Below are 54,512 nucleotides of genomic sequence, written 5' to 3'. Positions count from 1 at the left end.
CGGTGCCCGACGTAGTATCCGGTGCCGATGTTGCCTTTTGGTGAAGCCACCAGGGGCCTACCTATAAAAAAGTCGTCGAGGTGTACCGTGGAGCAGCAGCGTAGTCAGGTGTTGATCGTCGAGGATGACCAGCGATTGGCCGAACTGACCCGTGAATACCTGCAGGCCAACGGCTTCGATGTCGCGGTCGAAGGCGACGGTGCCCGGGCGGCGGCGCGGATCATTGCCGAACAGCCGGACCTGGTGGTGCTCGACCTGATGCTGCCAGGCGAAGACGGCCTGAGCATCTGCCGCAAGGTGCGCCAGCAGTTTGCCGGGCCGATCCTCATGCTCACCGCGCGCAGCGACGACCTGGACCAGGTCCAGGGCCTGGACCTGGGCGCCGACGACTATGTCTGCAAACCGGTGCGCCCGCGTGTACTGCTGGCGCGGATCAATGCCTTGCTGCGGCGCAGCGAGTCTCCTGCCGAGAGCGAGCCGCCACAATGCCTGCAGTTCGGGCCCTTGCGGGTCGACAACACCCTGCGCGAAGCCTGGTTGCACGACAACGGCATCGAACTGACCAGCGCCGAGTTCGACCTGCTCTGGCTGCTGGTCAGCAACGCCGGGCGCACCCTGTCGCGCGAAGAGATCTTCACCTCGCTGCGCGGGGTTGGCTACGACGGCCAGGACCGCTCCATCGATGTGCGCATCTCCAGGATCCGCCCGAAGATCGGCGATGACCCCGAACACCCACGGATGATCAAGACCATCCGCAGCAAGGGCTACCTGTTCGTGCGCGAGGCGGCCGAGGCCATGGGCCAGGTGCGATGAATTCAATTTTCCTGCGCATCTATGGCGGCATGCTTGCCGCCCTGGTGCTGGTGGCCGTGCTCGGCGTGCTCAGCCTGCACCTGCTCAACGAGGTGCGCGCCGCCCAGCATCGCGAGCGCCTGGCCCACGGCACCTTTACCTTGATGGCCGACAACCTGGTGCCGCTGGGGGAGGTCGAGCGCAAGCGCAACCTGATGATCTGGGAACGATTGCTGGGTATTCCGCTGCAGCTGCAGTCCATGGCGGCGGCGCGGCTCGATAGTGGGCAGCGCAGCCAGTTGCAGCGTGGCCAGGTGCTGGTTGAGAAGACCGGCCCCCATGCGGCCAAGGTCATGCGCCAGGTCGGTACCCAGGACCTGTTGCTGATCGGTGAGGTGCAGCAGATCAGCGAGCAGCTGGCCCGCGCCACCATTTACCTGTTGATCGACGAACTGGTGCGCTACCCGATCGGCGAGCAGCCCCGGCGCCTGGCCGAACTCAAGCGCGACAAGGGCTTCGGTTTCGAGCTGAACCTGCGTCGGGTGGAACAGACCGACATGGACGAAGACCAGCGCCGCCGCGTCGATGAAGGCGACACGGTGCTGGCGCTGGGCAAGGACGGCGATTCGATCCGGGTCTATGCCGGCATGGTCGGCACCCCCTGGGCCCTGGAAATCGGCCCGCTGTACCAGTTGAACCCTTACCCACCACAGATGCTGGTGCTGATTGCGGCCCTGGGCCTGTGCCTGATCGGTCTGATCGTCTATTTGCTGGTGCGTCAGCTCGAACGGCGCCTGTCCGCCCTTGAAACCGCCGCCACGCGCATTGCCCAGGGCAGCCTGGATACCCGGGTGGCCGCCGACGATGCCGACTCGGTGGGGCGCCTGGCCGCCGCCTTCAACGGCATGGCCGAGCACCTGCAGCGCTCGTTGACCATCCAGCGCGAGCTGGTACGGGCCGTCTCCCATGAACTGCGCACACCGGTGGCGCGGTTGCGCTTTGGCCTGGAAATGATTGCCAGTGCCCGTGACGAGCAGGCCCGCGAGAAGTACCTCAGCGGCATGGATGGCGATATCCAGGACCTGGACAAGCTGGTCGACGAAATGCTCACCTACGCACGCCTCGAACAGGGCGCGCCGGCCCTGCATTTCCAGCGGGTCGACCTGGATGCCTTGCTCGACCAGGTGATTGCCGAGCTGGCACCGCTGCGTGGCGATGTCAGGGTGTTTCGCGGCCCGTGCCAGGTCGGCGAGGAGGGGCCGGACGGGCAGGGTGCCTGGGTCGAGGCCGAGCCACGCTACCTGCACCGGGCCCTGCAGAACCTGGTGAGCAACGCCATGCGTCATGCCGAATCCCGGGTCAGCCTCAGCTATCAGTTGGGCACACAGCGTTGCCGGATCGATGTCGAAGACGACGGCCCGGGTGTGCCGGAAAGCGTCTGGGATCGCATCTTTACCCCGTTCACCCGGCTCGACGACAGCCGCACCCGCGCCTCCGGCGGTCATGGCCTGGGCTTGTCGATCGTGCGGCGGATCATCTACTGGCATAACGGCCGCGCCTCGGTCGGGCACAGCGAACAACTGGGCGGGGCCCGATTCAGCCTGAGCTGGCCGCGTACCCAGGATGCACCGTGAGCGCGTCGCAGAGGCTTGAGCAGGTGCTCAGTCCGGCTCGCTTCGATGCCTTGCTGCTTGAACTGTATGGTCCCGAACTGATGCCAGCTCAGCGCCCGGTGTTGGTGTCGCAATGGTCCAAGTACTACTTCGCCCTGGTCTGGCAGATGGCTGCGAGCGGCGTGCAGCTGCCGGTGTTCGCTGATACCCGCATTACCCTGGATGCTCGCGGCCTACCGGTCGAGCTGGCGGGGAATGCTCGGACTTGTGGCGACCTTGAGCAACTGCTGGAACATCACCTCAACTCGCTGGTACAGCGCCTGGCGACGCTGGGCGAGGTGGCTGCCACTGTGCTGTGGGGCAATGCCGGGGATTGCCTGGATCAGGCTTTGCAGCAGCGCGGCGTGGCGGACCACCGGGGCTTGCAGCGTTTGTTGCAAGCACCAGACAGCCCGCTGTATGCCGCCGTCAGCCGGAATGCCGCCGGCCGGCGTCGGCGGCGCACCTGCTGCCTGAGCTACAAGGTGGACTGGGTCGGACACTGCGAACACTGCCCGCTGCTGGCCTGAGGCTCAGACGCTGACCAGGCTCAGCAACTGGTCATCCTGCAGGCAGAACTGCCCTTCAAGCTCCCGTCCCTTATGCCATTGCGCCGACAGGTCGGTGAGCAGGCGCAGGCGTGCCCGGCCGTCGGCGCTCCATTCCAGCACTTCGGCGTGCTCGAAATAAAAGCGCTGCTGGACGATGGGGTAGAGGGCCTTGAACAGGCTTTCCTTGAGAGAAAAGGTCAGGGTGACGGTCAGGCCGGTTTGCCCGGCGTCCATTCGTTGCAACTCCGCCTCGGTGAGGATTTCCCGGGACAGGCGTGCGGCGCGCTCGTCACTGAGCAGGCTTTCCTGATCCAGCCCCAGCCCCTGGCAATCACTGCTGTGCGCCACCACGGCAGCGGCCCAGCCCTTGCCGTGGGTGATCGAGCCGCTGATGCCCGTTGGCCAGATCGGCGAGCGGTCCTCGTGGGTGCCGGGGACGTACTCGCGGCCATCCAGGCGCTGCAGGGCGGCCCGGGCGCACACCCGGCCGGCCAGGTACTCGGCCTGGCGCTTGGCCACCGAGCGTTGCAGGCTGGGCGTCTGCTCGATGCCGGCGCAGGCAAAGTCATCGCTGGCCAGCAGGGCAGGGTCGAAGGGGCAACTGACCAGTACCGCACCCGGGACCGGGCGGGGCAGGGGCCAATCGTGCAGCAGCGGGGCGCAGCAGGAAGGAAGTCGGTTCATGCCCGGTATTGTGCCGTGGACCTGTTGTTCAGCCAAGGTTCAGGCAGGGTTCAGCGGCTGTTCAGGGGCGCTTGCGTAGTCTGGCTTCCACACCCACTCAGGGCATCACCAGGAGTCAGCATCATGAAAACCCTCAATACCCTGTTCATCGCCATGGCCTTCCTCGGCGCCAGCGCTGCCGCCCAGGCCACCGACAGCACCTTCGCCGGCGTCACCTACGGCCAGACCAGCGACAAGATCAAGAAGTCCGGCCTGCTCAGCAGCAACACCGACCACCTGAACACCGACGGCATCATCCATAACGACGGCACCTACGGCATCCGTATCGGCCAGATGAATGACCAGGGCCGCTACTACCTCACCTACGACAACGTCTCCAACGACCACAGCGGTGTGAAACTGCGCCAGGAGAACCTGCTCGGCAGCTACGATGTGTTCTACCCGCTGGGCAACACCACCAAGCTGTTCGGCGGTGCCAGCGCCGGTCTGACCAAGCTCAGCCAGGAGTCCTCCGGCTACAGCCGCGACACCGATACCGGCTACGCCGTCGGCCTGCAGGCCGGTGTGCTGCAACAGGTCAGCGACAAGGCCTCGGTGGAACTGGGCTACCGTTACCTGCGCAGCAACGCCAGCACCGAGCTGGCCGAGCATGGCGGTCCGAAAGTCGGCACCCTGCGCCTGGACAGCAGCGCCCAGACCTACCTGTCGGCCAATTACCACTTCTGACCGGCGCATTGCCTGCCCGAACCGGCCTGCGGGTGCATGGCCGGTTCGCTGTTATTCTTCTGCACAGGATTCTTTGTATGCCGAGCTGTCGGCACGCGTAGGGAGGAGCGTATGAAACTGCTGGTGGTCGAGGATGAGGCACTGTTGCGTCATCACTTGTACAGCCGCTTGACGGAAAGCGGGCATGTGGTCGAAGCGGTGGCCAATGCCGAAGAAGCCTTGTACCAGGCCGAACAGTACAACCATGACCTGGCGGTGATCGACCTTGGCCTGCCGGGCATGAGCGGGCTGGACCTGATTCGCCAGTTGCGCTCGCTTGGCAAGAGTTTTCCGGTGTTGATCCTGACGGCGCGCGGCAATTGGCAGGACAAGGTCGAAGGGCTGGCGGCCGGTGCCGACGATTACGTGGTCAAGCCCTTCCAGTTCGAGGAACTGGAGGCCCGGCTCAATGCCCTGCTGCGCCGTTCCAGTGGTTTCACCCAGTCGACCATTGCCGCCGGCCCCTTGCTGCTGGACCTCAATCGCAAGCAGGCGACCCTGGACGAGCAGCCCCTGGCCCTGACCGCTTACGAGTACCGCATCCTCGAGTACCTGATGCGCCATCACCAGCAGGTGGTGGCCAAGGAGCGCCTGATGGAGCAGCTCTATCCGGATGACGACGAGCGCGATCCGAACGTGATCGAGGTGCTGGTCGGTCGCCTGCGTCGCAAGCTTGAGGGCGATAACGGCTTCAAGCCCATCGATACGGTGCGCGGCATGGGTTATCTGTTTACCGAGCGTTGCCGGTGATCCGCTCGCTGCGCCTGCGGCTGATGGTGGCCGCCGCGCTGCTGGCGCTGTTGTTCATGCTCGGTTTGCTGCCGGCCTTGCAAAAGGCCTTCAGCCTGGCCTTGCAGGAGGCGATCGAAAAGCGCCTGGCCTCGGACGTTACTACCCTGATCTCCGCAGCACGCATCGAGAACAACCAGTTGCACATGCCAGAGCTGCTGCCCGACGAAAAATTCGACCTGCCCGACAGCCGCCTGCTCGGCTATATCTTCGACCGCCAGGGCAACCTGGTGTGGCGCTCGCGGGCCACCGCCGATGAAAACATCAACTACACCCCGCGCTATGACGGGCGCGGCAACGAGTTCGCGCGGATCCGCCAGGTCGATGGCGAGGAGTATTTCGTCTATGACGTGGAGGTCAAGCTGCTCGGAGGCAAGAGCGCAGCCTTCAGTATTGTCGCCCTGCAACCGCTGCGCGAGTACCAGCAGACCCTCAATGGCCTGCGTGAACGCCTGTACCTGGGCTTCGGCGCGGCGCTGTTGACCTTGCTGGCGCTGCTCTGGGCCGGCATGACCTGGGGACTGCGGTCGCTGCGCCAGTTGAGCCACGAGCTCGATGATGTCGAGTCCGGCGCCCGCGACGGGCTCAGCAGCGAGCATCCCCGGGAACTGCTGCGCCTGACCGGCTCGTTGAACCGCCTGTTGCGCAGCGAGCGTGAGCAACGCCAGCGCTACCGCGATTCGCTGGGCGACCTGGCCCACAGCCTGAAAACCCCGCTGAGCGTGTTGCAGGGGGTCAGTGAAAGCATGGCGCAGCGCCGCGAAGACCGTGAGCAGGCGCGCATCCTGCAAAGCCAGATCGAGCGCATGAGCCAGCAGATCGACTACCAGTTGCAGCGCGCCAGCCTGCGCAAAAGTGGCCTGGTGCGCCACCAGGTGGCCCTGCGACCCTTGCTCGACAGCCTGTGCAGCACCTTGGCCAAGGTCTACCGCGACAAACAGGTCAAGGTCAGCCTCGAGGTGCCCGACCAGGCCATGGTGCCCATGGAGCAGGGCGCCTTGCTCGAACTCTTGGGCAACCTGCTGGAAAACGCCTACCGCCTGTGCCTGGGCCAGGTTCGCATCAGTTGGCAGGGTGGCCACACACAGGTTGAGCTGTGTATCGAGGATGACGGGCCCGGCGTGCCGGCCGACCAGCGCGAGCGCATCCTCAAGCGTGGCGAACGCCTCGACCGGCAGCACCCTGGGCAGGGTATCGGCCTGGCGGTGGTCAAGGACATCATCGACAGCTACGACGCCAGCCTCACCCTCGGTGACTCGCCCCTGGGTGGAGCGGCGTTTCGCATCAACTTTTCCATGGAGTGAATCGCCATCCGCCGTGGGCGGATTACCGCCATCACCTTTCATTTGCCCAGGGTGGCGGGCGGAAATCCGCCAACCCTGACCCTGTCATCGCCTCCTCACCGTGCACGCAAACCCTTGGAATACGGGCTTTGCACCGATCGAGCGCATTTTGGCATCAGGCTTGCTACTGACCCTGCAGAGTCCTGCCAGGCAGCTCGACACAACAAATCCCTCCAGTGCAGGAGGGTTCGCGCTTTAGGTACCCCCGCGTCCTGGGAAGGATCGGGCCGGTACACTTGAGGAAATAGCCATGACGACGCGTCAGCCACTGTACAAATCGCTGTATATCCAGGTGTTAGTAGCGATCACCATCGGTATCCTGCTGGGCCACTACTACCCCGAAACCGGCGTTGCCCTCAAACCTTTGGGTGACGGCTTCGTCAAACTGATCAAGATGGTCATTGCCCCCATCATCTTCTGCACCGTGGTCAGCGGCATCGCTGGCATGCAGAGCATGAAATCGGTCGGCAAGACCGGTGGCTACGCGCTGCTCTATTTCGAAATCGTCTCCACCATCGCCCTGATCATCGGTCTGGTGGTGGTCAACGTGGTCAAGCCTGGCGCCGGCATGCACATCGATGTCAGCACCCTGAACGCCAGCAGCGTGGCCGCCTATGCCGCCGCCGGCGCGCAGCAGACCACTGTCGGCTTCCTGCTCAACATCATCCCCAACACCGTGGTCGGTGCCTTCGCCAATGGCGACATCCTCCAGGTGCTGATGTTCTCGGTGATCTTCGGTTTCGCCCTGCATCGCCTGGGTGCCTACGGCAAGCCGCTGCTGGACCTGATCGACCGCTTCGCCCACGTCATGTTCAACATCATCAACATGATCATGAAGCTGGCGCCGGTCGGTGCCTTCGGTGCCATGGCCTTCACCATCGGCCAGTACGGCGTCGGTTCGCTGGTGCAGCTGGGCTACCTGATGGCCTGCTTCTACGTCACCTGCGTACTGTTCATCGTCGTGGTCCTGGGCGGTATCGCTCGCGCCCACGGCTTCAGCGTCCTCAAGCTGATCCGCTACATCCGTGAAGAGCTGATGATCGTCCTGGGTACCTCGTCGTCCGAGTCGGCCCTGCCACGCATGCTGACCAAGATGGAGCGCCTGGGTGCGAAGAAGTCCGTGGTTGGCCTGGTGATCCCGACCGGCTACTCGTTCAACCTGGACGGTACCTCGATCTACCTGACCATGGCTGCGGTGTTTATCGCCCAGGCTACCGACACCACCATGGACATCACCCACCAGATCACCTTGCTGCTGGTGCTGCTGGTGGCTTCCAAAGGTGCTGCAGGCGTGACCGGCAGTGGCTTCATCGTTCTGGCTGCAACCCTGTCGGCGGTGGGTCACCTGCCGGTTGCCGGCCTGGCGCTGATCCTCGGTATCGACCGCTTCATGTCCGAAGCCCGTGCCCTGACCAACCTGATCGGCAACGCCGTGGCTACCGTGGTCGTGGCCAAGTGGGTCAACGAGCTGGACGAAGACAAGCTGCAGGCCGAACTGGCGTCCGGCGGCTCGCCGCTGGTCGACACCCGTCCGGTCGATGACCTGGGCGTGGCAGAAGGTGCTGCTCGCTAAGACAGCGGCGGTTAAATGAAAAAGCCCATCTTCGGATGGGCTTTTTTGTGCCTGTTGCCTACAAAGACTGACCGCTAACCCTGTGGGAGCAACTGTCTTTGTGGGAGCTGGCGAAGCCTGCGATCGACTGCGCAGCAGTCGCAATCCGGCCAGCTCATTGGGTCAGATGTACTGAGGCGGCCTGGTTTTACGGCCGCTTCGCGCCCGATCGCAGCCTATCGGCAGCTCCCACAGGGGCACAGCTCCACACGGCGGTTATTCAACTCGTGTCTCCCCGCTGTACACCAGGGTATGCCGACACCGCCTGCACAGGTACCGCCGCCCCTGGCGCACCAGGCTGTGGCGTTGGGCCGAGAAGGGGAAGTCGCTGCCGGCGCAGGGGCAGCGGTAGATGTAGCGGGTCACCGTACGACGCTTGACCTCATAGTTGTGGCAACGATGGGGCGGCAGTTCATAGACGCCGCGCATGATCAGCTGCCATTCCTCGCCATGGGGCTGGATGCGGTCGCCGAACAGTTGATGCGCCACCAGGTGGGCCACTTCATGGGCCACGGTCTGTTTGAGGAAGTCTTCGCTATTTTCGCGGTACAGCTGCAGGTTGAAGCGCAGCAGATTCTCATGCAAGTGGGCGACGCCGGCCTTTTGCCCACGTAGCTTGAAGCTGACCTCGGGGCGCGGGAAGGGGCGTTTGAAAAAGGCTTCGGCTTGCAGGTAACAGGTTTCGACGCGGGATTTGAGCAGCTCGGGCATATCGGGGAACACTCCTGGGCGGCAATTATGCCGCAAGCACCGCTACGCTGCCGAGCCACCGGTCAGCACACAGCATCAGGCCGCCTTGCGGCGGCCTGATGGTTACAGCACCTATGTTGTTATGTTGTTTTGTTTTCTTATAGTTTTCTAGTCGTTTTCTAGTTGGTATAGACCGGTCCCACGCCCAGTCCCCAGATGATCACGGTGAAGGCCATGATGGCTACCAGCACCACCAGGCCGACCGCCAGTACCGAACTCGAGAACAGGAAGCCTTCGTCCGAAGGTATGTTCATGAAGGTCGGCAGGCCGACATAGAGCAGATACACCGTGTAGCACACGGCTGCCGTGCCGACGATCATTCCCAGCCACAGGTGTGGGTACAGCGCCGCCAGGCCGCCGATGAACAGCGGCGTTGCGGTGTAGGTGGCAAACGCGATGCAGCGGGCCAGGCTCGGATTGGCGTCGTAGGTACGCGCCATCCAGTGAATGAACGCGCCCATGACCGCTACGCCAGCGAGCATGGCCAGGTAGGACATGATGGTCATCCATAGCGCGCTTTCCTGGGTCAGCATGACCGGAGCGCGATCGCCGATGACCCAGCCGACCTGGGTTGTACCGATGAACGCCGATACCGCCGGGATAGCCGCCAGTATCAGGGTGTGGGTCAGGTACATGTGGCTGATGCTTTCTTCCTCGCCACGTATTTCTTTCCATTCCTGATCAGGATGCGTAAATAGCCCAACAACGTGATGGATCATGCCAGTCACTCCTATCGTTGTTGCCATCGCCCCCCAGCGGAGCGCTTGCGACCCCAAGTGGTACGGGCCGGAGGATCGGGGTCACTTTCTTTACAGTGGCCTTATGTCGCAGTATAGGAAGGAGTTAGCCGCTCAAAGACGGCTTTTTAGAGCAAATCGCGCTGTCAGCGTGGCGGCTAATCACCTTGCAGTCTTTATCGGATTGGTCTACGCCTGCCGACGGTTTGTGCGTAAAATGTGCGGCTTTTGTCACACCTCGCGGATTCCAAGCGCTATGGGCACCCTTTCGGTCAACCAGAACAAACTGCAAAAACGCCTGCGTCGCCTCGCCGGCGAAGCCATCACCGACTTCAACATGATCGAAGACGGTGACAAGGTCATGGTCTGCCTGTCCGGCGGCAAAGACAGCTACACCATGCTCGATGTTCTGCTGCACCTGCAGAAAGTGGCGCCGATCAAGTTCGAGATCGTCGCGGTGAACATGGACCAGAAACAGCCGGGCTTCCCCGAGCACGTGCTGCCGGCCTATCTCGAGACCCTGGGCGTCGAGTACCACATCGTCGAGAAAGACACCTACTCGGTGGTCAAGGAGCTGATCCCGGAGGGCAAGACCACCTGCTCGCTGTGCTCGCGCCTGCGCCGTGGCACCCTGTACACCTTCGCCGACGAGATCGGCGCGACCAAGATGGCCCTGGGTCACCACCGCGACGACATCGTCGAGACCTTCTTCCTCAACATGTTCTTCAACGGCACCCTCAAGGCCATGCCGCCCAAGCTGCGCGCCGACGACGGTCGTAACGTGGTGATCCGCCCGCTGGCCTACTGCAGCGAGAAGGATATCCAGGCCTATTCGGACATGAAGGAATTCCCGATCATCCCGTGCAACCTCTGTGGCTCCCAGGAAAACCTGCAGCGCCAGGTGGTCAAGGAGATGCTGGTGGAGTGGGAGCGCAAGACCCCGGGCCGCACCGAGAACATCTTCCGCGGCCTGCAGAACGTCGTGCCGTCGCAGCTGGCTGACCGCAACCTGTTCGACTTCGCCAACCTGAAGATCGACGAGAACGCCACGCCACGCTTCCTCGACGTGCTGAACATCTGACCGGCATGCGCGACTACCAATGGCTGCATGAGTACTGCCTGAACCGCTTCGGTTCCGCTGCCGCGCTGGAAGCGCACCTGCCCCAGGCCAAAAGCCCGGAGCAGTTGCGTGCCATCAGTGCCGACCGCTACCTCTCGACCCTGGCCCTGCGGGTGTTTCGCGCCGGCCTCAAGCACAGCCTGGTGGATGCCAAGTGGCCGGCCTTCGAGCAGGTGTTCTTCGGCTTCGATCCGCACAAGGTGGTGCTGATGGGCGCCGAGCACCTGGAGCGGCTGATGCAGGATCCGCGCATCATCCGTCACCTGGGCAAGCTCAAGAGCGTGCCGCGCAATGCGCAGATGATCCTCGACGTCGAGAAAGAGAAGGGCAGTTTCGGCGCCCTGATCGCCGACTGGCCGGTGACCGACATCATCGGGCTATGGAAGTACCTGGCCAAGCATGGCAACCAGCTGGGTGGGCTGTCGGCGCCGCGTTTCCTGCGCATGGTCGGCAAGGATACCTTCATCCCCACCGACGACATGACTGCGGCCTTGATCGCCCAGGACATCATCGACAAGCCGCCCACCAGTCAGCGAGATCTTGCGTTGGTGCAGGCAGCGTTCAACCAGTGGCACGCCGAGAGCGGCCGGCCGCTGTGCCAGCTGTCGGTGATGCTGGCGCACACCGTCAATCATTGAGACCGCTGGCACCGCTATCGCAGGCTGCGCCAGCTCCCACATGCGGTACCTGTGGGAGCTGGCGCAGCCTGCGATGACGGCACCGCTCAGTTCGAGCCTTCCCCCGCCAACCGCCGCTCATACTGGAACTTCCAGCGCACATACAGCAGGGCACTGACGAACAGCGCCAGGCTGATCGCCACCTCCAGCCAGCCGAACAGCGCCCGTGACGGGTCGAACGCGGCCAGTACGCCCTTGATGAAGTACAGGTTGACCACGAAGCAGGTCCAGGCGTGGGCGCGGGCGTTGCCCAGCAGCATGCCGGGCAGCAGCAGGGCCAGCGGCACCAGCTCGACCGCCAGGATCACCCCGGTGCGTGCGCCATGCAGGTCGGCGAACAGCAGGTTGTTGAGGGTCAACAGGGCGATCAGGCCGAAGAAGCTGGCCAGGCTCAAGGCTCGAGCCAGGCGCAGGCGCGGCACCAGCCACTCGATCGCAGGCAGCACCTTGGGCTTTTTAGCCACGGCCGTTCTCCAGCAGTTTGGCGGTGCTGGCCAGGCGTTGGCCAAGGGCGCGGCACAGGGTGATTTCATCGGCGTCCAGGTCACGCTTGCCGTCGGCCCCGGCGTGATGACTGGCGCCATAGGGCGTACCGCCGCCACGGGTCTCCAGCAGCGCATTTTCGCTGTAGGGCAAGCCCATGATCAGCATGCCGTGGTGCATCAACGGCAGCAGCATCGACAGCAGGGTCGACTCCTGGCCGCCGTGCAGGCTGGCGGTGGAGGTGAAGGCCGCCGCCGGCTTGCCGACCAGGCCACCGCTGAGCCACAGGCTGCTGGTGCCGTCGATGAAGTACTTGAGCGGCGCGGCCATGTTGCCGAAGCGGGTCGGGCTGCCCAGGGCCAGGCCCGAGCAGTGGCGCAGGTCGTCCAGGGTGGCGTAGAGGGCGCCGGTTTCCGGAATGTCCGGGGCCACGGCTTCACATTCGGTGGAAATCGCCGGCACCGTGCGGATCCGTGCCTCAAGGCCGGCCATCTCGACGCCGCGGGCAATCTGCCGGGCCATCTCGCTGGTCGAACCGTGGCGGCTGTAGTACAGGACCAGGATGTACGGCGTGCTCACGGCAGGATCTCCAGCACCTTCTCCGGTGGCCGGCCGACCACGGCCTTGTCGCCGGCGATCAGGATCGGCCGTTCGATCAGTTTCGGGTGCTTGACCATGGCGTCGATCAGCTGGGCTTCGCTCAGGGATGGATCGGCCAGGTTCAGGTCCTTGTACTCATCCTCGCCGCTGCGCAGCAACTGGCGGGCACTGATGCCCAGCTTGCCGAGCAGGGCCGCAAGTTCCGCGGCGCTGGGCGGGGTTTCCAGGTAACGGACCACGGTCGGGGCCAGGCCACGGGCTTCGAGCAACTCCAGGGCACCACGGGATTTGGAGCAGCGTGGATTGTGATAAAGCGTAAGGTCGGTCATGTTCGGGTCGCATCCAGCAGGGGGTGGCGGCTATTCTAACCGCAGCGACATCGCATTTTGCTTGAAACTTCGAGAAGGATTGACCCATGACAAGGCGTTTGGCAGCAGCACTGGCCATCACCGCGAGCCTGTTGCTCGGCGGTTGCGGTGCGGATTATGGTCTGGACCAGAATGGCCAGACGGTAAAGGCCGAGCAGATCGACGGGCACTGGCTGGTGCTCAATTACTGGGCCGAGTGGTGTGGCCCGTGCCGTACCGAAATCCCGGAGCTCAATGCCGCGGCCAAGCAATGGCAGGCCCAGGGCGTTAAGGTGGTCGGGGTGAACTTCGACGGCCTGCAGGGTGAGGAGCTGAAAAAGGCCAGCGAGGCCCTGGGTATCGGCTTCACCGTACTGGCCAGCGACCCGGCCGAGCGCTTCGAGCTGCCGCGCAGCGAGGCCCTGCCGGTGACCTACATCATCGACGACAAGGGCAAGGTGCGTGAGCAGTTGATGGGGGAGCAGACCCTTGAAGGGTTGAACGAGAGGATCAAGGCGCATAAAGGCGCTTGATCGGCGGCGCTTTCATCGCGGGGCAAGCCCGCTCCCACAGGGTATCGCTGTGGGAGCGGGCTTGCCCCGCGATGGCTTCAGCCTTCTTCCGGCCAGAAGCGCAGCGGCTTGCCTTCGGCCGGCCAGAAGCGCACTTGCTCGATCGGCGAGATATCCCAGCGCTGGACGGTTTCCAGGGCCTGGAGGAAGCGTTTTTCCTGCTCCATCAGCGCTGGCGCGCACAGTTTGCGGGTGCTGCCGACCTTGCCGAAGGTGAGTTTGTCGCCCTCGAGCTGATAAGGCGCGAACCAGTGGTTGCAACCCGCATTGCCATAGGCACGGCCGTCGCTCGCCAGGGTCAGGGTCAGATGGCTGTAGTCCATCAGTGGACGCTCGCCGATCCACTCCAGCAGGTAGCTGCGTTCCTGCTCCAGCTTCATCGGCTCGGCAGCACAGCCGAGCAGGGTGGTGCCGACCAGGGTGCAGAGCAACGGCGTTCTCACTGGGCCGTCTCCTTGCATTTCGGGCACACGTGCTTGTCGCCACGGCTCACCCAGCCAAGTTCCGCGATGCGCGCGCTGGCGGCAGGTTGCTGGGCCTTCTTGCCCAGCTTGGCATCCACTGCGAATTCAAAGTCCAGGCTGGCCTGGCAGCTGTCGCAGTTGACTTGCCACTGATGGATCGCCAGTTCACCGAACACCGGCCCACTGGCCACCGCGACCCATTGGCCGGTCGGGTTGATCAGGTGGCGCACGGTTTCCACGGTCAGGCGCATGGACAAATCCTTGCTGCCCTTGAGGGTCACCAGCAGGACGTCGTTCTTCTTGATCGAACCGCCATTGCCGGTCACTTGGTAGCGACCCGGCACCAGGGCGCGGCATTCGATCAGGGTGTGTTGTGGGTTAAACAGGTTGTAGCGGAAATCGTGTTCGACCATGGGTCCTCCAAATCTGCCGCGTATCCTAGCATCAACCCTCGACCAAGTTTTGCGGATTGCCTGCCGCCCAGCGGGTAATGTTGTCCAGGGTCGTCGCGGCGATGGCCGCCAGCGCTTCTTTGGTCAGAAAGGCCTGGTGGGCGGTGACGATCACATTGGGGAAGGTCAGCAGCCGGGCTAGCACGTCGTCCTGCAAGGGCAGGTCGGAGCGGTCCTCGAAGAACAGCTGGGCTTCTTCTTCATAGACATCCAGGCCCAGGTAGCCGAGCTGGCCATTCTTCAAGGCCTCGATCAAGGCCGGGGTGTCGACCAGGGCGCCGCGTCCGGTGTTGATCAGCATCGCGCCGGGTTGCAGGTCGGCCAGGCTTTGCGCATTGATCAGGTGGCGGGTCTGTTCAGTGAGCGGGCAGTGCAGGCTGATGATCTGGGCCTGGCGCAACAGCTGCGGCAGTTCCAGGTAGCGGGCGCCCAGGGCCAGCAGCTCGGGATTGGGGTAGGGGTCGTAGGCCAGCAACTGGCAGCCGAAGCCGGCCATGATACGGGCAAAGGTCGCGCCGATCTGGCCGGTGCCGACCACGCCGACGGTCTTGCCGTGCAGGTCGAAGCCGGTCAGGCCATGCAGGGTGAAGTCGCCCTCGCGGGTGCGGTTGTAGGCGCGGTGCAGGCGGCGGTTGAGGGCCAGGATCAGCGCCACGGCATGTTCGGCCACGGCGTGCGGCGAATAGGCCGGCACCCGCACCACCGCCAGGCCCAGGCGCTTTGCCGTGGCCAGGTCGACATGGTTATAGCCGGCCGAGCGCAGGGCGATCAGGCGCGTGCCGCCGGCGGCCAGGCGTTCGAGCACCGGGGCGCCGAGGTCGTCATTGATGAAGGCGCACACCACCTCGTGGCCGACGGCCAGGGCCGCGGTATCTTCGCTCAGCCGCGCGGCCTGGAAGTGCAGCTCCAGCCCCGGCGCCGGCGGTACGCGGGTAAAGCTGTCCTGATCGTAGGTCTGGCTGCTGAAAAACAGTATGCGCATGGGATCTTCCTGGGTCGTTGGCCGCACAGCATAGGCCTGGGGCAAGGGCATCGCCTTGCCCCAGGTCAGGCACTCAGGCGCGCCTGGGCCGCGAGCCGGGTGATGGCCCGGTCCAGCTCGTCGAGGGCGCGCGGGGCGTCGGGGTCGTTCTGCTTGAGCAAGGTTTCGCTACGCTGGCAGGCCGCGCGCAACTGCGGCACGCCGCAGTAACGGGAGGCGCCGTTGAGGCGATGGACCCGCTCGATCATGCCGTTGCGATCCGCCGCTTCGCGGGCCAGGCGAATGGCCTCGCGATCGGCCTCCAGTGAAGCCAGCAGCATGGCCAGCATGTCGGCCGCCAGGTCCGGCTTGCCGGCGGCCAGGCGCAGGCCTTCTTCCGGGTCGAGAACCTTGAGCTCGCCGCTGTCTGCGGGACGTTCCTGCACCCGTTCGCTACGTGGTGCGCCCAGGTTCAGGCCGGTCCACTTGAGCACGACCTGGGCCAGTTGGCGTTCGCTGATCGGCTTGGTCAGGTAATCGTCCATGCCGCTGTGCAGCAGGGCACGCTTTTCGTTGGCCATGGCGTGGGCGGTGAGGGCGACGATGGGCAGCGGCGCGCCGCTCTGGCTGCTTTCCCAGCGGCGGATCTGCTCGGTGCATTCGCGCCCGTCCATGCCCGGCATCTGCACGTCCATCAGCACCAGGTCGAAGCGCTCGTCCTGTACCGCCTGGACCGCGGCGTAGCCACTGTCGACCGCCAGCACTTCGGCGCCCAGGTCTTCCAGCAGGGTCTGCACCAGCAGCAGGTTGGCCGGGTTGTCGTCGACGCACAGCACCTTGGGCAGCGGCTGGTTGCAGCTGACCTTGGCCTCGCTGGCACTGCGGCGCGGCTGCACCAGCTCCAGCAGGGCCCGGCGCAACTTGCGTGTACAGGCGGGTTTGGCCTGCAGCTGGCTGTGGGCGTTGGGCAGGTAGGGGTGGTACAGCGCCTGCTCGGTGGTCGGGCACAGCACCAGGGCCTGGCAGTCCAGGCGCTCCAGTTGGGAAATGTACTGGCCCAGGCGCTCCGGCGACACACTATTGAGGTTGACCCCCAGTACGGCCAGGGTGAACGGCTCGCCAGCCATCCGCGCCGCCGCCACGGCGTTGAGCAGGGAATCGATCGAGTGGAAGGCGTTGACCTGCAGGCCACAGTCTTCCAGTTGGTGCTCCAGGGCCTGGCGGGCCAGTTCGTGGCCGTCGACGATGGCGACCCGGCGCTCCACCAACGATTGCAGCGGCAGGTCTTCGGCGTCGTCACGGGCCTTGGGCAGGCGCAGGCTGACCCAGAACTGCGAACCTTCGCCCGGCGTGCTGTCGACACCGATTTCGCCGCCCATCTGCTCGATCAGGCGCTTGGAAATCACCAGCCCGAGGCCCGTGCCACCCGGCTGGCGCGACAGCGAGTTGTCGGCCTGGCTGAAGGCCTGGAACAGGGCCCGCACATCCTGGCTGGACAGGCCGATACCGGTGTCCTGGATGCTGATGCGTAGTTGCACGCTGTCGTCGTGTTCTTCTTCGAGCATGGCCCGGGCGACGATGGTGCCTTCGCGGGTGAACTTGATGGCATTGCTCACCAGGTTAGTGAGGATCTGCTTCAGGCGCAGCGGGTCACCCACCAGTGACAGCGGCGTGTCGCGGTACACCAGGCTGACCAGCTCCAGCTGCTTGGCATGGGCGGCGGGGGCGAGGATGGTCAGGGTGTCCTGGATCAGGTCGCGCAGGTTGAACGGAATGCTGTCGAGCACCAGCTTGCCGGCCTCGATCTTGGAGAAGTCGAGAATCTCGTTGATGATCCCCAGCAGGCTGCCGGCGGATTTTTCGATGGTGCCCAGGTAGTCGAGCTGGCGCGGGGTCAGTTCGCTTTTTTGCAACAAATGGGTGAAACCGAGGATGCCATTGAGCGGCGTGCGGATCTCGTGGCTCATGTTGGCGAGGAATTCGGACTTGATCCGGCTGGCCTCCAGGGCTTCCTTGCGCGCCATGTCCAGCTCGATGTTCTGGATCTCGATGGTTTCCAGGTTCTGGCGCACGTCTTCGGTGGCCTGGTCGATGCTGTGCTGCAACTCTTCGTGGGCGTTGTGCAGGGTCTCGGCCATGCGGTTGATGCCGCCGGCCAGTTCGTCGAGCTCGTAGCTGCCCATCATCGGCAGGCGCTGCTCCAGGTTGCCGTCCTTGAGCTGAGTCACGGCGTGCTTGATCTGGCTGATCGGGTCATTGATCGTGCGGCTCATGCGCAGGGCCAACATCGCCGTGGCCAGCAGGCCGAAGAAAATCAGCAGCAGGCTGGTGAACAGGCTGCGGTATCCGCGCAACAGGGTGCCATTGTGGGACAGCTCGATCTCGACCCAGCCGAGCAGGCGATCGGCTTCACTCGGGATCTGCTCGCCGGCCAGGTCGCGGTGATGACCGAACACCGGCAGCAGGTAGCGGGTGGCGTCGTTGCCGGTGCGTTGCAGCAACTCGGTGCCGCCGCCCGCCGGTGCCTGGTTGAGCATGCTCGGGCCGGCATGGGCCAGGCTGTTGCGGCTTGGGCCGAGGAAGGCCACGGCGCGGACATCCGGCTGATCCAGGGTCTGGGCGGCGATGCGCTCCAGTTGCGCCGGGTCATGACGCGCCAGGCCCGGTGCCACCAGCGGTGCCAACTGTTCGGCAATCATCTTGCCGCGCTGCAGCAATTGGGCTTGCAGCTCGCTTTGCTGCAGCCAGGTGAAATAACAGCCCAGTACCACAGCCATCAACCCGGCAGGTAGCAAGGCAAGCAGCAATACGCGGCTGCGGATTCCCAAACGATTCAGCACACAACGCTCCTGTGCCCGGCAAGTGCTGTAAGCCTCCGTCAGCGCGTGCTGACAGACCAAGTCGGAAAAGTACCGCGCCTTCCTGCGCAATGCACTCATTTGTCGCTACTTTTGCCGTCAGTGGAATCCTCGGCGACGTGATGAGAGAGCCGTTGCGGGTTGCCTGGACGGGGTAATTCCTCAATAATCGAGTAATTGAGAATTACTAGCACATGCCAATGAATCCTGTAGCTATCAGTGAATCCAACATTCTCGCCATCGAGGACGACCCGGTCCTGGGGGCTTACCTGCATGAGGAGCTGCAACGTGACGGCTTCAAGGTCACCTGGTGCAAGAACGGGCGCGACGGCCTGGACATTGCGCGCCAGGCACACTTCGATGTGGTGTTGATGGATATCCTGCTGCCGGGCCTCAATGGCCTTGAGGTGCTGGCAAGGCTGCGCGAGAGCAGTTCGACGCCGGTGATCATGATGTCGGCCCTGGGCGCCGAAGCCGATCGTATCAGCGGCTTCCAGCGTGGCGCCGACGATTACCTGCCCAAGCCCTTCAGTCTGGCCGAGCTCAAGGTGCGTATCGAAGCGATCCTGCGACGGGTGGCGCTGGAGCGTCGTCATCAACAGGTCTCTGGCGTTCAAGCCGGCGAGCTGCAGTTTGACGAGCAAGCCTGTGATGTCTGCTGGGGGGAGCAGTGGGCCGGTCTGACCCTGAGCGAATACCGCCTGCTCGACATCCTCCACCGTAGCGATGAGGAAGTGCTGAGCAAGCCCTTCCTTTATCCGCAGGTTCTGCAGCGCGGCTATGCCCGCCATGACCGCAGCCTGGACATGCATGTCAGCCAGATCCGCCGCAAGCTCAAGGCCATCGGCTACCAGGAGCGAGAAGTGCGCACGGTCTGGGGCAAAGGCTATGTGCTCAGTGCCGCCGAGGTAAGCTGAGGTGCCCAACCGCCATTCCCTGTTCTGGAAGCTGGCGATCCTGCTGGTGGGTTTCTGCCTGTTGATGATCGGCCTGAGCTGGACCTGGGGCCGGCACATGGAGACGCAGAACGCCTACCTGTCCGATGAGGCCAGGATCCTGCTCAGCGGCTATGCGGCCGAGGCCGAGCAGGCCTGGCTGCAGGGCGGGAAGAGCGGGGTCGATGCCTGGCTGGCCGACATGGCCGACCGGGAAAGCACCTGGATCAGTGTGGTCGGGCCTGATCTGCAATCATTGAGCAGCACGCCGCTGACCCCGGAGCAGAGCCGCAAGATGACCTTCTTGCGGGGCGTCGACTGGCCTGTCAGCCGCCGGGTGACAGGCCTGCCCTGGATGCGCGTGCCCTTCGTCGAGCAGCCGGACCTCGGCCTGCTGGTGATCGAGTTGCCGCAACGCCTGTTGCCCGGGCAGTACCGGCTGTTCTGGCAGGTGCTGACCAACGGCGTCATTCCGGGGCTGTTCACCTTGCTGTTGTGCGTGGGGTTGTACCGCATGCTGATCGTGCCGTTGATCCAGCTGCGCGAGCAGGCCAATGCCTGGCGTGCCGACCGGCTGTCGGCACGGGTGCCCAGTAGCACCACCAGCCGCCAGGACGAGCTGGGCGAACTGGGCCGGGCCTTCGACGACATGGCCGAGCGGCTGCAGGGCACCGTGCGCTTGCAACAACAATTGCTGCGCGACCTGTCCCATGAATTGCGCACGCCCTTGAGCCGTCTGCGCGTGGCCTGCGAGGGCGAGGCGGATGCCGGGCAATTGCGCGAGCGCCTGGGGCGCGAAATCGACTGCATGCAGCGGCTGGTGGAAGATGCCCTGCAACTGGCCTGGCTCGATACCGAGCGGGCGCCACCGAGCCAGGAGCCGATCCAGGTCCAGGCGCTGTGGGACATGCTCGCCGAGGATGCCTGTTTCGAAAGCACCTGGCCGCCTGCGCAGCTGCACTGCGCCCTGGATGCTTCGTGCTGGGTGAAGGGCAACCTCAACAGCGTGGCCCAGGCCCTGGAGAACATCCTGCGCAATGCCATCCGCCATTCCCCGGCCACCGGGGTTATTCGCCTGGACGGACATCGGCATGGCAAAAACTGGCTGCTCTGGCTCGAAGACCAGGGCGGTGGGGTGGCTGAAACGGAGCTTGAGCGGATCTTCGCCCCGTTCACCCGGCTCGACGGCTCGCGCCCCGGCGACGGCGGCTTTGGCCTGGGGCTGAGCATCGCGCGCAACGCCATTGCCCGTCAGGGCGGCAAACTGTGGGCGCAGAACACCGGGCAGGGCTTGCGACTGTATATTCAGTTGCCGGTGGCAACTGAGCCGCAAGCTGCAAGCCATAAGCTGCAAGAACGCAGCTAGCCGCTTGTGGCTTATAGCTTGCAGCTATATAGCCAACACATTGCGTGATATGGGCAAATCCCGTTTGCCGGTATGATAGTCGCCCCCGCAGTCTGGATTGCGAACTACGCCATGACCTTGCAGTACCCAACCATCGCCGATTGCGTCGGCAACACGCCTCTGGTCCGCTTGCAGCGCATTGCCGGCCAGACCAGCAACACCCTCCTGCTCAAGCTCGAAGGCAACAACCCGGCAGGTTCGGTCAAGGACCGGCCGGCGCTGTCGATGATCACCCGTGCCGAGCTGCGCGGGCAGATCAAGCCGGGCGACACGCTGATCGAGGCGACCTCGGGCAACACCGGGATCGCCCTGGCGATGGCGGCGGCGATCAAGGGTTACAAGATGATCCTGATCATGCCCGACAACTCCAGTGCCGAACGCAAGGCGGCGATGACTGCCTATGGCGCCGAGCTGATCCTGGTCAGCAAGGAAGAAGGCATGGAAGGCGCCCGTGACCTGGCCGACCGCCTGCAAGCCGAAGGCCGTGGCCTGGTGCTCGACCAGTTCGGCAATGTCGACAACCCAGTGGCGCACTACGAGGGCACCGGTCCTGAGATCTGGCGCCAGACCCAGGGCACCATCACCCATTTCGTCAGCTCCATGGGCACCACCGGCACCATCATGGGCTGCTCGCGCTACCTCAAGGAGCAGAACCCGGCGATTCAGATCATCGGCTTGCAGCCGATGGAAGGTTCGGCGATCCCGGGTATCCGTCGCTGGCCCGAAGAGTACCTGCCGCGGATCTACCAGGCCGAGCGTGTCGATCGCGTGGTCGACATGACCCAGAGCGAAGCCGAGGAAACCACCCGCCGGCTGGCCCGGGAAGAGGGCATTTTCTGTGGCGTGTCCTCCGGTGGTGCAGTGGCGGCGATGTTGCGCCTGTCCCGCGAGGTGGAAAACGCCGTGATAGTGGCGATCATTTGTGACCGTGGCGACCGTTACCTGTCGACCGGTATTTTCGACGCGGCGAACTGATGTCCAAAAGTAAACGTAACACCGGCCTGCGCTTCCAGCCGACTGGCGGCAGCCGCACGCCTCAGATTCCTACCGGCAAGAAGCAGCGCCTGCGCATCGAGCGTCTGGCCGGTGATGGCCGCGGCATTGCCTTTTTCGAGGGGCGCACCTGGTTCGTCAGCGGTGCGCTGGCCGAGGAAGAGGTCGAAGCCCGGGTGCTCAACGCCCACGGCAAGGTGGTCGAGGCGCGCCTGGAGCGGGTCTTCAGCGCAAGCGCGGATCGCCGCCAGGCGCCGTGCAAGCATTTCGACCGTTGTGGTGGCTGCAACCTGCAGCACTTGCCCCATGCCGATCAGTTGGCGCTCAAGCAGCGCCTGCTGGCCGAGCAACTGCAGCGGGTCGCAGGCGTGGTGCCCGAGCAGTGGGCCGAACCCCTGAGCGGTCCGGAGTTCGGCTACCGGCGCCGTGCGCGGGTGGCCGTGCGCTGGGATGCCAAGGCAAAGAAACTCGAAGTGGGTTTTCGCGCCGAAGCCAGCCAGGACATCGTCGCCATCGACGAGTGCCCGGTGCTGGTACAACCCTTGCAGTCGATCATGCGTCATCTGCCAATGCTCCTGCAGAGCCTGGGCAAGCCGCAGGTGGTCGGTCATGTCGAGCTGTTCAGCGGCACGGCGCTGGCCATGCTGGTGCGCCATACCGCTGCGCTGGTTGAGGCGGACCTCTCGCGCCTGCAGGCGTTCTGCGCCGAGGCGGGTGTGCAGCTATGGTTGCAGGGAGAGGGTGAACCTTATCCGCTCGATGCAAGTCAGAGCCTGGGCTTCAGCCTGGCGCCCTGGAACCTGGAACTGGCCTACCGGCCGGGTGATTTCGTCCAGGTCAACGCCCAGGTCAACACGGCGATGATCGAGCAGGCGTTGGCCTGGCTGGCGCCGCAAGCCGACGAGCGCGTGCTGGACCTGTTCTGCGGCCTGGGCAACTTCGCCCTGCCGCTGGCCCGGCAGGCGCGAGAGGTGGTTGCGGTAGAAGGCGTGCAGGCCATGGTCGATCGGGCCGAGGCTAATGCACGCAGTAATAATGTGCATAACGCTCGGTTTTTTCAGGCCGATTTATCGCAGCCTTTGTCCACCTCCGGCTGGGCCGCTGGAGGCTTTTCTGCGGTACTCTTGGACCCACCGCGAGACGGTGCTTACGAGGTGGTACGAAAAATCGCAGACCTGGGTGCGAAACGTCTTGTATACGTATCGTGCAACCCGGCAACCCTGGCCCGTGACACAGTTGAGCTGGTCCGGCAGGGTTACCGGTTAAAATGTGCCGGGATTCTCGACATGTTTCCTCAGACGGCGCATGTCGAAGCCATGGCGTTATTCGAAGCGGGCTAGCGGGGCTGGCGCGTTCGGCGCTGCACCTTGGGTCCGGCAGGGGCAGCACCAGTGATTTCAGGCGCATCGTGAATGCGCTGTAGGGAAAGGTAAACAAAGATGGTACAGGTGAGAGTGCACCAGCCGGTCAACACCGACGGCAGTATCAATCTCGAAGCATGGCTGGATCATGTGGTGAGCGTCGACCTGGCGCTGGACCGCGCGGCCCTCAAGGGGGCGTGTGAGTTCGCCCAGGAAGTCGAGAAGAAGGGTAACCCGGCCAAGCATTCCTGGGCCGATGGTACCTCGAGTTTCCAGGCCGGCCTGGAAATCGCCGAAATCCTCGCCGACCTCAAGCTCGACCAGGACTCGCTGGTGGCCGCGGTGATCTACCGGGCGGTACGCGAGGGCAAGGTGACCCTGGCCGAAGTCGGCCAGCGCTTTGGCCCGGTGGTATCCAAGCTGATCGACGGCGTGCTGCGCATGGCCGCCATCAGCGCCAGCCTCAGCCCGCGCCAGTCGCTGGTGCTGGGTTCCCAGGCGCAGGTCGAGAACCTGCGCAAGATGCTCGTGGCCATGGTCGACGATGTGCGCGTGGCGCTGATCAAGCTGGCCGAACGCACCTGCGCCATCCGTGCGGTCAAGGGCGCCGATGACGAGAAGCGCCACCGGGTCGCCCGCGAGGTCTTCGACATCTACGCGCCCCTGGCCCACCGCCTGGGTATCGGTCATATCAAGTGGGAACTGGAAGACCTGTCGTTCCGCTACCTTGAACCTGATCAGTACAAGCAGATCGCTAAGCTGTTGCACGAGCGGCGCCTGGACCGCGAGCGTTTCATCAGCGACGTGATGAACCAGCTGCAGAACGAGCTGCTGGCCACCGGGGTCAAGGCCGATATCAGCGGCCGGGCCAAGCACATCTACTCGATCTGGCGCAAAATGCAGCGCAAGGGCCTGGAGTTCAGCCAGATCTACGACGTGCGTGCGGTGCGCGTGCTGGTGCCGGAAATGCGCGACTGCTACACCGCGCTGGGTATCGTCCATACCCTCTGGCGGCACATTCCGAAAGAATTCGACGACTACATCGCCAACCCCAAGGAAAACGGCTACCGCTCGCTGCACACCGCGGTGATCGGCCCCGAGGGCAAGGTGCTGGAAGTGCAGATCCGCACCCACGCCATGCACGAGGAAGCCGAACTGGGCGTCTGCGCGCACTGGCGCTACAAGGGCACTGACGTCAAATCCAGCTCCAACCACTACGAGGAGAAGATCTCCTGGTTGCGCCAGGTGCTGGAATGGCACGAGGAACTGGGCGATATCGGCGGCCTGGCCGAACAGCTGCGGGTCGATATCGAGCCGGACCGGGTCTACGTTTTCACCCCCGACGGTCATGCCATCGACCTGCCCAAGGGCGCCACGCCACTGGACTTCGCCTACCGCGTGCACACCGAAATCGGCCACAACTGCCGGGGCGCGAAGATCAACGGGCGGATCGTGCCGCTCAACTACAGCCTGCAGACCGGCGAGCAGGTCGAGATCATCACCAGCAAGCACGGCAACCCCAGCCGTGACTGGCTGAACTCGAACCTGGGCTACGTCACCACCTCGCGGGCGCGGGCCAAGATCGTCCACTGGTTCAAGCTGCAGGCGCGCGACCAGAACGTCGCCGCCGGCAAGACCTTGCTCGAGCGCGAACTCAATCGCCTGGGCCTGCCACAAGTGGACTTCGAGCGCCTGGCCGAAAAAGCCAACCTCAAGGCCGCCGAGGACATGTTCGCCTCGCTCGGTGCCGGCGACCTGCGCCTGGCGCACCTGGTCAACGCGGCCCAGCAACTGGTCGAGCCGGAGCGCAGCGGCCACGTCGAGCTGGTGCCGCGCAAGGCCACCGGCTACAAGCCGGGCAAGCGTGGCGACATCCAGATCCAGGGCGTCGGCAACCTGCTCACGCAAATGGCCGGCTGCTGCCAGCCGTTGCCGGGGGATGCGATCGTCGGCTACATCACCCAGGGCCGCGGCGTGACCATCCACCGCCAGGATTGCGCCTCGGTGCTGCAACTGTCCGGGCGCGAGCCGGAGCGGATCATCCAGGTCAGCTGGGGGCCGGTGCCGGTACAGACCTACCCGGTGGATATCATCATCCGTGCCTACGACCGTCCGGGGCTGCTGCGCGACGTCTCCCAGGTCCTGCTCAACGAGCGGATCAACGTACTGGCGGTCAACACCCGCTCGAACAAGGAAGACAACACCGCCTTGATGTCGCTGACCATCGAGATTCCCGGCCTGGATGCGCTCGGGCGCCTGCTGGGGCGGATCTCGCAGTTGCCGAACATCATCGAGACGCGGCGTAACCGTACGCCTTAAGATCGCTATCGCGGGGCATGCCCGCTCCTACACCTGTAGGAGCGGGCATGCCCCGCGATAAGGCCACCACCGAGACCCCGAGATGTACAAACTGGACGACCTGCTCCACCTCATGGCCCGCCTGCGCGACCCGCAGCACGGCTGTCCGTGGGACCTCAAGCAGACCTACGCGACCATCATTCCCTACACCCTCGAAGAAGCCTACGAAGTCGCCGATGCCATCGAGCGCAGCGATTTCGAGCACCTGCAGGGCGAGCTGGGCGACCTGCTGTTCCAGGTGGTCTATTACTGCCAGCTGGCCCGCGAGGAAGGCCGCTTCGAGTTTGCCCAGGTGATCGACAGCATCACCAGCAAGCTGATTCGTCGCCACCCCCATGTATTCCCCACTGGCGAGCTGTATGCGCCGTTGGATACCCCCCGGCTGGACGAAGCCCAGGTCAAGCAGCGCTGGGAGCAGATCAAGGCCCAGGAGCGGGCAGAGAAGGGCGTCCCCGAGCAGCTGTCCCTGCTCGACGATGTCCCCGCCGCCTTGCCGGCCCTGTCCCGGGCCGCCAAGTTGCAAAAGCGCACGGCCCAGGTCGGCTTCGACTGGCCGGATGCCTTGCCGGTGCTGGACAAGGTGCGCGAGGAGCTCGACGAAGTGCTCCAGGCCATGGCCGACAACGACAGCGTGGCGCTGGCCGATGAAGTGGGCGACCTGTTGTTCGCCACGGTCAACCTGGCCCGGCACCTGAAGGTCGACCCGGAAAACGCCCTGCGCGGCGCCAACCAGAAATTTGAACGACGTTTCCGTTTTATCGAACAGGCATTGCGCGACATGGGGCGTCCGATCGAAGATTGCACCCTGGACGACATGGACGCACTGTGGGGCGAAGCCAAACGTCAGGAAAAGAACCTGCCCAGCTGCGGCTGAGCTGAAGCACATAAGTGAGTGAACGATGAGCCTTTCCCTTCGCGACCAATTGCTCAAAGCCGGTCTGGTCAACCAGAAGCAGGTCAAGCAGGTCAACAAAGACCAGAAGAAACAGAAGCGCCTGGAACACAAGGGCCAGGTCGAAGTCGACGACAGCCAGCAGCGCCTGGCCCGTGAAGCCATGGCCGAAAAGGCCGCGCGTGACCAGGAGCTCAACCGCCAGCAGCAGGAGAAGGCCGAGCAGAAGGCCCGTGCCGCCCAGGTCAAGCAGTTGATCGAAGTGTCGCGCCTGCCCAAGCTGAACACCGAGGACTACTACAACTTCGTCGATGACAAGAAGGTCAAGCGCCTGTCGGTCAACGCCCTGATGCGCAGCAAGCTGAGCAGCGGCTCGCTGGCCATCGTCGCCCATGGCGGCGGCTACGAAGTGATTCCGCGGGAAGCGGCAGTGAAGATCCAGGAGCGCGATCCCAAGCGCATCATCCTGCTCAACACCCAGGTGGAAGAGCCGGATGCCGATGATCCGTACGCCGCCTACGTGATCCCGGACGATCTGATGTGGTAAACGACAAACCCCGCTTCGGCGGGGTTTGTTTTGGCTGGCGGAGGGTTATTGCGCTGGCTGTCTGGATTCGAGGAACTCCAGTTCCATGCGGTAGCTGTGGGCCTCATGCTCGTTGTGGAACATGCCCACCAGCTCATCCTGCTGATGCACATCCCAGATGCGCAGGCCGGCTGCCAGGCTTTCGTGGGACATCTTGCTTTCGTCGCGCTCAGTTACTTTGACAGTCATCTGCAAACTCCAGGTTCAGTTAACTGCGGCACCGTGTCGCAGGTCTCTTTTATAGAATTTGTTAGCTGACTAAGTAAATGTTCGGGCCATGAAAGATGTTTCATGGAACAAGGCCCATCGCAGGCTTCGCCAGCTCCCACGGCGATCTCTGTGGGAGCTGGCGAAGCCTGCGATGGGCCAAAAAGAAACCCCGCACAAGGCGGGGTTTCGGGTACTGCGAACAGCCAGGGCGATCAGTTGCCCTTGACCGCCTTGCCGTCGACCGTGCCGTCCAGCAGTACGATCACGTACTCCTTGCCGTCGGTCTCGACCTGGCGCAGCTGGACCAGCAGGTAGTCCCAGTCCTTGGCGAACCACAGCTCGGTGATGCGCTTGCTCTGGCTCGGGTCGCGCACGCGCTCGACCTTGATGGCATCGACCTGGCCGGTCTTGGTGGTGACCTTTTCGGTGCCCAGCACGCGGAAGTCGTAGGTGTCGATCTCGTCGCCATCGACCACCTGGTAGCTCACGCTCTTCTTGCCGGCGGCGATGTCATGCTGCAAGGCCAGCTGGTAGGTGGACTTGTCCAGCACGCCACGGTTGAGCGGCAGCTTGATCGCGTCGCCACGGTCGGTACCGGTGATGAGCTTGCCGTTCCAGTCGAAATTCAGGTCGACCTTCTTGGCCTTGCCCAAGCCGCCACGTTCGAAGTGGTAGGTCTGTGGCAGCAGGGTGTCCTTGTCCAGTTTAAGGGTGCTTTGCTCGGTCAGGCTGGCGATCATCATCGACGCCTTGAAGTTGAGGCTCCAGGTACCGTCGGCTTTCTTTTCCAGGCTGCGCTCGGCGGTGCCGCTCATGGGCAGCTGTTTCCAGTCGGCGGTGTAGCTGGCCGAGAACGGCTTCAGATCGGCTGCCTGGAGCGGCAGTGCGAGCACGGCGAGAGCGAAGAGCAGGGCGCGACGCATAATATCTCCTAGGGTCGAATCAAGTGGCCTGTGGCCGCCAGCGGTTGGTCATCCAGTAGAGCACCGTGCTCGCCCAGGCGCAAACGTCCTTCGGCGAACCAGCGCACAGCCAGGGGGTAAATCCGGTGTTCCTGGCCGTGAACCCGTTGTGCCAGACGCTCTGGTGTGTCGTCCGGCTCCACCGGTATCACTGCTTGTACGACCAGCGGCCCGCCGTCGAGTTCCTCGGTGACGAAGTGCACGCTGCAGCCATGCTCCGCATCGCCGGCCTCGAGGGCCCGCTGATGGGTGTGCAGGCCCTTGTACTTGGGTAGCAGGGACGGGTGGATGTTCAGCAGGCGCCCCTGGTAGTGGCGGACGAAGCCGGCACTCAGGATGCGCATGAAACCGGCCAGCACCACCAGCTGCGGCTGGTAGCCGTCGATCAGCTCGACCAGTGCCGCGTCGAAGGCCTCGCGGCCGTCGAAGGCCTTGTGGTCGAGCACGGCGGTGTCGATGCCGGCGGCACGGGCGCGCTCAAGGCCATAGGCATCGGCGCGGTTGGAAACCACGGCGCGGATCCGTACCGGGGAATCCCCGGCACGGGCGCTGTCGATCAGGGCTTGCAGGTTGCTGCCGGAACCCGACAGCAACACCACTACATCGCAGGTCTCGCTCGGCATCAGTGCGCCTTGACGTTTTTCAGCTCGACCTGGGCAGCGCCTTCGGCGGCGACGCCGATCTGGCCGATGACCCATGGCTGCTCGCCGGAGTCACGCAGGTTCTTCAGGGCGACTTCGACCTGGTCCTGGGCCACGCAGATGACCATGCCGACGCCGCAGTTCAGGACGCGGTGCATTTCGTGCTCGTCGACGTTGCCTTGCTCCTGCAGCCAGTTGAACACCGCTGGACGCTCCCAGCTGGCGACGTCAACGATGGCCTGGGCGCCTTTTGGCAGGACGCGCGGGATGTTGTCGAGCAGGCCGCCACCGGTGATGTGGGCCATGGCCTTGACGGCGCCGGTGTCCTTGATCAGCTTGAGCAGTGGCTTGACGTAGATGCGGGTCGGCGCCATCAGCAGTTCGGTCAGCGGCTGGCCGTCGAGCTGGATGCTCTCGATGTCGGCACCGGCGACTTCGATGATCTTGCGGATCAGCGAGTAGCCGTTGGAGTGCGGGCCGGAGGACGGCAGGGCGATCAGCGCGTCGCCGGTAGCGACCTTGGAGCCGTCGATGATTTCGGCCTTTTCCACCACGCCGACGCAGAAGCCGGCCAGGTCGTAGTCTTCGCCTTCGTACATGCCAGGCATTTCAGCGGTTTCACCGCCGACCAGGGAGCAGCCGGCCAGTTCGCAGCCGGCGCCGATGCCGGTGACCACGGTGGCGGCGACGTCGACGTTGAGCTTGCCGGTGGCGTAGTAGTCGAGGAAGAACAGCGGCTCGGCACCGCAAACCACCAGGTCGTTGACGCACATGGCGACCAGGTCCTGGCCGATGCTGTCATGCTTGTTCAGGTTCAGCGCCAGGCGCAGCTTGGTGCCGACGCCGTCGGTACCGGAGACCAGAACCGGCTGCTTGTAGCCGGCCGGGATTTCGCAGAGGGCGCCAAAACCGCCCAGGCCGCCCATGACTTCCGGGCGCGCCGTGCGCTTGGCAACGCCTTTGATGCGTTCGACCAATGCTTCACCGGCGTCGATGTCTACACCGGCGTCCTTGTAGCTCAGGGAGGGTTGCTTGCTCATGATCCAGGCCTTTAGGGGGAGGGATTCGGGGGAATCGACCGTGACCTGCCAGGCATTTCGGAGGGTATTCCGGCTGCCTGACCGTCGCCGGTCTGCGAAGGCGCGCGATTTTATCAGGGTTGCCCGGTAGCGGCCATCCTCAGGCCGACGGGCAGGGCCCAGATCCGTTAAAAAATATGCTTTCACGGTGTCCGACTGGTTGCCAGGGCGCAGGCTGTATAAGGTATAGCAAGGCAATGGGATGAATTTGTCGGCGCTGACCGAATGTTTTGCAGGGTGCTGCGGTCTATGGGCAACTGCCCGCAAGCATCGCTTCTTTATTACCAGGACAGGAATCCTTCATGCGTTTGCGAAATTACCTGGCCGTTGGCTGTCTGGCCTTCTGGGCACTGTCGGCCCAGGCCGAAACCCTCTCCGGCCTGTATCAGGTCCGCGAACCGGTCGAGGGGCAGGGCGCCGAAGCCCGCGCCCAGGCCACCGGAAAAGCCCTCGAGACCCTCGTGCTGCGCCTGACCGGCGACCCCAAGGCGGTGCAGGGTCCGGCCCTGGCGGCGCTGCGCAAGGATCCGCAGCAGATCATCAGCCAGTTCGGCTTCGAAGCAGGTCCCCCGCAAACCGTGCTGGTGGATTTCGATCCGGGCAGCACCGAACGCACCTTGCGCCAGGCCGGCCTGGCCCTGTGGGGTAACAACCGGCCCTCGATCCTGGGCTGGTGGTTGAACGACAGCAGTGAAGGTTCCAGCCTGGTCGGCGACGGCCAGGGCAGTGCCGAACCGCTGCGCCGCGCTGCCCGGCACCGCGGCCTGCCGCTGCGCCTGCCGCTGGCCGACCTTGATGAACAACTGGTGGCGACGGCGAAGAACCTCGAAGGTTCGGATCCGGCGCCCTTGCGCGGCGCTTCCGAGCGCTACGGTGCCGATGCGCTGCTGGCCGTGCATGCCAGTGAGGCCGATGGCAAGTGGCAGGGGACCTGGCACCTGTGGCTGGGCAACCAGCGCGAGCAGGGCAAGGTCGAAGCTGCCGACCAGGCGGCCCTGACCGATGCCGTGATGCTGGCGGTCAGCAGCCGCCTGGCGCCGCGTTTTGTCGCTCGTCCTGGCGCCAGCAGTGAAATGCAGGTGCAGATCCAGGGCATGAACCTGGCGCGCTATGCCGAACTCGGCCGGGTACTGGAGCCCTATGGCGCACGCCTGAACCGGGCCCAGGGCGATACCCTGACCTGGCAGCTGACCGGTAACCCGGATCAACTGCGCGCCCAGCTGGGCCTGGCCAAGCTCCAGGAGCTGCCCGCCGAGCCGCCGGCGCCGCAACCTGTGGTCGACCCGGCCAACCCGCTCGCCACCCAGGCTGCTGTGGCAACACCCTTCAACGGGCTGCGTTTTCGTTGGTAACCCCTGACCTGGCCTGGAGCCGTTCATGACTGATATGCGTCGCTGGGTGTGGCTCGGCGTGGTGCTATTGTGCGCCGCGCTGCTGTACTGGCTGCACCCGATCCTTTCACCTTTTCTGGTCGGCATCCTGCTGGCCTACCTGGCCGACCCGCTGGTCGACCGCCTGGAGCGTGCCGGGTTGTCCCGCACCTGGGGCGTAGTGCTGGTATTCACCCTGTTCACCCTGCTGCTGACCCTGTTGCTGCTGGTCCTGGTGCCGATGCTGGCCAGGCAGCTGGTCCGGCTTTACGAAGTGGCGCCGCAGATGCTCGACTGGCTGCAGCACGACGCCTTGCCCTGGGTGCAAATGCGCCTTGGTCTGGCCGAAGGCTTCTGGAAGTTCGACAAGATCAAGGCCGCCATCAGTGCCCACATGGGTCAGACCACCGATATCGTCGGGGTTATCCTGTCCCAGGCCACGGCGTCGGGGCTGGCACTGCTGGGCTGGCTGGCCAACCTGGTGCTGATCCCGGTGGTGAGCTTTTACCTGCTGCGCGACTGGGACCTGATGATGGCCAAGATCCGCAGCCTGCTGCCGCGCCAGCGCGAAGCGCGGGCGGTGGCCCTGGCCGGGGAGTGCCACGAAGTGCTCGGCGCCTTTGTCCGTGGCCAGTTGCTGGTGATGTTGGCCTTGGGCGTGATCTATGCCTCCGGCCTGATGCTGGTTGGGCTGGAACTCGGCCTGCTGATCGGCCTGCTGGCGGGGCTGGCGGCCATCGTGCCTTATATGGGGTTCATCATCGGCATCGGCGCGGCAATGATTGCCGGCCTGTTCCAGTTTGGCGGCGACCCCTACCCGTTGCTCGGCATTGCTGCGGTGTTCATGGTCGGCCAGGTCCTGGAGGGCACGGTCCTGACGCCGCTGCTGGTGGGGGATCGCATCGGCCTGCACCCGGTGGCGGTGATCTTCGCGATCCTGGCCGGCGGCGAGCTGTTCGGCTTCACCGGGGTGCTGCTGGCCCTGCCGGTGGCGGCGGTGATCATGGTGCTGTTGCGCCACGTGCATGACCTTTATAAAGAGTCGGACATCTATGCCGGCGATATCGACCCGGATCTCTAGGTTGATAGCCAAGTGCTTGCATCGGTTGTCACCTGCCGATGCAAGCCTTTGATTTTGCTTGTGGTCCACGCCGATTGTGCGACCGGCGCCACGGGTATAAACTTTGCAGACTTTTCACAAAAGGCCCCTTGTGGTTCTTCGGATCCGCCCAGCCAGCATGAAACCGATCCAGTTGCCCCTGGGTGTGCGTCTGCGTGATGACGCCACCTTCATCAACTACTATCCGGGTGCCAACGCCGCCGCATTGGGCTACGTCGAGCGACTCTGCGAAGCCGACGCCGGCTGGACCGAAAGCCTGATCTACCTCTGGGGCAAGCAGGGTGTCGGTCGTACCCACCTGTTGCAGGCCGCCTGCCTGCGTTTCGAGCAACTGGGCGAGCCTGCTGTCTACCTGCCGCTGGCGCAACTGCTCGACCGCGGCGTCGAACTGCTGGATAACCTGGAACAGTATGAACTGGTCTGCCTGGACGACCTGCATGTGATTGCCGGCAAGCCGGAGTGGGAAGAGGCCATGTTCCACCTGTTCAACCGCCTGCGTGACAGCGGCCGGCGCCTGCTGCTGGCGGCCTCCAGTTCGCCGCGGGAACTGCCGATCAAGCTCGCCGACCTCAAGTCGCGCCTGACCATGGCGCTGATCTTCCAGATGCGCGGGCTGTCGGACGAAGACAAGCTGCGCGCCCTGCAACTGCGCGCTTCGCGTCGCGGCCTGCACCTTACCGATGAGGTCGGGCATTTCATCCTGACCCGCGGCACCCGTAGCATGAGTGCATTGTTCGACCTGCTCGAACGCCTCGACCAGGCCTCGTTGCAGGCTCAACGCAAGCTCACCATCCCGTTTTTGAAAGAAACTTTGGGCTGGTAAGGCAGGCACTAGAGCCTCGCCACATAAAAGTCACATTTTTTTCGATTGAATTTGCAAATCGATGCGATAGAGGGCATAGTCGCGCCTTCACTAAATCAAAAGACACGGTCGTGCCCATGCTAAAGCGCTTCGCACCCCTCGTGCCCCTCGCACTTGTGACCCTGCTTTTTGGCTGCGCGGCCCATGGCCCAGTTTCGCAGCAGCAGGCTCAACAACCGGTGGCCACCCAGGCCTCGGCCAAATCCTCCAGCGCATCGCTGTTCGAGGAAGAGCTGGCCACCGAAGAAGATCTGCATAATTTCGCCAGCAGCAAGCCTTACCAGCTGCCGGCCCTGGCCGACAACATCCTCGAGCGTGGCATGTCGCTGATCGGTACCCGTTACCGTTTTGGTGGCACCTCCGAGCAGTCCGGCTTTGATTGCAGCGGTTTCATCGGTTATCTGTTCCGCGAAGAGGCCGGCCTGAACCTGCCGCGCTCGACCCGCGAAATGATCAACGTGAATGCTCCGCTGGTTGCTCGCAACAACCTCAAGCCAGGCGACCTGCTGTTCTTCAGCACCAATGGTCGCGGCCGCGTGAGCCACGCCGGGATCTACCTGGGCGACGATCAGTTCATCCACTCCAGCAGCCGCCGCAGCGGTGGCGTGCGCATCGACAAGCTCGGTGACCGCTACTGGAGCAAGACCTTTATCGAAGCCAAACGTGCACTGGCCATGGCACCGACCGAGACCGTTATCTCGCGTAACTGATCATGAGCCTTGCAACCTCACGGCGACGTAGCTGAAAAGCGCGTCGCCGTGCGTGTTTACAGAAAGCGTCTAATCTAAATTCTCACCTATTTTCCCGCTCACCCCGGGACGGCTTCAGACAGGATGTTCTGACCATGGCGATTCAGGCGCGCTTCGCTCTCCTTTCCCTGCTGGCACTGCTCGGTGCCTGCTCTAGCCATGCCCCGACCCCGTCCAAGGTAGTCGAGCCTGTGGTCATGGCGCCTCAGGTGTACTTTTCTCCAGTTGCCGACGATGTCCTGTTCCGGGCCCTGGGTTTGGTGGGTACGCCCTATCGCTGGGGCGGCAACACACCGGATTCGGGCTTCGATTGCAGTGGCCTGATCGGTTACGTCTACCGTGACGCAGCGGGTATATCCTTGCCGCGCTCGACCCGGGAAATGATCGGCATTCGTGCGCCGAACATCCAGCGCAATGACCTGCAGTCCGGTGATCTGGTGTTCTTTGCCACCAATGGCGGGTCCCAGGTCAGTCATGCCGGGATCTATGTCGGGGAAGGGCGTTTCGTCCATGCGCCGGCCACCGGTGGCACCGTTCGTCTGGATTATCTGGCCAACAGCTACTGGCAAAAAGCTTATCTGAATGCCAAGCGCGTGCTGCCCCCTGCGTTGGCGCGCATTCCCTGAGATGTGAGATCAACTGTCTTTGTGGGGGTGGGCCCCGTTGTGATGTATGAGCTACATCGCATCGCGGGGCAAGCCCGCTCCCACAGCAGTCCAGGTGGGAGCGGGCTTGCCCCGCGACAGGGTTACTTCACCTTGCTCACCCGCCAGATCGTATTGCCCACATCATCGGCCACCAGCAATCCCCCACGCTGATCGTTGATGACCCCCACCGGTCGCCCCCTGGCTTTGCCGTCAGCGTCAAGAAAGCCGGTCAACAGGTCGATCGGCTTGCCTGCCGGTCGGCCGGACGTGCTGAAGGGCACGAAAATCACCTTGTAGCCACTGTGCGGCTTGCGGTTCCAGGAGCCGTGCTGGCCGATGAATGCGCCTTGCTCGAACGGCGGCGGTAGTACGCCGGGCTCGGCGAAGGTCAGGCCCAGTGAGGCGGTGTGCGGGCCTACGGCGTAGTCCGGGGCAATGGCCGAGGCCACCTGTTGCGGATCCTGTGGATTGACCCGCTGGTCGACGTTCTGGCCATAGTAGCTGTATGGCCAGCCATAAAAACCGCCGTCCTTGACCGAGGTGATGTAGTCGGGCACCAGGTCGCTGCCGATCTCATCGCGCTCGTTGACCGCCGTCCACAGGTGTCCGGTGTGTGGCTCCCAGGCCATGCCGTTGGGGTTGCGCAGGCCCGAGGCGAAAATGCGCGTTTGACCGCTGGCCGGGTCGATTTCCCAAATCGCGGCGCGGCCTTTTTCCTGCGCCATGCCGTGTTCGCCGACATTGCTGTTGGAGCCCACTGTCACGTAGAGCTTCTTGCCGTCGCGGCTGGCGATCACGTTCTTGGTCCAGTGGTGATTCAGCCGCCCACCGGGCAGCTCGGCTACCAGTGTGCCAGGGCCCGTGATCGCCATGCTGCCGGGCTCATAGTGAAAGCGCAGCAAGCGATCGGTATCGGCCACGTAGAAGTCGTTGCCCACCAGGGCCATGCCGAAGGGTGAGTTGAGGTTGTCGATGAAAGTGGTGCGGATTTCGGCCACGCCATCCCGGTCGCTGTCGCGCAACAGGCTGATGCGGTTGGGGCTGGGCACGGCGGCGCCAGCACGGCCCATGGCCTTTTTCATCACCCAGCCCCGTATTCCCTTGTTGTCGTCAGGCTTGGGCGGGGCGTTGGTTTCAGCCACCAGTACGTCGCCATTGGGCAGTACGTACAGCCAGCGCGGGTGATCCAGCCCTTCGGCGAAGGCCGCCACCCGGGTGCCGGGTGCCGTCGAAGGCCTGGCGCCCCGGGGCCAGCCCACCGCCGGGGCGATGTTGACGGTTGGAATCAGGGTCTTGTTCGGCTCGGGGAGTTGGGGGGACGGACCGTACCCGTCACTGACCTGCAGGCGGGCGGTTTCGCCGCAGCCGCTCAATCCAGCGCTCATTGCCAGCAGCAGCGCTATCGGAGTCTTGCCCATTGTGGTGACCTCACGAAGTTGGCCTCTTTGGCAGTAGAGGACGGCCGCGTTCGCGAGGTTCCCTTGGTGGCGGGCGGATCAGGCCTGCTTGAGCAGCAGGGCGACCCCGGGGTGATACTGCCCGGCTTCGTTGTGCAACTTGCGATAGGCGTACGGAAAGTACCAGGCAATGGCACAGGCGGTGTGCTTGTGCAGGTCGTCGACCAGGTCCTGGAGTTCTTCGGGGCTGGCGTGTTGGCCGGCTTTCCAGGGGCTGGCGAAGAGGGCGGCGACTTTCAGCTGGCTTGGTGCTGCGACCTGGCGGGCGGCTTGTACGGTTTCGGCCAGGGCATTGGCCAGGTCAAGCCGGGCGATCCGTGGCCAGCGCTGGCTGGCCTGCAGGTAGGCGGCTTCTTCGCGGCTGGCGATATACAGGTCGCAACGACCGTCGCGATCACCGTCTTCGCGCTGCTTCTTGCTCTGGTGCTGCGCCAAGGTCACCAACTCGGCTTGCCAGGCCGCCGCTGACAGCAAACCGAGGTTGGCCTGGGCGCCGTGCCAGTAGGCGGCTTCGCCATCGCCCAGCACCTGGTTGAATCGATCGATGCATTCGACCCAGCGTTCCAGCACCGGACGCAGGAATTCCAGGCGTGTGTTGTTGATGATCAGGCCTTGCATGCTGCTCTCTCCTTTATCATTGTGATCGAGTACAGCCAGTTTATGGCTATTTGATATCACTGAAATCAGGGTGACACAAGATGACAAGGTCGCCATTGATCCAGGCCGGTAGGGCGCCTTTCATTGACGCTCCCGGTGCAACCCTCTAACCTTCGCGACTTGTTTCAGGTGCTCTGTGGGCTGTGGCCTGGCAGGGTGAAACAGGGAAGCCGGTGGGCGCGCAAAGGCGCGCGAATCCGGCGCTGCCCCCGCAACGGTAGGTGAGTCAAGGCCGCGCATGGCCACTGGGTGCCCGCACCCGGGAAGGCGCGCGACCCGGGTGTTCATGGCCCCGCTCACAAGCCCGGAGACCGGCCTGTCACAGTCAACGGCATCACGGAGGGTGATGCGCGGTTTCTTCGGCTTCGTGCCGCAGCCCTGCGCGTTTCTCCGTCTGCCTTATCCATTCATCTGTTGCCCATCCTTCGCCGCGAAACCTGTGCAGCCCCGTGCTGCTACGCTCGTTGCGGTTGGCCGACAGTGGTTTGCGGAGAACTTCGATGACTGAATCCACCGAGCGTGACGAACGCCACCTGGCCCGTATGCAGCGCAAGAAGGCGGTAATCGACGAGCGTATCGCCAACGCCCCCAACGAGTGCGGCCTGCTGCTGGTGCTCAGCGGCAATGGCAAGGGCAAGAGCAGCTCGGCCTTCGGCATGCTGGCGCGGGCCATGGGCCACGGCATGCAGTGCGGCGTGGTGCAGTTCATCAAGGGCCGCAACAGCACCGGTGAAGAGCTGTTCTTCCGCCGCTTTCCCGAGCAGGTGCGCTATCACGTGATGGGCGAGGGCTTCACCTGGGAAACCCAGGACCGCCAGCGCGACATCGCCGCCGCCGAAGCCGCCTGGGCCGTGTCCCGGCAGATGCTGCAGGACCCGAGCATCGCCTTCGTGGTGCTCGATGAGCTGAACATCGCCCTCAAGCACGGCTACCTCGACCTCGACCAGGTACTCAGCGACCTGCAGGCGCGCCCGCCGATGCAGCATGTGATCGTCACCGGTCGCGGGGCCAAGGACGAGATGATCGAACTGGCCGACACCGTCACCGAGATGGGCATGATCAAGCACGCCTTCCAGGCCGGCATCCGTGCCCAGAAGGGCGTCGAACTATGAGTCTGACCCGGCACTGCCCGGCGGTCCTGATCGCCGCGCCGGCATCGGGGCAGGGCAAGACCACGGTGACCGCCGCCCTGGCACGCCTGCACCGTAACCAGGGGCGCAAGGTGCGGGTGTTCAAGTGTGGCCCGGATTTCCTCGACCCGATGATTCTCGAGCGGGCCAGCGGCGCGCCGGTGTACCAGCTGGATCTGTGGATGGTCGGTGAACAGGAAAGCCGGCGTCTGTTGTGGGAAGCAGCAGGCGAGGCCGACCTGATTCTGATCGAAGGGGTCATGGGCCTGTTCGACGGCACGCCGTCGAGCGCCGACCTGGCGCGTCACTTCGGCGTGCCGGTGCTGGCGGTGATCGACGGCACGGCCATGGCCCAGACCTTCGGCGCCCTGGCCCTGGGCCTGGCGCGCTACCAGCCCGACCTGCCGTTCGCCGGGGTGCTGGCCAACCGCGTCGGCACCCTGCGTCATGCCCAGTTGCTCGAAGGCAGCCTGACCGAGGGCCTGCGCTGGTATGGCGGCCTGTCGCGGGAAACCGGCATCGAACTGCCGAGCCGCCACCTGGGCCTGGTCCAGGCCAGTGAGCTCAATGACCTGGACCTGCGCCTGGACGCTGCTGCCGAGGCCCTGGGAGCCAGTTGCGAATCGTCGTTGCCGCCACCGGTGGCGTTCGCGGCGCCGAGCGAGTTGAACATCGAGCCGTTGCTCGAAGGCGTCACCATTGCAGTGGCCCGGGATGAAGCCTTTGCCTTCACCTATGGCGCCAACCTCGACCTGCTGCGGGCCATGGGCGCTGAGCTGGCGTTCTTCTCGCCGCTGCGTGACGCCTGCCTGCCAGAGGCGGACAGCCTGTACCTGCCGGGCGGATATCCGGAGCTGCACCATCAGGCGCTGGCCGCCAATGCGCCGATGCTCGGCGCCATTCGCGCCCACCACCAGGCGGGCAAGCCCGTGCTCGCCGAATGTGGTGGCATGCTCTACCTGCTCGATGCCCTGACCGATGTGGCCGGCGAGCGTGCCGAACTGCTGGGCCTGCTGCAGGGCGAAGCGGTGATGCAGAAGCGCCTGGCTGCCCTGGCCCTGCAGGCGGTGGAGCTGCCCGAGGGCAACCTGCGCGGGCACACCTATCACCACTCCCTGACCAGCACCGCGCTGGAGCCGATCGCTCGTGGCCAGAGCCCCAATGGCGGCCGCGGCGCCGAAGCGGTCTATCGCTGCGGGCGGCTGACCGCGTCCTACGTGCATTTCTATTTCGCCTCCAACCCCCGGGCGGCGGCGGCGCTGTTGGCACCATGAGCGACCAGGCCTTTACCGATGCCGAGCGCGCGGCGGTGTATCGCGCGATTGGCGAGCGCCGCGACATGCGCCATTTCATCCCGGGTGAAGTGGCGCCCGAGCTGCTCGCACGCCTGCTGCAAGCCGCGCATCAGGCGCCCAGCGTCGGCCTGATGCAGCCCTGGCGCTTTATCCGGATTACCGACCGCAGCCTGCGCCAGCGTATCCAGCGCCTGGTGGAGGAGGAGCGGGTGCGCACCGCCCAAGCGCTGGGCGAGCGTTCCGACGAATTCATGCAGCTCAAGGTCGAAGGCATCAACGACTGCGCCGAATTGCTGGTGGCGGCGTTGATGGATGACCGCGAGAAACACATTTTCGGTCGCAGGACCCTGCCGGAAATGGACCTGGCGTCGCTGTCGTGCGCCATCCAGAACCTCTGGCTGGCCGCCCGCGCCGAAGGGCTGGGCATGGGCTGGGTGTCGCTGTTCGAGCCGGCGGCACTGGCCGCGCTGCTGGGTATGCCGGCAGGTGCCAAGCCACTGGCGATCCTCTGCCTGGGACCGGTCCAGGCGTTCTACCCGGCACCGATGCTGGCCCTCGAAGGCTGGGCGACGGTGCGGCCCTTGAGTGACATGCTGTTCGAAAACCAGTGGGGAGAGTCTTGATGAGTGTGGCGTTGCTGAGTGTTGCCGGCGTGGCGCTGGATGCGCTGTGGGGGGAGCCCGAGCGTCGGCATCCACTGGTGGCGTTCGGTCGCCTGGCCGGGCGTCTGGAGCAGCGTTTCAATGCCGGGGGGCGCGGTTGGCGCAGCCATGGCGTCACCGCCTGGTTCCTGGCGGTAATCCCCTTGACCCTGCTGATTACCGTGCTGTCCTGGCTGCCCTATATCGGTTGGCTGGTGGAGGTGCTGGCGCTGTACTGCGCCCTGGGCCTGCGCAGCCTGGGTGAACACGTGATCCCGGTGGCCAGCGCCTTGCGCAGCGGTGACCTGGAGCAGGCACGTCAGCGCGTCAGCTACCTGGTCAGCCGCGAAACCCGCGAACTGGACGAAACCGCCGTGGCCCGGGCTGCAACCGAATCGGTGCTGGAAAACGGCAGCGATGCGGTGTTCGCCGCCTTGTTCTGGTTTATCGTCGCCGGTGCGCCGGGGGTGGTGCTCTATCGCCTGAGCAACACCCTGGACGCCATGTGGGGCTATCGCAACGAGCGCTTCGAGCGCTTCGGCTGGGCGGCGGCACGCATCGACGATGTGCTCAACTACATTCCGGCACGGCTGGTGGCCCTGACCTACGCCGTGCTCGGCAAGACCCGCCTGGCCCTGAGCTGCTGGCGTCGCCAGGCGCCCTTGTGGGACAGTCCCAACGCCGGCCCGGTAATGGCGGCCGGGGCGGGGGCGCTGGGGGTGGAGCTGGGCGGACCTGCGGTCTATCACGGCGAACTGCACGAGCGCACGCGCCTGGGCGAAGGCCCGGCGGCTGACGCCGACGCCATCGAGCGCGGCTGGCGTCTGGTGTGCAAGGGGGTCTGGTTGTGGCTGCTGTTGTTGTGCCTGGGAGCGGAACTCTATGCTTGAACACGGCGGGCGCCTGCAGCGCGCCATCCAGCACTACGGCATTGCCCGGGAAGACTGGCTGGACCTGTCCAGTGGCATCGCCCCCTGGTCCTATGCCATTCCCGAGATTCCCTTGCGTGCCTGGGCGCGCCTGCCGGAAACCGATGACGGCCTGGAACAGGCGGCGAGCGCCTATTACGGCGCCGAATCACTGCTGCCGGTCGCCGGCTCCCAGGCGGCGATCCAGGCCTTGCCGCAGCTGCGTGGCCGGAGCAAAGTCGGGGTGTTGTCGCCGTGCTATGCCGAGCATGCCGAGGGCTGGCGGCGCGCCGGTCATGAACTGATAGAGCTTCGGGAAGACCAGGTCGAGCAGCAGCTCGACAGCCTCGATGTGCTGGTGGTGGTCAACCCGAACAACCCCACTGGCCGGCTGGTGCCCGCCGAACAGCTGCTGGACTGGCATGCCCGCCTGGCGTCTCGTGGCGGCTGGCTGCTGGTCGATGAAGCCTTCATGGACAACACCCCGCAGCACAGCATCGCCGCGCACGCCGATCGCCCCGGGCTGATCGTGCTGCGTTCGTTCGGCAAGTTCTTCGGCCTGGCCGGTGTGCGCCTGGGCTTTGCCCTGGCCGAACGCGCCTTGTTGTTACAGCTCGCCGAACTGCTGGGCCCCTGGACCGTCAGCGGCCCGACCCGCATTCTCGGCCAGGCCTGCCTGCTCGACACCGCCGCGCACCAGCAGCAGATCATCCGCTGCACCGAGGCCAGCCAGCGCCTGGCGCGCGTGCTCGGTGCTGCCGGCTTTGCCCCAACCGGAGGCTGTGACCTGTTCCAGTACCTGGTCAGCGACCAGGCGCTGCGGCTGCATGAGTTCATGGCCCGGCGCGGCATCCTCCTGCGCCTGTTCACAGCGCCATTGAGCCTGCGCTTCGGCCTGCCGGCCAGCGACCAGGATTTCCAGCGCCTGGAGCAGGCCTTCAACGATTATCGCAAGGAACACCCATGAGTACCCTGATGGTGCAGGGCACCACCTCCGATGCCGGCAAGAGCACCCTGGTCACCGCCCTGTGCCGCTGGCTGCTGCGCCAGGGCGTGGCGGTGGTGCCGTTCAAGCCGCAGAACATGGCGCTCAACAGCGCGGTGACCGCCGACGGCGGCGAGATCGGCCGGGCCCAGGCGGTCCAGGCCCAGGCGGCGGGGCTTGCGCCGCACACCGACATGAACCCGGTGCTGCTCAAGCCCAACAGCGACACCGGCGCCCAGGTGATCGTCCACGGCCGCGCGGTCACCAGCATGAATGCGGTGGCGTACCACGACTACAAGACCATCGCCATGCAGGCGGTGATGGCCTCCCACCAGCGCTTGAGCGCCGCGTATCCTGTGGTGATGGTCGAAGGGGCCGGCTCGCCGGCCGAGATCAACCTGCGTGCCGGCGATATCGCCAACATGGGCTTTGCCGAAGCGGTGGATTGCCCGGTGATCCTGATCGCCGATATCAACCGGGGCGGCGTCTTCGCCCACCTGGTGGGCACCCTGGAGTTGCTGTCGCCCAGCGAGCAGGCGCGGGTCAAAGGCTTTGTCATCAACCGTTTTCGCGGTGACATCGCCTTGCTGCAGCCGGGCCTGGACTGGCTCGAAGCGCGTACCGGCAAGCCGGTGCTGGGCGTACTGCCCTATGTGATGGACCTGCACCTGGAAGCCGAGGACGGCATCGACCAGCGCCAGGGCGACAAGGCGGCGCGTGCGCTCAAGGTGATCGTGCCGGTGCTGCCGCGGATCAGCAACCACACCGACTTCGACCCGCTGCGCCTGCACCCGCAGGTGGACCTGCAATTCATCGGCCCGGGCGACCTCATTCCCCCCGCCGACCTGATCATCCTGCCCGGCTCCAAGAGCGTGCGCGGCGACCTGGCGCAACTGCGTGCCCGTGGCTGGGACCAGGCGATCGCCCGTCACCTGCGCTACGGCGGCAAGCTGCTGGGCATCTGTGGTGGCCTGCAGATGCTCGGCCAGCAGGTGGATGACCCGCTGGGGCTGGAAGGCGCGGCGGGCAGCAGTGAGGGCTTGGGCCTGCTCGATTTCGTCACCGTACTGGAAGCCGAAAAGCAGCTGCGCAACGTCAGCGGTACCCTGGAGCTGGAACAGGCACCGATCGGCGGCTATGAAATTCATGCCGGGGTCACCTCTGGCCCGGCGCTCGAACGGCCGGCGGTGCGCCTGGCGGACGGTCGCTGTGACGGCGCCATCAGCGCCGACGAACAGATCCTCGCCACGTACCTGCACGGTCTGTTCGAAAGCCCGCAGTCCTGCGCGGCGCTGCTGCGCTGGGCCGGCCTGGCGGACGTCGAGCTGATCGATTACCAGGCCCTGCGCGAGCGCGATATCGAGCGCCTGGCCGACCTGGTCGAGCAGCACCTGGATACCACGCGCCTGCGTCACTTGTGCGGACTGAACTGACATGCTCAACCTGATCCTCGGCGGTGCCCGCTCCGGCAAGAGCCGCCTGGCCGAACAACTGGCCGAGCGCAGCGGCTTGCCGGTCACCTACATCGCCACCAGCGAGCCGCTGGATGGTGAAATGAATGCCCGGGTGCAGCTGCACCGCGAGCGCCGGCCGGCCAGTTGGGGGCTGATCGAAGAACCCCTGGCTCTGGCCGATGCCCTGCGCAGCAATGCCAGTGCCGGGCGCTGCCTGCTGGTCGACTGCCTGACCCTGTGGCTGACCAACCTGCTGATGCTGGACGATCCCGAGCGCCTGGCCGCCGAGCGTACGGCCTTGCTCGACTGCCTGGCCACACTGCCGGGCGAGATCATTCTGGTCAGCAACGAAACCGGCCTGGGTGTGGTGCCGATGGGCGAGCTGACCCGGCGTTATGTCGATGAAGCCGGCTGGCTGCACCAGGCCATTGCCGAGCGCTGCCAGCGTGTGGTGCTCACGGTCGCCGGCCTGCCCCTTACCCTCAAAGGAATCGCACCATGAGCCAGAACTGGTGGCTTGAAGCCTGCCGTGCCCTTGACCTGCAAGCCCATGAACAGGCCCTGGCGCGCCAGCAACAATTGACCAAACCGGCAGGCTCGCTGGGGCGCCTGGAACAGATCGCCGTGCAGCTCGCCGGCCTGCAGGGGCAGCTCAAGCCGCGCCTGGATCAGGTCAGTATCGTGATTTTCGCCGGCGATCATGGCGTGGTCGCCGAGGGTATTTCCGCCTATCCCCAGGCGGTGACCGGGCAGATGCTGCAGAACTTTGTCGGCGGTGGTGCGGCGATCAGTGTGCTGGCGCGGCAACTGGGTGCGAAACTGGAGGTGGTCGATCTGGGCACCATCGATACCGCCCTGGAGCTGCCGGGCGTGCTTCATCTTCGTGTTGGCCCGGGCACGGCGAACTTCGCCAAGGTCCCGGCGATGACCCGCGAGCAAGGCCTGCGGGCCCTGCAAGGTGGCCGTGACAGCGCACTGCGTGCGGCGGCCTCTGGCGCGCACTTGTTCATCGGCGGCGAAATGGGCATCGGCAACACCACCGCGGCCAGTGCCCTGGCCTGTGCCTTGCTCGGCTGCCCGGCCAGCGAACTGAGCGGTCCGGGAACCGGCCTGGATGCCGCTGGCGTGCGGCACAAGGCCGAGGTGATCGAGCGGGCCCTCAGGCTGCACGGCGACCTGTCGGCTGATCCGCTGCAGGCCTTGTTCTGCCTTGGCGGTTTTGAAATCGCCGCCCTGGTCGGTGCCTACCTGGGCTGCGCCCAGGCCGGTGTCGCCGTACTGGTCGATGGTTTCATCTGCACCGTGGCTGCGCTGGTGGCGGTGCGCATCAACCCGGCCTGCCGCGACTGGCTGCTGTTCGGCCACCGTGGCGCCGAGCCAGGTCATCGCCGCGTGCTGGCCGAGCTCGACGCCGAGCCGGTGCTGGAGCTCGGCCTGCGCCTGGGCGAGGGCAGCGGTGCCGCCCTCGCGGTACCTTTGCTGCGCCTGGCCTGTGACCTGCACGGGCAGATGGCGACCTTCGCCGAAGCGGCGGTGGCGGACCGTCCGGCATGATTATCGACCTGCTGCGCCATGGCGAAACCGAACTCGGCGGCGGCCTGCGCGGCAGCCTGGACGATGCGCTGACCGCCAGGGGCTGGGAACAGATGCGGGCAGCGGTCGCCGATGGCGGGCCGTGGGATGCCCTGGTCAGTTCGCCCTTGCAACGCTGTGCGCACTTCGCCCGGCAGTTGGGCGAACAGTTGCAGGTGCCGCTGCAACTGGAACCCAGTGTGCAGGAGCTGCATTTCGGCGAGTGGGAAGGGCGCAGCGCCGCCGACCTGATGCTGACCCACGAGCAGCAATTGGGGCAGTTCTGGGCTGATCCTTATGCCTATACACCCCCCGGTGGCGAGGCGGTCAGTGATTTTTCCGCCCGGGTGCTGGATGCCATTGCCGCGCTGCATCGCCAGCACGCCGGCAAGCATGTGCTGCTGGTGACCCACGGCGGAGTGATGCGCCTGCTGCTGGCCCGCGCCCGTGGCCTGCCGCGCGAACAGTTGCTGCAGGTCGAAGTCGGCCATGGCGCCTTGTGCCGGCTTGAGGTGCACGCCGACGGCACCTTGCAGGAGCGCTGAGATGCTGCCGTTCTGGATCGCCCTGCAATTTCTCAGCAGCCTGCCGGTGCGCTTGCCCGGCATGCCGGCCCCCGAGCAGATGGGCCGCTCGCTGTTGTGCTACCCGCTGGTGGGCCTGCTGTTCGGTGGCCTGCTCTGGGGGCTGGACGTCGTGCTCGATGGCAGCCCGTTGTTGCTTCACGCCGCCTTGCTGCTCAGCGCCTGGGTACTGCTCAGCGGCGCCCTGCACCTGGATGGCCTGGCCGACAGTGCCGATGCCTGGCTGGGCGGCTTCGGCGACCGCGAGCGCACCTTGCTGATCATGAAAGACCCGCGCAGCGGGCCGATTGCGGTGGTCACCCTGGTGCTGGTGTTGCTGCTCAAGTTTTGTGCCTTGCTGGCGCTGATCGAACGTGACCAGGCTGTGCTGCTGTTGCTGGCGCCGTTGATTGGCCGTGCAGCGCTGCTGGCGCTGTTCCTCTGCACGCCCTATGTCCGCGCCGGTGGCCTGGGTCAGGCCCTGGCTGATCATCTGCCGCGCCGCAGTGCACGCCTGGTGCTGGTGGCCTGCGTGGGCGCCTGCGGGCTGCTGGCGGGGCTCAACGGGCTTTGGGCGGTGCTGGTGGCGGCCGTGGCCTTCATCGCCTTGCGGCAACTGATGATGCGTCGCCTGGGCGGCACCACCGGCGACACCGCCGGCGCCTTGCTGGAGCTGGTGGAGCTGACGGTATTGCTCGCCCTGGTGCTCTAGGGAAATGAGGAAAAACTTGCCGTCGAAACGATACGGGTATATACACGCATTATGTTGACCAGTGAATGCATCTGCACCCACCTGCGTCGTGCCGCCCGCGGGGTGAGCCGGCATTATGACGAGGCGCTCGAAGGCTTCGGGATCAATGTCGCCCAGTTTTCCCTGTTGCGGCACTTGCGACGTCTCGATCAGCCGAGCATCTCGACCCTGGCCGAGGCCATGGGCCTGGATCGCAGTACCCTGGGGCGCAACCTCAAGGTACTCGAAGCCGAAGGCCTGGTGGCACTGGCCGAAGGGCAGGACCTGCGCAACCGCCTGGTGCTGCTCACCGAGCAGGGCGAGGCCCGTTTGCAGGCCGCGCAACCGGCCTGGGAACAGGCGCAGAAAGGGCTGATCACTACCCTCGGCGAAGGCCAGCGTGAAGAGCTGGTGCGCCTGCTGGAACTGTTGTCCTGATTGATACGAATAAAAGCGGGTATATACCCGCATAACCTTGCGGCTTCCAGGAGAGAACAAGCATGACATCGGTATGGCGAACCAGCGGTTGGATTCTTCTGGGGGCGGCGTTGATCCTCGCCCTGTCCCTGGGGGTGCGGCATGGCTTCGGTCTGTTCCTGGCGCCCATGAGCGCGGACTTCGGCTGGGGGCGTGAAGTCTTCGCCTTCGCCATTGCCCTGCAGAACCTGATCTGGGGCCTGGCCCAGCCCTTCGCCGGCGCCCTGGCCGACCGCCTGGGGGCGGCCAGGGTGGTGATCGTCGGCGGTATTCTCTATGCCATCGGCCTGGTGCTGATGGGCATGTCCGATTCGGCCCTGAGCCTGTCGCTCAGTGCCGGTCTGCTGATCGGTATCGGCCTGTCCGGTACCTCGTTCTCGGTGATTCTCGGCGTGGTCGGCCGCGCCGTGCCGGCCGAGAAGCGCAGCATGGCCATGGGCATCGCCAGTGCGGCAGGCTCCTTCGGCCAGTTCGCCATGCTGCCGGGCACCCTCGGCCTGATCGGCTGGCTGGGCTGGTCGGCGGCCTTGCTGGTGCTGGGGCTGGCGGTGGCCTTTATCGTGCCACTGGTGAGCCTGCTCAAGGACCGCCCGCTGCCAGCCCATGGCGCCGAGCAAACCCTTGGTCAGGCCCTGCGCGAAGCCTGTTCGCACTCCGGTTTCTGGCTGCTGGCGCTGGGCTTTTTCGTCTGCGGTTTCCAGGTGGTGTTCATCGGCGTGCACCTGCCGGCCTACCTGGTCGACCAGCACCTGCCCGCCACGGTCGGCACCACGGTGCTGGCCCTGGTCGGTCTGTTCAATATCGTCGGCACCTACACCGCCGGCTGGCTGGGTGGGCGCATGTCCAAACCGCGCCTGCTGACGGCCCTGTACCTGCTGCGGGCGGTGGTGATCGTGCTGTTCCTGTGGGCGCCGGTGACCCAGTTCAGCGCCTACCTGTTCGGTATCGCCATGGGCTTGTTGTGGCTGTCGACCGTGCCGCTGACCAACGGCACGGTGGCGACCCTGTTCGGCGTGCGCAACCTGTCGATGCTCGGCGGTATCGTCTTCCTGTTCCACCAGCTGGGCGCATTCCTCGGCGGTTGGCTGGGCGGGGTGGTGTATGACCAGACCGGTAACTACGACCTGGTCTGGCAGATCTCGATCCTGCTCAGCCTGCTGGCGGCGGCGCTCAACTGGCCGGTGCGCGAGCGTCCTGTGGCGCGCTTGCAGGCGCAAGCGGCATGAACCGCCTGGCCCTGCGCGGACTGCTGGCCCTGGCGGCGGCGTTGCTGCTGGCACTGGCCTGGTGGGGCTGGCATGAGGGCGGCCTGGCGCTGATGCAGTTGGGCATGGGCGTGTGCTAGGAGTACTCTGCAATCTCCAAGGCGGTTCAACGGAGAGAGAACGATGCGCACACGCTGGATGTTGGCTCCACTGTTTACCCTGATGGCCGCCGCGGGCGCGCAGGCGGCCGATTGCCCGGCGCTGCTTACCGGCAGCCTGCCGGAACTGCGCGGCAAGGAGCAGATCGACCTGTGCCAGCGCTTTGCCGGCAAGCCGCTGGTGGTGGTCAATACCGCCAGCTACTGTGGCTTTGCACCGCAGTTCGAGGGCCTGGAAGGGGTCTACAAGACCTACCATGGGCAAGGCCTGGAGATGCTCGGGGTGCCCTCCAACGACTTCAAGCAGGAAGACGCCGACGCCGAGAAAACGGCCAAGGTCTGCTACGCCAACTATGGCGTGACCTTCACCATGACCAAGGCCCAACCGGTGCGTGGCAGCGACGCCACGCCGCTGTTCAAGGAACTGGCCAGGCAGAGCAGCGCGCCGAAGTGGAATTTCTACAAGTACGTGGTCGATCGCCGGGGCAAGGTGGTCGGCAGTTTCTCCAGCCTGACCAAACCGGATGATCCGGCATTCACCGCCGCCATCGAGAAAGCCATCGCTTCGCAGCCCTGAACTGCGCCTGTGGGAGCGGGCTTGCCCCGCGATTGCGCCTACAACGGATGTACGGTCCAGGCCACCAGCTTGAGCACCAGCGGGCGCACCACCAGCACGCAGGCGAAGGCCACCGGCATGGCCAGCTGATAGGCCTTGAGCGCATTGCCCAGCAGATGCTCGTCGATGCCGGAATTGGCCGCCGTGATCACCAGGCACATCAGCATGGCCATGATTGCCGACATGTAGAAGGCGAACACGTACGGCGTGGCGCGAGCGCCAAGCTTGCGGCGGTTGCGGGTGGTGGTGGTTGTCGTCATGGGGGCTCCTGGACTGGATCGGGTAGCGCAGCCTAACAAGCAGGCAGTCGCGTCCGGTAGACCTGCGGGGCTTAGGTCTTTATAAAGAAATTCTTACGAATGAAGGATTGATCCGTATGAATCTGCTGGGCTCGATCAAGAGCTTCATCAAGGTGGTGGAGGCTGGCAGCATCGCCGGTGGCGCCCGCAGCCTGGGCCTGAGTGCGGCGGCAGTCAGCCAGAACATCGCCCGCCTGGAGGCGCACCTGGACGTGCGCTTGCTGTCGCGAACCACCCGCAGCATGGCATTGACGCCCAGCGGCACGCTCTACTATGAGAAGGTCAAACACATCGAGCGTGATCTCGAGCAGGCGCACCTGGCCGTGCTGACGCCCGAAAGCGAACCCAAGGGGCGCCTGTGCATCGCGTCGTCCTCGGCCTTCGCCCGCCATGTGCTGGCGCCGTTGATTCCCGGGTTCAATGCCCGCTATCCGCAGCTTTCGATTGAATTGATTACGAATGATCGGCGGGTCGACCATGCCCGGGAGGGCGTGGATGTGAGCATCCGCATCAAGCCGCAACTGGACGACGGCTTGCTGGCACGGCGTATTGCCCAGGTCCCGTTCATTTGCTGTGCGTCCCCGCAATACTTGGCCCAAGCTGGTTGGCCAGCGGCACCGGAGCAGCTCAAGGCCCACCGCTGCCTGGTGTTCCGCTACCCGGTGGACGGACGATTCCTGCGTTGGGGCTTTGTGCGTGATGGACTGCGTTTTGATGCCGAGTTCGGCGATGTGCTGATCAGCGACGACATCGAAGTGCTGGCGCAGATGGCCGCCCACCACGGTGGCATTGCCCGGCTGGCCGAGTTCATCGCCAGGCCCTTTATCGAGCGGGGGCAGCTGGTGGCATTGTTCGAGTACTCGCAGCCGAGTCAGGCCTATGCGCAAACCGAGCCAATGGACATCTACCTGTGTGTCGCCGACCGCTTTGCCATGAGCCCCAAGGTGCGGGCGTTCATGGACTATCTGCAGGAGAACCTGGCCAAGGCCTGGCCTTGTGAGCCGACATGAAAAAACCGCCGGATCCGGCGGTTTTTCGTGCAGCAGGGGATATATCAGAAGCGGTAGGTGAGCGACGCACCCAGGCCGTGAGCACTGTTCTCGTACTTGGCGTTGTACGCGCCCTTGGTCGGGCTGCTCAGGTTGACCTTGGTATCTTCTTCCCACAGGTAGGAGTAGGCCAGGTCGATGGTCATGTCGTCGTTCGGGCTGTAGCCGGCGCCCAGACTGAAGACACGGCGATCGCCGGTCGGGATGCGTGGCGAACGGTCGTGGTTGTTGGTCGGCGACTGGTCGACGGTGAAACCGGTGCGCAGTACCCACTGCTTGTTCAGCTTGTAGGCGGCGCCGATGGCGTGCGCCCAGGTGTCGTGCCAGTTCTGCTCTTCGCTGATGGTGCCGAACTGACCGGCCAGCGGTGCAGGCACTTCGTTGGTCACGGTGATCGCTTCCAGGCGGCTCCAGCGAGTCCAGGTGCTGCCCGCGTAGAGGGTCCACTGGTCATCCAGTTCGTGGGTGACCGACAGGTCTACCGACTCCGGGGTCTTGATCTTCAGCTCGGCGTCGAACTTGCTGCCGCTGAACGGGCCGATCAGGGCCGAGTTGATCTTGGTGTCACCTTCGAGCTTGTAGTCGACCATCGAGTGGTAGGTCAGGCCCAGGCGGGTGCTGTCGGTGGCCTGGACCATCACGCCGATGTTGTAGCCGACGGCGACGTCGTCACCCTTGATCTTCACCTCGCCGTCATTGCGGCCCGGGGTGCGTGGGTTGAGGATGTTCGAGCTCAGCTCGCCCTTGATATGGTTGAAGGTCGGGCCGAAACCGATCGAGACCTTGTCGTTGAAGGCATAGCTGACGGTCGGCTGGAAGGTGACGACTTCGACGTAGCTTTTCTTGCCCCAGTAGCGGCTGGCGGCGTCGCTTTCGTAGTCGGTTACCAGGCCGAACGGTGCGTAGACGCCGAAACCGACGCTCCACTGATCATCGATAGGCTTGACGTAGAAGCCCATGGGCACGCCGACGACAGGAACCATGTCGCCATCGGTGCTGCCGCCGAAGGTGCCGCTGCCCGAAATGTCGGACTTGGCGATGATGGCTGCGCCGCCTACGGTGATCTGTTCACGTTTCAGGCGCGACATACCGGCAGGGTTGCCGAAAACAGTGCTGGCGTCATCGGCAGAAGAAGAACGACCCGCGAAACCTGTGCCCATGCCGCTGACGCTCTGTTCGTTGAGGGCGAAGCCGCTGGCGAACAGTTGAGTAGAGGCGAGTGTAACGGCGAGGCTGAGAGAGGTTTTGAGCATTACTTTTTTCATTATTAGAACTCCTTGGGATCTCCGGGGCGAAAATTACCAACATTTCGACCTCAGCGCTATAGGCTGAAACACTGGAGATAGAGCGGTTTTGTAGGACAATCCGACCAGAATTTCGGATTTTTCCCAAATTGGAGTTCAGTGACTGTCAGCAGGCTTGCAGAGTCACAGGGGCGATGCAGGTTTCCCATGCGCAGGTGAAATCGCGCAGGCGTCCCTGGGGTTGGAAGGTCTGGCGCCAGATGCGCGCCAGGCCCAGAAGATCATCGGCAGCGGGGAGTGTCGGGGCTTGTTCTTCGATCAGCATCCAGGCGATGGCGGTGGCGTAGCGCAGGTTGACGGTCAGTTCCAGGTGCGGGCCGCTGAGGAAAGCGTGCTGGCTGGCCAGGCCGCGAACCAGGCTGGCCAGTTCCGGGTCGCGGGCCAGGAACTGGTCCCATAGCGTCTGGTGGCGGTGTTCGCCGATGCGGTAGAGGCCGTGGCCGCGGCGATCGTGCAGGGCCGAACCGAGGGCCGACTGGCTGGCGGCAACTCCCAGTAACAATGCTTCGGCGCTTGCACAGTGGCGGCCCAGGTAGATCAGGGTCGGGCGGATGACAAACTGGCTCAACTCGCTCGCGGCGATACCCATAAAGCCCTCGAACTTTGAATTGGCCGGCGGACGCTGGAGCTTGGCAGCTGGTGAGTCGGTCAGGCCCGCCGGAAGCGGCCTGTGCCGCTTGAGTTGAAGTGTAGTGTCATATTCGAGCCGTAAAGGCCTGTTTTAAAAACATTTGCAGCTTCCAGTTATAAATCATATGCCGCGAAGTGATTAGGCCCTGTAGGAGCGGGCTTGTCCCGCGATTGCGATTTATCTTCCAGTCCGCGATCGCGGGGCAAGTCGAGTCGTCGCACCGCCGCTCCCACAGGGGGCTGGAAACAAAAAGCCCCGCCAGAGGGCGGGGCTTGAGCGGTGCAGCGGCAGCGCGAATCAGGCAACCAGGGCCTGGCGGGTGCGCTCGATCACCGCCTGCAGCGGTTCGGCCTGGCTGTACTGCTCGGGGTACAGGCGCTCGCTGTGACGGGCAATGCCGTGTTCATTGACCAGGGTGAAGCTGAAGCCGCCCTTGCGCGACGCCAGGATCAAGCAGTTCAGTGGGGCAAATGCCTGGGATAGGGTGCGAATCGCAGCCTGAGTATGGATAGAGTGAGTCATAGTTATTGGATGTTCCTGCAATAGACACGGTTTCGATCCGTGCACATTTAAAACGTTCCAGTAACGCCGGCATTTAGGCCTGGGGCGAAGAACCTGACTGGAACAGGGCAGCCAGTTGTGGGCGCATTTATCGTGTGGCGCTGGGGCTGACTGGTAGGTACGTCAGAGGACAGGCAACACACCGGGTCGAGGTTCTATGCCGCGGGGTGAAGATCCTGATCAATCTGCAGGTTGGTTCGGTCAGGGTAAGCGTGAGATTTACCTGGGAACCATCGAGTGGGCCGGTCCTGGTTTCAGCAGGCGCTGACCCGAGGTGGGCAGGGCACTGCAAGGACTGCTTTGGCCAGAATTGACTTTCAGCTTGGTACTAACGGCGGCAAGACTACAGCACTGGCCGGCGGTTGGCAAGGAATAAGGGTTTTTCATCGGGGAAGCCGATCAGTATCGCGTGTTTTTGGCTCGCTGGGAAGGGCTGTTTTGCGGGCGCAAGGCAGGGAACGTGCCAAATTCGTGCAGCGATCTGCCTTTCTTTGGGGCGGTTGTACACACGTGGCGCATTCGATGTTACAGCCCTGCAACAGCCCCCGAGTGGCCCGCCAATGACTTGACCAGAGGCTTAAGTCAATGAAAAAAAACACTTATTTTAGCTGGTGAAAAAATCGACAGTTTGAGCCAAAGCCCCATTCCATAGGGGTTTGCGGGGTATTGGAGGGGGTTGTCCACCGAGTTATCCACAGCTTCTGTGGATTGTCCCGAGCGCTTGCTCTAGGACGGGCGTGCCAGCTTTTTCCGATGTGTCGGACAATCGTCAACCCGACTTCTCATCGGGGTAAATTCCCCTGGTCGGCGTCAATAAATAAACACAGAAATATTTTGAAAAAAGTGTGGAAAAGGCTCGGGTCATTGTCAGAAAAATGGAGTAGAGTGGCGCGCCTTTCGAGTTGCCTTTGCTGTTTGTTATGAAGTTTCGCGCTAACCCCCCTGCAAATTCTTCCCCGCAATCGCCTTCGCCCGAGTCCAAGCGCTTCTCCTTGAAGGTCGCCCTGTGGCTGCTCGACAACCCGCGCCTGGGTGACAACCCCAACGTCAAGCATTTTGCCGGACGCCTGCTCAAGCAACCGGCCCGCCAGGGGGTGGTGGTGGCCCAGAGCCGCCTGGGGCAGATGCTCTGTCGTGACTGCGGCAATGCCCGGGACCGGCGTATCGGGCATGACCTGTTGCGCCAGGCCGCCCGTGCCGGCGACCGGCGTGCCCAGCTTGAATACGCAAAGCTGTGTGCCCAGCCGCAGGTCAACGAACCCGAACAGGCACGCTACTGGCTGGAAATGGCGGCAAGCCAGGGCTCCCAGGAAGCCCGGCGCCTGCTCAAGCACCTGGTGGACGCATGACTGCAGGTCAGCGGCAAGGCTGATAAGCTCTGCCGCTGATTTCAGGAGAGGGTATCGGGGTGGCAATGGCGTTGGATCTGACCAGTCTGGTACTGGGAATCATGGCGGCCGCGGTGCCGTGTCTGGGCTGGGTGTTCCAGCAGCAACGCAGGCTGGCCGCCCGTGAGGCGCAGGCGGCACTGCTTGAGGAGCGCCTGGGCAGTGCACAGATGGCCCAGGAAGGCTTGCTCGCCCAGCTCGATGCCAGTCGCGACGAGATCAGCGACCTGAGCCAGGCCAACGCGGCCAAGCAAGCGACCCTGGCCGCCCAGGCCCGGGAGCTGGAGTTGCTGCAGATCGACCGCGACAATGCCCGTGACGCCGCCCATGCCTGGCAGCTCGAACGCAGCGCCCGGGAAGCCGAATTGCGGCGCCTGGACGCCCACAGCGCAGCCCTGAGCGCCGAACTGCGTGAACAACAGGACAGCCACCAGCAACGCCTGGACGACCTCCAGGGCTCGCGGGATGAGCTGCGCGCCCAGTTCGCCGAGATGGCCAGCAAGATCTTCGACGAGCGCGAGCAGCGTTTTGCCCAGACCAGCCAGCAGCACCTGGGGCAGTTGCTCGACCCGCTCAAGGAGCGCATCCAGGCTTTCGAAAAGCGCGTGGAAGAGAGCTATCAGCAGGAAGCCCGCGAGCGTTTCTCCCTGGCCAAGGAACTGGAGCGCCTGCAGCAGCTCAACCTGCGCCTGAGCGATGAAGCGACCAACCTGACCCAGGCGCTCAAGGGCCAGAAAACCCAGGGCAACTGGGGCGAACTGATCCTGGAGCGGGTGCTGGAGCATGCGGGGCTGGAGAAGGGCCGCGAGTACCAGACCCAGGTCAGCCTCAAGAGTGCCGATGGCGAACGCTTCCAGCCCGACGTGCTGATCATGCTGCCCGGCGACAAGCAGGTGGTGGTCGACTCCAAGGTCAGCCTGACCGCCTACCAGCAATACATCGCCAGCGACGACAGCGAGATCGCCCAGGCGGCGCTCAAGCAGCATGTGCTGTCGTTGCGCAACCATGTCAAAGGCTTGTCGGGCAAGGATTACAACCGCCTGGAAGGGCTGC

59 protein-coding genes and 1 riboswitch (1 of these 60 only partly in view) are annotated in these 54,512 nt (G+C 64.4%); of the genes, 39 read left to right on the top strand and 20 right to left on the bottom strand.

Annotated elements, in window-relative coordinates:
• Positions 1–87: 87 nt before the first annotated feature.
• From M2D63_RS03035 to fhuF, 3 genes are read left to right on the top strand one after another with little or no spacing between them, the layout of a single operon-like run.
• On the top strand, positions 88–813 hold the full coding sequence (locus M2D63_RS03035; protein ID WP_285861305.1) for a response regulator transcription factor: 726 nt from the start codon (positions 88–90) through the stop codon (positions 811–813).
• Positions 810–2,426 (top strand): ATP-binding protein, encoded by a 1,617-nt coding sequence (locus M2D63_RS03030; RefSeq protein WP_285861304.1) that lies wholly within the window; start codon positions 810–812, stop codon positions 2,424–2,426. Before M2D63_RS03035 ends, M2D63_RS03030 begins: the two co-directional genes overlap by 4 nt.
• Positions 2,423–2,974: a siderophore-iron reductase FhuF gene (fhuF, locus tag M2D63_RS03025; protein ID WP_285861303.1), complete on the top strand. Its 552-nt coding sequence runs from the start codon at positions 2,423–2,425 to the stop codon at positions 2,972–2,974. Before M2D63_RS03030 ends, fhuF begins: the two co-directional genes overlap by 4 nt.
• Positions 2,975–2,977: 3 nt before the next feature.
• Here fhuF and M2D63_RS03020 read toward each other — a convergent pair whose 3' ends face one another.
• Positions 2,978–3,679, bottom strand: coding sequence for a 4'-phosphopantetheinyl transferase (locus M2D63_RS03020; protein ID WP_285861302.1), 702 nt, complete (start codon positions 3,677–3,679; stop codon positions 2,978–2,980).
• 123 nt (positions 3,680–3,802) lie between these two features.
• Between M2D63_RS03020 and M2D63_RS03015 the strand changes: the two genes are divergently transcribed.
• The 4 genes from M2D63_RS03015 (at position 3,803) to M2D63_RS03000 (ending at position 8,149) form a co-directional block, all read left to right on the top strand.
• A complete protein-coding gene (locus M2D63_RS03015; RefSeq protein ID WP_285861301.1) occupies positions 3,803–4,405 on the top strand; it encodes an outer membrane beta-barrel protein in 603 nt (200 codons plus the stop codon).
• Positions 4,406–4,516: 111 nt separating this feature from the next.
• Positions 4,517–5,194 carry a response regulator gene (locus M2D63_RS03010; protein WP_285861300.1) on the top strand — a complete coding sequence of 226 codons (678 nt, stop codon included), beginning with the start codon at positions 4,517–4,519 and terminating at the stop codon, positions 5,192–5,194.
• Complete coding sequence (locus M2D63_RS03005; RefSeq protein WP_285861299.1) at positions 5,191–6,537, top strand: ATP-binding protein; 1,347 nt, start codon at positions 5,191–5,193, stop codon at positions 6,535–6,537. Before M2D63_RS03010 ends, M2D63_RS03005 begins: the two co-directional genes overlap by 4 nt.
• Before the next feature lie 289 nt (positions 6,538–6,826).
• On the top strand, positions 6,827–8,149 hold the full coding sequence (locus M2D63_RS03000; protein ID WP_285861298.1) for a dicarboxylate/amino acid:cation symporter: 1,323 nt from the start codon (positions 6,827–6,829) through the stop codon (positions 8,147–8,149).
• Positions 8,150–8,404: 255 nt separating this feature from the next.
• On the opposite strand, the gene M2D63_RS02995 is transcribed toward M2D63_RS03000, so the two are convergent.
• Both M2D63_RS02995 and M2D63_RS02990 read right to left on the bottom strand, forming a co-directional pair.
• Positions 8,405–8,899, bottom strand: a complete 495-nt coding sequence (locus M2D63_RS02995) for a SprT family zinc-dependent metalloprotease (protein WP_285861297.1) — start codon at positions 8,897–8,899, stop codon at positions 8,405–8,407.
• Positions 8,900–9,057: 158 nt separating this feature from the next.
• A complete protein-coding gene (locus M2D63_RS02990; protein ID WP_285861296.1) occupies positions 9,058–9,657 on the bottom strand; it encodes a Yip1 family protein in 600 nt (199 codons plus the stop codon).
• A 274-nt stretch (positions 9,658–9,931) separates the two neighbouring features.
• On the opposite strand from M2D63_RS02990, the gene ttcA reads away from it, so the two are divergent.
• Both ttcA and M2D63_RS02980 read left to right on the top strand, forming a co-directional pair.
• The gene (gene ttcA / locus M2D63_RS02985; RefSeq protein WP_285861295.1) at positions 9,932–10,756 is read left to right on the top strand and encodes a tRNA 2-thiocytidine(32) synthetase TtcA; all 825 of its coding nucleotides are present in this window, start codon (positions 9,932–9,934) and stop codon (positions 10,754–10,756) included.
• Between the two features lie 5 nt (positions 10,757–10,761).
• On the top strand, positions 10,762–11,433 hold the full coding sequence (locus M2D63_RS02980; protein WP_285861294.1) for a DNA-3-methyladenine glycosylase I: 672 nt from the start codon (positions 10,762–10,764) through the stop codon (positions 11,431–11,433).
• Positions 11,434–11,519: 86 nt separating this feature from the next.
• Here M2D63_RS02980 and M2D63_RS02975 read toward each other — a convergent pair whose 3' ends face one another.
• Genes M2D63_RS02975 through arsC form a run of 3 tightly spaced genes read right to left on the bottom strand, consistent with a single transcriptional unit; the run spans position 11,520 to position 12,884 of the window.
• Positions 11,520–11,936 carry a DUF2069 domain-containing protein gene (locus tag M2D63_RS02975; protein WP_285861293.1) on the bottom strand — a complete coding sequence of 139 codons (417 nt, stop codon included), beginning with the start codon at positions 11,934–11,936 and terminating at the stop codon, positions 11,520–11,522.
• Positions 11,929–12,534 carry an NAD(P)H:quinone oxidoreductase gene (wrbA, locus tag M2D63_RS02970; protein WP_285861292.1) on the bottom strand — a complete coding sequence of 202 codons (606 nt, stop codon included), beginning with the start codon at positions 12,532–12,534 and terminating at the stop codon, positions 11,929–11,931. The genes M2D63_RS02975 and wrbA overlap by 8 nt, the downstream gene beginning before the upstream one ends.
• On the bottom strand, positions 12,531–12,884 hold the full coding sequence (gene arsC / locus M2D63_RS02965; RefSeq protein ID WP_285861291.1) for an arsenate reductase (glutaredoxin): 354 nt from the start codon (positions 12,882–12,884) through the stop codon (positions 12,531–12,533). Before arsC ends, wrbA begins: the two co-directional genes overlap by 4 nt.
• An 86-nt stretch (positions 12,885–12,970) precedes the next feature.
• Here arsC and M2D63_RS02960 point away from each other — a divergent pair, with 86 nt between their 5' ends.
• Positions 12,971–13,435 carry a TlpA disulfide reductase family protein gene (locus M2D63_RS02960; RefSeq protein WP_285861290.1) on the top strand — a complete coding sequence of 155 codons (465 nt, stop codon included), beginning with the start codon at positions 12,971–12,973 and terminating at the stop codon, positions 13,433–13,435.
• A gap of 77 nt (positions 13,436–13,512) precedes the next feature.
• Here the strand turns inward: M2D63_RS02960 and M2D63_RS02955 are convergent, their stop codons facing one another.
• The 4 genes from M2D63_RS02955 to M2D63_RS02940 all read right to left on the bottom strand — a co-directional run bounded on the left by M2D63_RS02955 (position 13,513) and on the right by M2D63_RS02940 (position 18,191).
• The gene (locus M2D63_RS02955) at positions 13,513–13,935 is read right to left on the bottom strand and encodes an META domain-containing protein (RefSeq protein WP_285861289.1); all 423 of its coding nucleotides are present in this window, start codon (positions 13,933–13,935) and stop codon (positions 13,513–13,515) included.
• Positions 13,914–14,351: a hypothetical protein gene (locus M2D63_RS02950; protein WP_285861288.1), complete on the bottom strand. Its 438-nt coding sequence runs from the start codon at positions 14,349–14,351 to the stop codon at positions 13,914–13,916. The genes M2D63_RS02955 and M2D63_RS02950 overlap by 22 nt, the downstream gene beginning before the upstream one ends.
• A 31-nt stretch (positions 14,352–14,382) precedes the next feature.
• On the bottom strand, positions 14,383–15,372 hold the full coding sequence (locus M2D63_RS02945; protein WP_285861287.1) for a 2-hydroxyacid dehydrogenase: 990 nt from the start codon (positions 15,370–15,372) through the stop codon (positions 14,383–14,385).
• 65 nt (positions 15,373–15,437) lie between these two features.
• Positions 15,438–18,191, bottom strand: coding sequence for a response regulator (locus tag M2D63_RS02940; RefSeq protein WP_285861286.1), 2,754 nt, complete (start codon positions 18,189–18,191; stop codon positions 15,438–15,440).
• Between the two features lie 218 nt (positions 18,192–18,409).
• On the opposite strand from M2D63_RS02940, the gene M2D63_RS02935 reads away from it, so the two are divergent.
• From M2D63_RS02935 to M2D63_RS02905, 7 genes are all read left to right on the top strand, one after another.
• Positions 18,410–19,126: a response regulator transcription factor gene (locus tag M2D63_RS02935; protein ID WP_285861285.1), complete on the top strand. Its 717-nt coding sequence runs from the start codon at positions 18,410–18,412 to the stop codon at positions 19,124–19,126.
• A 1-nt stretch (position 19,127) separates the two neighbouring features.
• Complete coding sequence (locus M2D63_RS02930; RefSeq protein ID WP_285861284.1) at positions 19,128–20,510, top strand: sensor histidine kinase; 1,383 nt, start codon at positions 19,128–19,130, stop codon at positions 20,508–20,510.
• A 111-nt stretch (positions 20,511–20,621) separates the two neighbouring features.
• Positions 20,622–21,524 carry a cysteine synthase CysM gene (cysM, locus tag M2D63_RS02925; protein WP_285861283.1) on the top strand — a complete coding sequence of 301 codons (903 nt, stop codon included), beginning with the start codon at positions 20,622–20,624 and terminating at the stop codon, positions 21,522–21,524.
• Positions 21,524–22,882: a 23S rRNA (uracil(1939)-C(5))-methyltransferase RlmD gene (gene rlmD / locus M2D63_RS02920; protein WP_285861282.1), complete on the top strand. Its 1,359-nt coding sequence runs from the start codon at positions 21,524–21,526 to the stop codon at positions 22,880–22,882. Before cysM ends, rlmD begins: the two co-directional genes overlap by 1 nt.
• A 99-nt stretch (positions 22,883–22,981) precedes the next feature.
• Positions 22,982–25,222 (top strand): GTP diphosphokinase, encoded by a 2,241-nt coding sequence (relA, locus tag M2D63_RS02915; RefSeq protein ID WP_285861281.1) that lies wholly within the window; start codon positions 22,982–22,984, stop codon positions 25,220–25,222.
• Between the two features lie 82 nt (positions 25,223–25,304).
• Positions 25,305–26,135 (top strand): nucleoside triphosphate pyrophosphohydrolase, encoded by an 831-nt coding sequence (gene mazG / locus M2D63_RS02910; protein ID WP_285861280.1) that lies wholly within the window; start codon positions 25,305–25,307, stop codon positions 26,133–26,135.
• A gap of 25 nt (positions 26,136–26,160) precedes the next feature.
• Complete coding sequence (locus M2D63_RS02905; RefSeq protein ID WP_285861279.1) at positions 26,161–26,700, top strand: DUF2058 domain-containing protein; 540 nt, start codon at positions 26,161–26,163, stop codon at positions 26,698–26,700.
• Positions 26,701–26,745: 45 nt separating this feature from the next.
• On the opposite strand, the gene M2D63_RS02900 is transcribed toward M2D63_RS02905, so the two are convergent.
• The 4 genes from M2D63_RS02900 to purM all read right to left on the bottom strand — a co-directional run bounded on the left by M2D63_RS02900 (position 26,746) and on the right by purM (position 29,592).
• A complete protein-coding gene (locus M2D63_RS02900; protein WP_285861278.1) occupies positions 26,746–26,928 on the bottom strand; it encodes a hypothetical protein in 183 nt (60 codons plus the stop codon).
• Positions 26,929–27,161: 233 nt separating this feature from the next.
• Entirely contained in the window at positions 27,162–27,872 is a 711-nt protein-coding gene (locus M2D63_RS02895) for a DUF3108 domain-containing protein (protein WP_285861277.1), read from the bottom strand.
• Positions 27,873–27,880: 8 nt separating this feature from the next.
• Positions 27,881–28,534, bottom strand: coding sequence for a phosphoribosylglycinamide formyltransferase (purN, locus tag M2D63_RS02890; RefSeq protein ID WP_285861276.1), 654 nt, complete (start codon positions 28,532–28,534; stop codon positions 27,881–27,883).
• Entirely contained in the window at positions 28,534–29,592 is a 1,059-nt protein-coding gene (purM, locus tag M2D63_RS02885) for a phosphoribosylformylglycinamidine cyclo-ligase (RefSeq protein WP_285861275.1), read from the bottom strand. Before purM ends, purN begins: the two co-directional genes overlap by 1 nt.
• 341 nt (positions 29,593–29,933) lie before the next feature.
• Here purM and M2D63_RS02880 point away from each other — a divergent pair, with 341 nt between their 5' ends.
• The 5 genes from M2D63_RS02880 to M2D63_RS02860 all read left to right on the top strand — a co-directional run bounded on the left by M2D63_RS02880 (position 29,934) and on the right by M2D63_RS02860 (position 34,358).
• Positions 29,934–30,983 carry a DUF2066 domain-containing protein gene (locus M2D63_RS02880; RefSeq protein ID WP_285861274.1) on the top strand — a complete coding sequence of 350 codons (1,050 nt, stop codon included), beginning with the start codon at positions 29,934–29,936 and terminating at the stop codon, positions 30,981–30,983.
• Between the two features lie 25 nt (positions 30,984–31,008).
• Positions 31,009–32,082 (top strand): AI-2E family transporter, encoded by a 1,074-nt coding sequence (locus tag M2D63_RS02875; RefSeq protein WP_285861273.1) that lies wholly within the window; start codon positions 31,009–31,011, stop codon positions 32,080–32,082.
• 157 nt (positions 32,083–32,239) lie between these two features.
• On the top strand, positions 32,240–32,944 hold the full coding sequence (gene hda / locus M2D63_RS02870) for a DnaA regulatory inactivator Hda (protein ID WP_285861272.1): 705 nt from the start codon (positions 32,240–32,242) through the stop codon (positions 32,942–32,944).
• Positions 32,945–33,060: 116 nt separating this feature from the next.
• A complete protein-coding gene (locus M2D63_RS02865) occupies positions 33,061–33,693 on the top strand; it encodes a C40 family peptidase (RefSeq protein ID WP_285861271.1) in 633 nt (210 codons plus the stop codon).
• A 134-nt stretch (positions 33,694–33,827) separates the two neighbouring features.
• Positions 33,828–34,358 carry a C40 family peptidase gene (locus M2D63_RS02860; protein WP_285861270.1) on the top strand — a complete coding sequence of 177 codons (531 nt, stop codon included), beginning with the start codon at positions 33,828–33,830 and terminating at the stop codon, positions 34,356–34,358.
• Between the two features lie 122 nt (positions 34,359–34,480).
• Here M2D63_RS02860 and M2D63_RS02855 read toward each other — a convergent pair whose 3' ends face one another.
• Together M2D63_RS02855 and M2D63_RS02850 are read right to left on the bottom strand one after the other, a co-directional pair.
• Positions 34,481–35,797 (bottom strand): sorbosone dehydrogenase family protein, encoded by a 1,317-nt coding sequence (locus M2D63_RS02855; RefSeq protein ID WP_285861269.1) that lies wholly within the window; start codon positions 35,795–35,797, stop codon positions 34,481–34,483.
• Positions 35,798–35,875: 78 nt separating this feature from the next.
• Positions 35,876–36,454 carry a hypothetical protein gene (locus tag M2D63_RS02850; protein WP_285861268.1) on the bottom strand — a complete coding sequence of 193 codons (579 nt, stop codon included), beginning with the start codon at positions 36,452–36,454 and terminating at the stop codon, positions 35,876–35,878.
• 149 nt (positions 36,455–36,603) lie between these two features.
• A riboswitch (cobalamin riboswitch) is annotated at positions 36,604–36,828 on the top strand.
• 165 nt (positions 36,829–36,993) lie between these two features.
• Between M2D63_RS02850 and cobO the strand changes: the two genes are divergently transcribed.
• From cobO to M2D63_RS02780, 14 genes are all read left to right on the top strand, one after another.
• Positions 36,994–37,605: a cob(I)yrinic acid a,c-diamide adenosyltransferase gene (cobO, locus tag M2D63_RS02845; RefSeq protein ID WP_285861267.1), complete on the top strand. Its 612-nt coding sequence runs from the start codon at positions 36,994–36,996 to the stop codon at positions 37,603–37,605.
• Entirely contained in the window at positions 37,602–38,897 is a 1,296-nt protein-coding gene (locus tag M2D63_RS02840) for a cobyrinate a,c-diamide synthase (RefSeq protein ID WP_285861266.1), read from the top strand. The genes cobO and M2D63_RS02840 overlap by 4 nt, the downstream gene beginning before the upstream one ends.
• A complete protein-coding gene (gene bluB, locus M2D63_RS02835; RefSeq protein WP_285861265.1) occupies positions 38,894–39,541 on the top strand; it encodes a 5,6-dimethylbenzimidazole synthase in 648 nt (215 codons plus the stop codon). The genes M2D63_RS02840 and bluB overlap by 4 nt, the downstream gene beginning before the upstream one ends.
• Positions 39,541–40,449, top strand: a complete 909-nt coding sequence (gene cbiB, locus M2D63_RS02830) for an adenosylcobinamide-phosphate synthase CbiB (RefSeq protein WP_285861264.1) — start codon at positions 39,541–39,543, stop codon at positions 40,447–40,449. The genes bluB and cbiB overlap by 1 nt, the downstream gene beginning before the upstream one ends.
• Positions 40,442–41,434 (top strand): threonine-phosphate decarboxylase CobD, encoded by a 993-nt coding sequence (gene cobD, locus M2D63_RS02825; protein ID WP_285861263.1) that lies wholly within the window; start codon positions 40,442–40,444, stop codon positions 41,432–41,434. Before cbiB ends, cobD begins: the two co-directional genes overlap by 8 nt.
• Entirely contained in the window at positions 41,431–42,885 is a 1,455-nt protein-coding gene (locus M2D63_RS02820; protein WP_285861262.1) for a cobyric acid synthase, read from the top strand. Before cobD ends, M2D63_RS02820 begins: the two co-directional genes overlap by 4 nt.
• Position 42,886: 1 nt before the next feature.
• Complete coding sequence (cobU, locus tag M2D63_RS02815) at positions 42,887–43,408, top strand: bifunctional adenosylcobinamide kinase/adenosylcobinamide-phosphate guanylyltransferase (RefSeq protein ID WP_285861261.1); 522 nt, start codon at positions 42,887–42,889, stop codon at positions 43,406–43,408.
• Positions 43,405–44,460: a nicotinate-nucleotide--dimethylbenzimidazole phosphoribosyltransferase gene (cobT, locus tag M2D63_RS02810; protein ID WP_285861260.1), complete on the top strand. Its 1,056-nt coding sequence runs from the start codon at positions 43,405–43,407 to the stop codon at positions 44,458–44,460. The genes cobU and cobT overlap by 4 nt, the downstream gene beginning before the upstream one ends.
• Positions 44,457–45,023 (top strand): alpha-ribazole phosphatase family protein, encoded by a 567-nt coding sequence (gene cobC / locus M2D63_RS02805; RefSeq protein ID WP_285861259.1) that lies wholly within the window; start codon positions 44,457–44,459, stop codon positions 45,021–45,023. The genes cobT and cobC overlap by 4 nt, the downstream gene beginning before the upstream one ends.
• 1 nt (position 45,024) lies before the next feature.
• The gene (locus M2D63_RS02800; RefSeq protein WP_285861258.1) at positions 45,025–45,753 is read left to right on the top strand and encodes an adenosylcobinamide-GDP ribazoletransferase; all 729 of its coding nucleotides are present in this window, start codon (positions 45,025–45,027) and stop codon (positions 45,751–45,753) included.
• 51 nt (positions 45,754–45,804) lie between these two features.
• Entirely contained in the window at positions 45,805–46,209 is a 405-nt protein-coding gene (locus M2D63_RS02795; RefSeq protein WP_285861257.1) for a MarR family winged helix-turn-helix transcriptional regulator, read from the top strand.
• Positions 46,210–46,271: 62 nt separating this feature from the next.
• On the top strand, positions 46,272–47,474 hold the full coding sequence (locus M2D63_RS02790; RefSeq protein WP_285861256.1) for an MFS transporter: 1,203 nt from the start codon (positions 46,272–46,274) through the stop codon (positions 47,472–47,474).
• Positions 47,471–47,593, top strand: a complete 123-nt coding sequence (locus M2D63_RS02785) for a hypothetical protein (RefSeq protein ID WP_285861255.1) — start codon at positions 47,471–47,473, stop codon at positions 47,591–47,593. Before M2D63_RS02790 ends, M2D63_RS02785 begins: the two co-directional genes overlap by 4 nt.
• A 43-nt stretch (positions 47,594–47,636) precedes the next feature.
• A complete protein-coding gene (locus M2D63_RS02780; protein WP_285861254.1) occupies positions 47,637–48,188 on the top strand; it encodes a glutathione peroxidase in 552 nt (183 codons plus the stop codon).
• Between the two features lie 38 nt (positions 48,189–48,226).
• Here the strand turns inward: M2D63_RS02780 and M2D63_RS02775 are convergent, their stop codons facing one another.
• Positions 48,227–48,487, bottom strand: a complete 261-nt coding sequence (locus M2D63_RS02775; protein ID WP_285861253.1) for a DUF2798 domain-containing protein — start codon at positions 48,485–48,487, stop codon at positions 48,227–48,229.
• Positions 48,488–48,603: 116 nt separating this feature from the next.
• Between M2D63_RS02775 and M2D63_RS02770 the strand changes: the two genes are divergently transcribed.
• Positions 48,604–49,536, top strand: coding sequence for a LysR family transcriptional regulator (locus M2D63_RS02770; RefSeq protein WP_285861252.1), 933 nt, complete (start codon positions 48,604–48,606; stop codon positions 49,534–49,536).
• 44 nt (positions 49,537–49,580) lie between these two features.
• On the opposite strand, the gene M2D63_RS02765 is transcribed toward M2D63_RS02770, so the two are convergent.
• The 3 genes from M2D63_RS02765 to M2D63_RS02755 form a co-directional block, all read right to left on the bottom strand.
• Positions 49,581–50,840 (bottom strand): OmpP1/FadL family transporter, encoded by a 1,260-nt coding sequence (locus tag M2D63_RS02765; RefSeq protein ID WP_285861251.1) that lies wholly within the window; start codon positions 50,838–50,840, stop codon positions 49,581–49,583.
• A 145-nt stretch (positions 50,841–50,985) separates the two neighbouring features.
• On the bottom strand, positions 50,986–51,468 hold the full coding sequence (locus M2D63_RS02760; protein ID WP_285861250.1) for a hypothetical protein: 483 nt from the start codon (positions 51,466–51,468) through the stop codon (positions 50,986–50,988).
• Between the two features lie 339 nt (positions 51,469–51,807).
• The gene (locus M2D63_RS02755; protein WP_285861249.1) at positions 51,808–52,032 is read right to left on the bottom strand and encodes a hypothetical protein; all 225 of its coding nucleotides are present in this window, start codon (positions 52,030–52,032) and stop codon (positions 51,808–51,810) included.
• 959 nt (positions 52,033–52,991) lie between these two features.
• On the opposite strand from M2D63_RS02755, the gene M2D63_RS02750 reads away from it, so the two are divergent.
• Together M2D63_RS02750 and rmuC are read left to right on the top strand one after the other, a co-directional pair.
• Positions 52,992–53,420 (top strand): tetratricopeptide repeat protein, encoded by a 429-nt coding sequence (locus M2D63_RS02750; RefSeq protein WP_285861247.1) that lies wholly within the window; start codon positions 52,992–52,994, stop codon positions 53,418–53,420.
• A gap of 179 nt (positions 53,421–53,599) precedes the next feature.
• On the top strand, positions 53,600–54,512 hold the 5' portion of the coding sequence (rmuC, locus tag M2D63_RS02745) for a DNA recombination protein RmuC (protein ID WP_285861323.1). The gene runs 476 nt beyond the window's last position; only the first 913 of its 1,389 coding nucleotides appear in the window; it begins with the start codon at positions 53,600–53,602; the stop codon falls past the right edge of the window.

Origin of the sequence: Pseudomonas sp. BJa5 (genome assembly GCF_030272875.2) — a bacterium.
Taxonomy (GTDB): domain Bacteria; phylum Pseudomonadota; class Gammaproteobacteria; order Pseudomonadales; family Pseudomonadaceae; genus Aquipseudomonas.
This window is presented reverse-complemented; position numbering and strand designations above follow the sequence as displayed.

Bases quoted from the DNA above. Each gene is read 5' to 3' on its own strand.
- M2D63_RS02900 (WP_285861278.1), bottom strand. From the start codon at position 26,928: ATGACTGTCAAAGTAACTGAGCGCGACGAAAGCAAGATGTCCCACGAA.
- M2D63_RS02960 (WP_285861290.1), top strand. From the start codon at position 12,971: ATGACAAGGCGTTTGGCAGCAGCACTGGCCATCACCGCGAGCCTGTTG.
- M2D63_RS02780 (WP_285861254.1), top strand. From the start codon at position 47,637: ATGCGCACACGCTGGATGTTGGCTCCACTGTTTACCCTGATGGCCGCC.
- cobD (WP_285861263.1), top strand. From the start codon at position 40,442: ATGCTTGAACACGGCGGGCGCCTGCAGCGCGCCATCCAGCACTACGGC.
- mazG (WP_285861280.1), top strand. From the start codon at position 25,305: ATGTACAAACTGGACGACCTGCTCCACCTCATGGCCCGCCTGCGCGAC.
- ttcA (WP_285861295.1), top strand. From the start codon at position 9,932: ATGGGCACCCTTTCGGTCAACCAGAACAAACTGCAAAAACGCCTGCGT.
- purM (WP_285861275.1), bottom strand. From the start codon at position 29,592: ATGAGCAAGCAACCCTCCCTGAGCTACAAGGACGCCGGTGTAGACATC.
- M2D63_RS02880 (WP_285861274.1), top strand. From the start codon at position 29,934: ATGCGTTTGCGAAATTACCTGGCCGTTGGCTGTCTGGCCTTCTGGGCA.
- M2D63_RS02800 (WP_285861258.1), top strand. From the start codon at position 45,025: ATGCTGCCGTTCTGGATCGCCCTGCAATTTCTCAGCAGCCTGCCGGTG.
- M2D63_RS02765 (WP_285861251.1), bottom strand. From the start codon at position 50,840: ATGAAAAAAGTAATGCTCAAAACCTCTCTCAGCCTCGCCGTTACACTC.
- M2D63_RS02955 (WP_285861289.1), bottom strand. From the start codon at position 13,935: ATGCAAGGAGACGGCCCAGTGAGAACGCCGTTGCTCTGCACCCTGGTC.
- arsC (WP_285861291.1), bottom strand. From the start codon at position 12,884: ATGACCGACCTTACGCTTTATCACAATCCACGCTGCTCCAAATCCCGT.
- M2D63_RS03015 (WP_285861301.1), top strand. From the start codon at position 3,803: ATGAAAACCCTCAATACCCTGTTCATCGCCATGGCCTTCCTCGGCGCC.
- cobU (WP_285861261.1), top strand. From the start codon at position 42,887: ATGCTCAACCTGATCCTCGGCGGTGCCCGCTCCGGCAAGAGCCGCCTG.
- M2D63_RS02750 (WP_285861247.1), top strand. From the start codon at position 52,992: ATGAAGTTTCGCGCTAACCCCCCTGCAAATTCTTCCCCGCAATCGCCT.
- cobC (WP_285861259.1), top strand. From the start codon at position 44,457: ATGATTATCGACCTGCTGCGCCATGGCGAAACCGAACTCGGCGGCGGC.
- hda (WP_285861272.1), top strand. From the start codon at position 32,240: ATGAAACCGATCCAGTTGCCCCTGGGTGTGCGTCTGCGTGATGACGCC.
- M2D63_RS02875 (WP_285861273.1), top strand. From the start codon at position 31,009: ATGACTGATATGCGTCGCTGGGTGTGGCTCGGCGTGGTGCTATTGTGC.
- M2D63_RS02850 (WP_285861268.1), bottom strand. From the start codon at position 36,454: ATGCAAGGCCTGATCATCAACAACACACGCCTGGAATTCCTGCGTCCG.
- M2D63_RS02855 (WP_285861269.1), bottom strand. From the start codon at position 35,797: ATGGGCAAGACTCCGATAGCGCTGCTGCTGGCAATGAGCGCTGGATTG.
- M2D63_RS02760 (WP_285861250.1), bottom strand. From the start codon at position 51,468: ATGGGTATCGCCGCGAGCGAGTTGAGCCAGTTTGTCATCCGCCCGACC.
- M2D63_RS03020 (WP_285861302.1), bottom strand. From the start codon at position 3,679: ATGAACCGACTTCCTTCCTGCTGCGCCCCGCTGCTGCACGATTGGCCC.
- bluB (WP_285861265.1), top strand. From the start codon at position 38,894: ATGAGCGACCAGGCCTTTACCGATGCCGAGCGCGCGGCGGTGTATCGC.
- M2D63_RS02755 (WP_285861249.1), bottom strand. From the start codon at position 52,032: ATGACTCACTCTATCCATACTCAGGCTGCGATTCGCACCCTATCCCAG.
- cobT (WP_285861260.1), top strand. From the start codon at position 43,405: ATGAGCCAGAACTGGTGGCTTGAAGCCTGCCGTGCCCTTGACCTGCAA.
- M2D63_RS02905 (WP_285861279.1), top strand. From the start codon at position 26,161: ATGAGCCTTTCCCTTCGCGACCAATTGCTCAAAGCCGGTCTGGTCAAC.
- purN (WP_285861276.1), bottom strand. From the start codon at position 28,534: ATGCCGAGCGAGACCTGCGATGTAGTGGTGTTGCTGTCGGGTTCCGGC.
- M2D63_RS02770 (WP_285861252.1), top strand. From the start codon at position 48,604: ATGAATCTGCTGGGCTCGATCAAGAGCTTCATCAAGGTGGTGGAGGCT.
- relA (WP_285861281.1), top strand. From the start codon at position 22,982: ATGGTACAGGTGAGAGTGCACCAGCCGGTCAACACCGACGGCAGTATC.
- M2D63_RS02935 (WP_285861285.1), top strand. From the start codon at position 18,410: ATGAATCCTGTAGCTATCAGTGAATCCAACATTCTCGCCATCGAGGAC.
- M2D63_RS02785 (WP_285861255.1), top strand. From the start codon at position 47,471: ATGAACCGCCTGGCCCTGCGCGGACTGCTGGCCCTGGCGGCGGCGTTG.
- M2D63_RS03030 (WP_285861304.1), top strand. From the start codon at position 810: ATGAATTCAATTTTCCTGCGCATCTATGGCGGCATGCTTGCCGCCCTG.
- M2D63_RS02945 (WP_285861287.1), bottom strand. From the start codon at position 15,372: ATGCGCATACTGTTTTTCAGCAGCCAGACCTACGATCAGGACAGCTTT.
- M2D63_RS02820 (WP_285861262.1), top strand. From the start codon at position 41,431: ATGAGTACCCTGATGGTGCAGGGCACCACCTCCGATGCCGGCAAGAGC.
- cysM (WP_285861283.1), top strand. From the start codon at position 20,622: ATGACCTTGCAGTACCCAACCATCGCCGATTGCGTCGGCAACACGCCT.
- M2D63_RS02860 (WP_285861270.1), top strand. From the start codon at position 33,828: ATGGCGATTCAGGCGCGCTTCGCTCTCCTTTCCCTGCTGGCACTGCTC.
- M2D63_RS02840 (WP_285861266.1), top strand. From the start codon at position 37,602: ATGAGTCTGACCCGGCACTGCCCGGCGGTCCTGATCGCCGCGCCGGCA.
- M2D63_RS02865 (WP_285861271.1), top strand. From the start codon at position 33,061: ATGCTAAAGCGCTTCGCACCCCTCGTGCCCCTCGCACTTGTGACCCTG.
- M2D63_RS02895 (WP_285861277.1), bottom strand. From the start codon at position 27,872: ATGCGTCGCGCCCTGCTCTTCGCTCTCGCCGTGCTCGCACTGCCGCTC.
- M2D63_RS02995 (WP_285861297.1), bottom strand. From the start codon at position 8,899: ATGCCCGAGCTGCTCAAATCCCGCGTCGAAACCTGTTACCTGCAAGCC.
- M2D63_RS02775 (WP_285861253.1), bottom strand. From the start codon at position 48,487: ATGACGACAACCACCACCACCCGCAACCGCCGCAAGCTTGGCGCTCGC.
- cbiB (WP_285861264.1), top strand. From the start codon at position 39,541: ATGAGTGTGGCGTTGCTGAGTGTTGCCGGCGTGGCGCTGGATGCGCTG.
- M2D63_RS02795 (WP_285861257.1), top strand. From the start codon at position 45,805: ATGTTGACCAGTGAATGCATCTGCACCCACCTGCGTCGTGCCGCCCGC.
- M2D63_RS03010 (WP_285861300.1), top strand. From the start codon at position 4,517: ATGAAACTGCTGGTGGTCGAGGATGAGGCACTGTTGCGTCATCACTTG.
- M2D63_RS02950 (WP_285861288.1), bottom strand. From the start codon at position 14,351: ATGGTCGAACACGATTTCCGCTACAACCTGTTTAACCCACAACACACC.
- rlmD (WP_285861282.1), top strand. From the start codon at position 21,524: ATGTCCAAAAGTAAACGTAACACCGGCCTGCGCTTCCAGCCGACTGGC.
- M2D63_RS02790 (WP_285861256.1), top strand. From the start codon at position 46,272: ATGACATCGGTATGGCGAACCAGCGGTTGGATTCTTCTGGGGGCGGCG.
- cobO (WP_285861267.1), top strand. From the start codon at position 36,994: ATGACTGAATCCACCGAGCGTGACGAACGCCACCTGGCCCGTATGCAG.
- M2D63_RS03000 (WP_285861298.1), top strand. From the start codon at position 6,827: ATGACGACGCGTCAGCCACTGTACAAATCGCTGTATATCCAGGTGTTA.
- M2D63_RS02990 (WP_285861296.1), bottom strand. From the start codon at position 9,657: ATGATCCATCACGTTGTTGGGCTATTTACGCATCCTGATCAGGAATGG.
- M2D63_RS02980 (WP_285861294.1), top strand. From the start codon at position 10,762: ATGCGCGACTACCAATGGCTGCATGAGTACTGCCTGAACCGCTTCGGT.